A 57147-nucleotide genomic window follows, 5' to 3' on the forward strand; every position below is an offset into this window, starting at 1 on the left:
CCCTATCACACCCACTTGCTCTGGCCCCCGTCGCATTATTCTAAAAACCCCCACCACCATCTGCTCCCCCCCCCCCGCCCCACCCTGGCGGCCCCCCGGACTGGTCGGTCATCGCACCGGTCCGAAAGTCGTGGTCGATTTTCGGCAAGCCCGGTGCGAAGATTTGGCGCCGGAGCGTGGCAATGCGTCCGCATGGACGTATGTCGCTCTGGCCGAAGCGGGGCGCCGATGCTGCGATACATCTTACGGCGGCTTCTGACCGCCATTCCGACGCTGTTCGTCATCGTGACCATGGCGTTCTTCCTGATACGCGTCGCACCGGGCGGCCCCTTCAATCAGGAGCGGGGCCTCAGTCCCGAGATCAGGGCCAATCTGGAAGCACAGTTCGGCCTCGACGATCCGCTCTGGCTGCAATATGCCCACTATCTCGGCAATCTTCTGCGCGGCAATTTCGGGCCGAGCTACAATTTGCCTGACTTCACCGTCACCGAACTGTTTGCCAAGGGGCTGCCGATATCGGTCCAGCTCGGCACCTCGGCGCTGATCCTGGCGCTGCTGCTTGGTTCGGTGCTCGGCACCATCGCCGCGCTCAACCAGAACAAGCTTGGCGACTATACGGTGATTGCGCTGGCGACCGCCGGCAGCACTATCCCCACCTTCGTCATCGCTCCTGTGATTCAGCTGGTGTTCGGATTGACCTGGAAGCTGTTGCCGATCGGCGGCTGGGGTGATGGCGCATTAATCAACAAGATCGGCCCGGTGCTGACGCTGGCCTTGCCGCAGATCGCCATCGTTGCCCGCCTGATGCGCGGGTCGATGATCGAGAGCTTGCGTTCGCATCATATCCGAACGGCGCGTGCGCTCGGCCTCTCCGACTGGTCGGTGGTGGTCAAGCACGCGCTGCGCGGCGCCATCCTGCCGATCGTTTCCTTCACCGGCCCCGCAGCCGCGGCGCTGCTCACCGGTTCGGTCATCGTCGAGACCATCTTCTCCATTCCCGGTGTCGGCCGCTATTTCGTCGATGCCGCGCTCAACCGCGACTACACGCTGGTGATGGGGACCGTGGTGGTGATCGCGCTCTTCACCATCGTCTTCAACCTGATCGTCGACGTCATGTACGCGGTCGTCGACCCGAGGGTACGCTATGACTGAGGGTGCGCTATGACTGACATCACAGCCGCCGCCGCTCCGCCGGCCGTCGTCGGCCGCTCGCTCTGGGGCGACGCATGGGCGCGCCTCAAAGCCAACCGCGCCGCCATGTTCAGCCTCTATTACCTGGCCTTCATTGGCGTCATCAGCATCTTCGGCCCCTGGTTCGTGCCGCATCAGTACACCACCATCTATGCCGACTATGTGCGCACGCCGCCAAGCTTTTCAGCCTATCCGAAGCCCGACATGATCGAGACGGCGCTCAAGGATGCCATCAAGCGCATGCGCGTCGACATCAAGGAGTGGAAACTGGACGGCAGTCGCGTCACCGTCACCGTCACCTCGACCAAACCGATCGACGACCGCAACATCCGCTATCTTGACCGCTCCGATGCCTTCGACGATACCAAGATAGAGAGCAAATCGGCCGACGGGCTCGAATTGACTATGACTGCGTCGGTCAAACAGCAGTACTTCCTGTTCGGCACCGACAACACCGGTCGCGATCTTCTCTCGCGAACGCTGATGGCAGGGCGCATCTCGCTGGCCATCGGCCTGCTTGCCGGCATTGTCGCGGTGGTCATCGGCGTCCTCTACGGGGCGGCGGCCGGCTTTTCCGGCGGCAAGATCGACGAGGTGATGATGCGCATCGTCGACGTGCTCTATTCCTTGCCCTTCATTTTCTTCGTCATCATGCTGGTGGTGTTCTTCGGCCGCAACTTCGTGCTGATGTTCCTGGCGGTGGGAGCGGTGCTGTGGCTCGACATGGCGCGCATCGTGCGCGGCCAGGCGCTCTCGATCCGGCGGCAGGAGTATGTCCAGGCGGCCGAAGCCATGGGCGTCGGCCAGCGCGGCATCCTGCTGCGCCATGTCATCCCCAATCTGCTCGGACCAGTGGTGATCTACATGACGCTGCTGGTGCCGCAGGTCATCATCCTGGAAAGCTTTCTGTCCTTCCTCGGCCTTGGCGTGCAGGAACCGATGACCAGCTGGGGCGTGCTCATCTCCGTCGGCGCCAAGAACATCGGCACCGCCAACTGGCTGCTTTTGTTCCCCGCCTTCTTCCTCGTGTCGACGCTGTTTGCGCTGAACTTCGTCGGCGACGGCCTGCGCGATGCGCTCGATCCGAGAGACCGATAATATGGGGACCAAATAAAATGGGGACCGTTGCGATGGAAACGCCCGAAACGATCCTCAGCGTCAAGGACCTTCGCGTCCGTTTCCGCACGCTCGACGGCGCGGTCGAAGCGGTCAAGGGCATCAACATCCACGTCAAGGCAGGGGAAACCGTTGCCGTGGTCGGCGAATCCGGATCCGGCAAGAGCCAGACCATGATGGCGGCGATGAGCCTGCTGGCGTCCAATGGCGAGGCGACGGGTCACGTCGATTATCGCGGCCGCAACCTTTTGACCATGAGCAAGCCCGACCTCAACAAGGTGCGCGGCGCCAAGATCAGCATGATCTTCCAGGAGCCGATGACCTCGCTCGATCCACTCTATTCGATCGGCAACCAGCTTATCGAACCGATCCGCAAGCACCGGGGGCTGAACGCAGCCGAGGCACGGAACGAGGCGCTCAAGTTGCTCAGGCTGGTGCATATCCCCGATCCCGAGCGGCGGATGAAATCCTATCCGCACGAAATGTCGGGTGGCCAGCGCCAGCGCGTCATGATCGCCATGGCATTGGCCAACGACCCCGACATCCTGATCGCCGACGAGCCGACGACGGCGCTCGACGTCACCATCCAGGCGCAGATCCTGGTGCTGCTCGCCGAATTGCAGCGCAAGCTCGGCATGGCCATCGTCTTTATCACCCACGATCTCGGCATCGTCCGGCGCTTTGCCGACCGCGTCTATGTCATGCGCTATGGCGAGGTGGTCGAGGAAGGCGAAGCGGAAGCACTTTTCGCCAACCCGCAGCATGCCTATACCAAAATGCTGCTGGCCGCCGAACCGACCGGCACCAAGGCGGCGCCGCCGCCCAGCGCTCCTGTGCTGCTGGAGGGCCGCAATGTCGAAGTGACCTTCAAGATCGGCGGCGGCTTCCTTGCCGGCGAACCGCTGCTGCTACGCGCCGTCGATCACATTTCGATCCGGCTGAAGCGCAACCAGACCATCGGTATCGTCGGCGAGTCCGGTTCGGGAAAATCGACGCTCGGCCGCGCACTTCTGCGCCTGTTGCCCAGCGACGGTGTCATCCGCTTCGGCGACCGCGACATCTCCACCGCCGACCGCCAGGCGATGCGGCCGCTGCGTCGTGAGATGCAACTCGTCTTCCAGGATCCGTTCGGCTCGCTGTCGCCGCGCATGACCGTCGGCCAGATCATCACCGAAGGGCTTCTGGTGCATGAGCCGAACCTGTCAGGCAAGCAACGCGATCAGCGCGCCGTCGAGGCCTTGCTCGAGGTCGGCCTCGATCCCAACGCACGCAACCGCTACCCGCACGAATTCTCCGGCGGCCAACGCCAGCGCATCGCCATCGCGCGTGCCGTGATCCTGAAGCCCAAACTGGTGGTGCTGGACGAGCCGACTTCGGCGCTCGACCGCTCGGTGCAGAAGCAGATCGTCGAATTGCTGCGCAAGCTGCAGGCCGACCACGAACTATCCTACCTCTTCATCAGCCACGATCTCTCCGTGGTGCGCGCCATGGCCGACTACATCATCGTCATGAGGCAGGGCAAGATCGTCGAGGAAGGCCCGACCGAACAGATATTCAGCAACCCGCAGGCCGCCTACACCCAGACGCTGATGGCTGCGGCGATCGATGTCACGCGCTTCCGGCTGAGTGCTTAAGGCGTGACGTTGAGCAGATAGTCAGGGTAGGGCCAGTTCGCTTAGCCCGCTGACCTGGGACATCTGTTGGCTCTTGTCGCGACAATGGCCTCTTGCCGCTGCTTCAGCAGTTCGATTCTGGCCGTCTCACGCTTGGCCACTGCGCTCTTCACGCGCGTGCCGCCGAGCAGCCAGTTCGGCACGCTGGTGTTGGCGACCTTGCCGCGGGTGATGGCGGTTTGCGAGATGTCGCGCGCGGTATCGCCTACGGCGGTGTTGAGCTCGGCGCATGTCATGCTGTCGTATTTCGCCGGGTTCACCGCGCTGCCCAGCGATGAGCAGCCTGCCGCCAGGGACAAAGCGAGCAGCGCTGACAGCCGGCTTGAAATCAACAAATTCATCTTCCGCAAACCTCGTTCCGGCCGCTGTCTCGGCGGCATTCCTATTATCGAGGTAGCGCGGAAGGTTGTCGCGTCAAAACACCATGCTGACAGCGACGCCGACGCGGCCGGTTTGCATCAAGCTATCTTGTGGGTCGGGAGAACAAACACCTAAGTGTCTGTTTTTTCTGGTCGGAGTGGCAGGATTTGAACCTGCGACCCCCTCGTCCCGAACGAGGTGCGCTACCAGGCTGCGCTACACTCCGTGACCAGACCGCGGGCTTATAGCTGCCGCATACCGTTCCTGCAAGCGGCAATGGCAGCGCTTCTGTCGCATTTCGTTGGCTTTCGTTGGGCATCGCCGCAAAGCTTGGCTTTCCCTCCCGGGATAAACCCGGCTTAAAGCCTTGTGTGCTAAGTCGCAGCCCCGATAGATCGTGTTTTCGCCATCTGGAGCTTTGCTGCCTTGCCCCTGAAAATCGTAGGCGACGCCCGGCCCAACAGCTTCGAATTCGAAACCGAAGCGCTGATCAAGGCGTCCGGCTTTCGCGAATACGACGCGCGCTGGTGGTTTGGCCATGCCGGTTCGACGCAACCGCCGGACCTGAACCTGATCGGCGTCCAAGCGTTGGGCATGGGCCTGGGCACTTTGATCCGCCGTCTTGGCGCGGGTCCCGACATCGTCACCGGGCATGATTTCCGTTCCTATTCGCTTGCCATCAAGCTGGCGCTGGTTTCCGGCCTGATGGCTGCGGGCGCAAAGGTGAAAGACATTGGCCTGGCGCTGTCGCCCATGGCCTATTTCGCCCAGTTCGCGCTCGACGCGCCTTCCGTCGCCATGGTCACCGCATCGCACAACGAGAATGGCTGGACCGGAGTCAAGATGGGTGCGGCGAGGCCGCTCACCTTCGGACCGGAGGAGATGAGCGCCCTGAAACAGATCGTGCTGTCGGGCGATTTCGATCTTGCCGGCGGTGGCTGCTACGAATTCGTCTCCGGTTTTCGCGAGACCTATCTCGACGATCTGGTGAGCGACAAGCGCATCGCGCGAAAGCTGAAAGTCGTGGCCGCTTGCGGCAACGGCACTGCCGGCGCCTTCGCGCCACAGGCGCTGGAGCGCATCGGCTGCGAGGTGATCCCGCTCGATGTCGAGCTCGACCACAGTTTTCCGCGCTATAACCCGAACCCGGAAGACATGCAGATGCTGCATGCCATCAGGGACAAAGTGCTGGAAACAGGTGCTGATGTCGGGCTGGGCTTCGACGGCGACGGCGACCGTTGCGGCGTGGTCGACAATGAGGGCAACGAGATTTTTGCCGACAAGGTCGGCGTCATGCTCGCGCGGGACATATCAACCCAATACCCCGGCTCGACCTTCGTCGTCGATGTCAAGTCGACCGGCCTGTTCAACACCGACAGCGTCCTGCGCGCCAACGGCGCGAAGACAGATTACTGGAAGACCGGCCATTCCTACATCAAGCGCCGCGTCGCCGAGCTTGGCGCCGTCGCCGGCTTCGAGAAGTCGGGCCATTTCTTCTTCAATCCGCCGATCGGCCGCGGCTATGATGACGGTCTCATCACGGCAATAGCCATATGTGAGATGCTCGTCCGCAACCCCATAAGTTCGATGGCCGATCTCTATCGCGCGCTGCCGCTGACCTTCGGCACGCCGACCATGTCGCCGCATTGCGCCGATGACGTGAAATACGGCGTGGTCGATCGGGTGGTGGCGGACTTCCAGGCGATGCAGCGCGCCGGCAAGACTTTTGCCGGCCAGAAGATCGCCGAGCTGATCACCGTCAACGGCGTGCGCGTCGTGGCCGAGGATGGCACCTGGGGGCTGGTGCGGGCGTCGTCGAACAAGCCGGAGCTTGTCGTGGTTGTCGAAAGCCCGGTATCGTCCGAGCGCCGCCGGCAGATGTTCGAGGCGGTCGACGCCGTGCTGCGCCGCAGCCCCGAAGTCGGCGCTTACAACCAGACGTTCTGATTGGACCTTTCATGAGCGAGCGCATCGTCAGTTTTGTCATGAGCGGCGGTGTCGGCTCGCGGCTGTGGCCGCTGTCACGCGAGGACAACCCGAAACAGTTCCACGATCTCTCCGGCGACGGCTCGATGCTGGCCAAGACCTTGCGCCGGCTGACGGCGCGGCCGGAAGGTGAGACGCCGATCTTCCTGATCGCCGCCGAGCGCCATGCCGAGCGTGTCCATGCCGACCTTGCCGGACTCGACCTCGCCGGCGGTGGCCCGCTGTTCGAGCCGACCGGGCGCAACACGGCTGCCGCCGTGGGGCTGGCCGCGCTGCGCACATTGTCGGAGTTCGGCGACAGCCTGGTGCTGGTGGTGCCGTCAGACCACGAAATCGCCACGCCCAAGCAGTTCTGGCAGAGCGTCGAGGCGGGCAGCCAGGCAGCGCTTGCCGGCCGTCTGGTGGTGTTCGGCATCAAGCCGACGCAGCCCGAGACCGGCTATGGGTATATCGAAGTCGCAGCCGAAAGCGGCGGCGTCTTCGACGTGTCGCGCTTCGTCGAAAAGCCCGACCTCGCCACCGCGCAGAGCTATCTCAGTGCGGGCACCTTCTACTGGAACACCGGCATTTTCCTGTTTCGCGCCAGCGCCATGCGCGATGCATTTGCGGCCTTCCAGCCCGACATCTGGCAGGCCACCCAAGCGGCCTACAAGGCAGCGACTTCGGATCTGTCCGGCCTCTATATGCCGCTCGACCTCTACGCCGCCATCCCGTCGAACTCGATCGACTACGCCATCATGGAGCGGGCCAAGGACATCGTCATGGTACCGGCCGGCTTTCGCTGGAACGACCTCGGCTCCTGGCAGTCGCTGCTCGATGTCGGCCCTGCTGATGCCAATGGCAATGTCGTCGTCGGCGATGTTGTCGCCATCGATTGCGAGAACTCCTACATCAGAAGCGACGGCCGGCTTTTGTCGGCTATCGGCATGAAGGACGTCGCGATCGTCTCGACGGCGGACGCCACCTTCGTCGCACCGGTCAGCCACAGCCAGCACGTCAAGAAGATCGTCGAGCAGCTGGAGAAATCGGGACGGCTGGAAACCAGGTTTACGCCGGCACACGACCGCGTCATCGAGAGCGGCGCCTGGCGTCGGCGCGTGCATCACTGGCTGTTCGAGGAGACCTTGCCGCTGTGGTCAACTTCAGGCGTCGATGAGCGTCATGGCGGCTTCCACGAGGCGCTGGGTTTCGATGGCAATCCGCTGTTGAAGCCCAAGCGTATGCGCACGACGGCCAGACAGGTCTATGCCTTTGCGGTCGCCAGGGCACGCGGCTGGGACGGTCCGGCGGACCGGTTGATTAGCCACGGCATCGCCTTCATGGCCGGCAAGGGCCGCACCGAGAGAGGCGGCTGGGTGCGCACGCTCAATGTCGACGGCTCCGTCGCCGACCCAACCGAGGATGCCTACGACCATTCCTGCGTGCTGCTGGCGCTGGCGCATGCGCATATGTGCGGCAATCCGGATGCGCTGCGGCTGGGCCAGGAGACCTTCGTGTTCCTCGACGCGCATCTCGAGGACAGCCGCATGACCGGCTTTCTCGAGACATCCGATGGCGAGGGCGAGCGGCGCTCCAACCCGCATATGCATCTGCTCGAGGCCTTCCTCGCCTGGTATGAGGCGACCGGCGACCGCACCTATCTGCGCCGCGCCGCGCGCATCATCGACCTTTTCCGCAGTCATTTCTTCGATGCCGAGAGCTGGACGCTGGGCGAATATTTCGACGCCGGGTGGAAGCCGGCCGCCGGCGAGAAGGGCACATGGACCGAGCCCGGCCATCATTTCGAATGGGCCTCGCTGCTCACCGATTTCGTCGCCCGCAGCGGTCAGGGCGAGTTGAGCAATTTTGCCCGCAAGCTCTACGCCTCGGCCATCGCCAACGGCCTCAACCGCGCCACCGGCCTTGCCTACGGTGCGGTCTCCCGGCAGGGCCTGCCGCTCGACCTCGTATCGCGCAGCTGGCCGCAGGCGGAAGCGATCAAGGCGGCGATTGCGCTTGACGGTTCAGGTGGCCCCGACCTCAAACCGGAGATCGAAGCGCGCGTCGGCCGCCTGTTCCGCTGGCACATCGACCCGGCGCCGCTCGGCCTGTGGATCGACCGCATCGACGAACGCGGCCGCTCCTTGGCATCGGACGTGCCGGCCAGCATCTTCTATCATCTGGTCTGCGCGCTGACGCAGTATCTGGACGGCACGGCGCAGAAGGGGTGAGGCGTTGGAGCTGCCAATCTCCCCCCTGCGGGGGAGATGCCTGGCAAGGCAGAGGGGGGTGCTGTCCCGCCGACGTCTCGGCTACTCGAAGATCAGACCAAAGGTTGGCGATCCGTCACACCCCCCTCTGGCCTGCCGGCCATCTCCCCCGCAAGGGGGGAGATCAGCTGTCACTTCGCTTTCAACCCTCAATATGGGCTCGCCACGTCCCCGGTCTCGACATACACCGCCTTCAGCTGCGAATAGAGCGCCAGCGCCGCCAGCGAGTTCTCGCGCCCGATGCCGGATTGCTTCACCCCGCCAAACGGAATTTCCACCGGCGTCAGATTGTAGGCGTTGATCCAGCAGGTGCCGGCCTGCAGTTCGGCGATCACCCTATGAGCGCGCTGCAGGTCGCGGGTGAAGACGCCGGCGGCGAGGCCGAATTCGGTGTCGTTGGCGCGATCGATCACCTCGTCCTCGCCGTCGAACTTCAGCACGCTCATCACCGGCCCGAAAATCTCCTCGCGCGCAATGCGCATCTTATCGGTGACACCGGTGAACACGGTTGGCTCTACAAAGAAGCCGCCATCGAACCCTTGCAGCGACGGCACGTTGCCACCGCAGGCGAGCGTTGCTCCATCCTGCCTGCCGGCCGCGATGTAGGAAACGACCTTCTCCTGCTGCGCCTTGTTGACCAGCGGCCCCATCTGCGTCTCAGGATCGAGCGGATCGCCGATGCGGATCTTTTTCGTCCGCTCGACCAGCCGGTCGACGAAGCGGTCATGGATGCCGCTCTGCACGAAGACGCGCGTGCCGTTGGAACAGATCTGCCCGGTCGAATAGAAATTGCCGAGCATGGCGCCGCCGATGGCGTTTTCGAGATCGGCATCGTCGAACACGATCAGCGGCGACTTGCCGCCGAGCTCCATGGTAGCGTGCTTCATCTTCGAGCCGGCGAGCGACAGCACCTTGCGGCCGGTCGGCACCGAGCCGGTCACCGAAACCTTGGCAACGACATCGTGGCCGACGAGGCCGGCGCCGACATCGCCATAGCCTTGCACGACGTTGAACAGCCCGTCGGGCAGGCCCGCCTCTGAGTAGATCTCGGCCAGCGCCAGCGCCGACAGCGGCGTGTTTTCCGAAGGCTTGAATACCATGGCGTTGCCCATGGCGAGCGCCGGGGCGGATTTCCAGCCGGCGATCTGGAGCGGATAGTTCCAGGCGCCGATGCCGACGCACACACCGAGCGCCTCGCGGCGCGTATAGGCAAAAGGTCCACCAAGATCGATCGCATCGCCGTTGAAGGCGGCAACCGCGCCGCCGAAATATTCGAGGCAGTCGGCGGCCGATAGTGCATCCGCCACCAGCGTCTCCTGGATCGCTTTGCCGGTGTCGAGCGTCTCGATCCGCGCCAGATCGGCGTTGCGCGCGCGCAAAATGTCGGCGGCGCGGCGCAGGATGCGGCCACGCTCGACCGGCTTCATCCGCGCCCAGGCCGGTTGTGCGGCCCGCGCGGCTTCGATGGCGAGCTCCAGCACGTTCGGAGTCGCCGAATGCAAAGTGGCGATGACCTCACCGGTCGCCGGATAGATCACCGGCAGCGGCGCGCCGCCTTCGTCCTCGATGTAGCGGCCGTTGACATAGTGCGATGCCGTTGGCTGGGCGCGCATATGAATTCTCCAATGGTCTTGGCCGGACAATGCCCTATCGATCCGCCACCTGCCAGCGCGGATTGATCCAGGGTTCCTGGTTGGATGGCGCCAGCGGCGTGCGGCCGAGAATGTGGTCGGAGGCCTTCTCGCCGGTCATGATCGACGGCGCGTTGAGGTTGCCGTTGGTCACCCGCGGGAAGATCGAGGAGTCGGCGACGCGCAGGCCGTCGACGCCGATGACCCGGCACTCCGGATCGACCACGCTCATGATGTCGTCGGCGCGGCCCATCTTGCACGTGCCGCACGGATGGTAGGCACTCTCGGCATGATCGCGGATGAAGGCGTCGAGATCCTCGTCCGACTGGACGTGCGAACCCGGCGAGATTTCCTTGCCGCGAAAGCCGTCAAAAGCCTTCTGGCCGAAGATCTCGCGGGTCAGCCGGATGCAGTGGCGGAACTCGGTCCAGTCGTCTGGATGCGACATGTAGTTGAAGCGGATGACCGGCGTCGCTTTCGGGTCGGGCGAGCGCAGCGTCACCGAACCGCGCGACTTCGACCGCATCGGCCCGACATGCGCCTGGAAGCCATGCGCCTTCGCCGCCGCCTTGCCGTCATAGCGCACCGCCGCCGGGATGAAGTGGTACTGGATATCGGGGTAGTCGACACCGGCCTGCGAGCGTACGAAGGCCGCGGCCTCGAAATGGTTGGTGGCGCCGAGGCCGGTCTTGAAGAACAGCCACTGCGCCCCGATCAGCGTCTTGGAGAATGGGTTGAGAACCGAATTCAGCGTGATCGGCTGGGTCGATTCCTGCTGGATGTAGAGCTCCATATGATCCTGCAGATTGCGGCCGACACCGGGCCGGTCGGCCACGACTTGGATGCCGTTCTCCGTGAGATGCGCGGCCGGGCCGATACCGGATAGCATCAGGATCTTGGGCGAATTGATCGACGATGCGGCGACGATCACCTCACGTCGTGCCTTAACGACCTGAATCTGTTTGTGAGCTTCGATCTCGACTCCGACGGCACGCTGATTCTCGATGATCACCCGGCGGGCGAAGCCTCTGATCACGCTGACATTTTGCCGCTTGAGCGCCGGCTTCAGATAGGCTGACGCCGCCGACCAGCGGCGGCCGCCGCGAATGGTTTGCTCCATCGGTCCGAAGCCTTCCTGCTTCGAGCCATTGTAGTCGTCGGTCAGTTCGAACCCGGCTTGGCGGCCGGCCTCGACAAAGGCGCCGTAGAGCGGATTCTTGCGCGGGCCACGCTGGACGTGCAGCGGGCCGCCGTGGCCGCGCCAGCCGTCCTCGCCGCCGTCACTGTCCTCCATGCGCTTGAAATAGGGCAGCACGTCGGCGAAGCCCCAGCCGACCGCCCCCTGTTCGGCCCAGTGGTCGAAGTCGCGTGCGTGGCCCCTGACATAGACCATGCCGTTGATCGAGGACGAGCCGCCGATCACCTTGCCGCGTGGCGTCGCCAGCACGCGGCCGCCGAGATGCGGCTCCGGTTCGCTGGCAAAGCCCCAGTCGTAAAGGCTCATGTTGAGCGGGATCGACAGCGCCGACGGCATCTGGATCAGCGGCCCGATGTCGGTGCCGCCGAACTCGATGACGATCACCGAATGCTTGCCGTCTTCCGACAGTCGGTAGGCCATGGCCGAGCCGGCCGAGCCGGAGCCGATGATGACGAAGTCTGCTTCAAGCATGGTTCACATGCGCCCATCGTTCATATGCGAAATAAAATCGGCGAGCGAGACATTGCCGCCGGTAGCCATGACCAGGACCGTTTTACCCGCCACATCCACCTTGCCGCCGAGCAGCGCCGCCAGAGAGGCGGCGCCTGACGGCTCGAGCACCAGCTTCATCCGTTCGAAGGCGATCTTCATTGCCCGCCTAACCGATTGGTCGTCGACGGTGATGCCGCGCACGCCGGCGGTCTTGACCGCCGCGAACGGCGCGTCGCCCGGCCGCCGCGACATCAGCCCGTCGCAAATCGATTTCGGCGCGATCGGCATGGTCTCGATGGCGCCATGCGCTAGCGATGCACCCATGCCGTTGAAGCCTTCCGGCTCGACGCCGATGATCTCGGTTGCTGGCGACAGATAGTGGAAGGCGAGCGACATGCCGCCGATCAGTCCGCCGCCGCCGACTGAGCAGAACAGAAGGTCGGCACTGGCGTCCTTTGCCTCGAGTTGTTCGAGCGCTTCGAGCCCGGCGCCGGCCTGGCCGGCAACGATCTCCGGATCGTCGAATGGATGCAGCAACGCCAGCCCTTCGGTCTCGGCAATCTCGCGGGCCTTGGCGGCTGCGACCTCTTCACGGGCGCGCTCGCCATGATCGGTCAGCACGACGCGCGCGCCATAACCTGCGGTCGCATCGCGCTTGGCGGCCGGCGCGTCGATCGGCATGACGATGGTGACGGGAATGCCGAGCGCCTGGCCGGCAGCCGCCAACCCTTGCGCGAAATTGCCGGAGGAGTAGGCGACGACGCCTTTTCTGGCCTCATCCGGCGACAGCCGCTTCAACCGCCAATAGGCCCCGCGCACCTTGAACGATCCCGCCCATTGCAGCGATTCCGGTTTGATGAAGACGCGGGCCGCACCCGTCTCCTTGGCCAAGGCTGTCGATTCCAGCAAAGGCGTGATCTGCGTCGCCTTCGACGTCACGGCATAGGCCTGTCTGAGGTGCTCGAGGGAGGGGACAATTGTCATCATTCGCCTCGCGGAAAGCGTTTCTGTTCCTCGAGATTGTCGAGGTTCATGTGGTTGCGCATGTAGCGTTCCGACGCCTTCTGCAGTGGCTGGAACTCCCAGGGGTAATGCGTGCCGTTGCGCAGCGCGGGATAAACCACCCAGCGCCGCGCCTGGCTGACGCGCACCGCGGCATCGAAGGCCGCCATGTCCCAGCGCGCCCGCACTGCTCCCGTGAAGGCCGCCACCAGATCGGCATGCGCCGGATCGGTGGCAAGATTGGTGCGTTCTTGCGGATCGGCTTCGAGATCAAACAGAAGCGGCGGGTCGATCTCGCAATGGATGAATTTGTAGCGGCCGTCGCGGATCGCCACCAACGGCGCGTTGGAGCCCTCGGCGGCATATTCCATCAGCACCGGCGCGGTGCGCGGCTCGCCATCAAGCAGCGGCAGCAGCGACTGGCCGTCGGTCCACGGCGCGATCGCCGAGATGTCGATGCCGGCGAGATCGCACAGTGTCGGCGTCACGTCGAGGTTGGAGACCGGCGCCTCGACCAGCCCTGCAGGAATGCCTTTGCCGGCGATCATCAAAGGTACTCGCGCCGAGCCCTCGAAAAAATTCATCTTGAACCACAGGCCGCGCTCGCCAAGCATGTCGCCATGGTCGGAGCAGAACAGGATGACCGTGTCGTCCAGCATGCGCGTTCGCTCCAGCACTGACATCAACTCGCCGACCTTGTCGTCGAGATAGGAGATGTTGGCGTAGTAGCCGCGCCGCGAGCGGCGGATCTGCTCCGGCGTGATGTTGAAACTGTCGTAGTCGCTGGCCCGGTAAAGCCGTTGCGAATGCGGGTCCTGATGGGCATAGGGGATGAATCCCACCTCCGGCTCAAGCGCCGGACAGTCTTCATAGAGATCCCAATATTGCCGCCGTGCGACATAGGGGTCGTGCGGGTGGGTGAAGGAAACCGTCAGGCACCAGGGCCGGCTGGCCTCGTCCTCGGAGGTGCGGGCAAGATCGTAGAGTTTTTGCACCGCGTGGAAGGCGACCTCGTCGTCATACTCCATCTGGTTGGTGATCTCGGCGACGCCGGCGCCTGTCACCGAACCCAGATTGTGATACCACCAGTCGATGCGCTCGCCGGGCTTGCGGTAATCCGGCGTCCAGCCGAAATCGGCGGGATAGATATCGGTGGTCAACCGCTCTTCGAAACCATGCAACTGGTCGGGGCCGACGAAATGCATCTTGCCCGACAGGCAGGTGTAATAGCCGGCGGCGCGCAGATGGTGAGCATAGGTCGGAATTGAGGAGGCGAACTCAGCGGCGTTGTCGTAGACTTGGGTGCGCGACGGCAATTGGCCGCTCATGAAGGCGGCGCGCCCCGGCGCGCAAAGCGGCGAGGGCGTATAATTGTTCCGGAAACGTGCCGCGCGCGCGGCCAGCTCCTTGAGATGCGGCGCGTGCAGGAAGTCCGCCGGTCCGTTCGGAAACAGCGTGCCGTTGAGCTGATCGACCATGACGATCAGGATGTTGGGTCGCCTTTGTGTCACTGAGGCTGTCACTGTGTCTGTCGCCCGCCGAGTTTGGTTTCCAGATAGTCCTCGACCAGCGCAATCGCGGTCGCCGCGTCCGGCACGCCGTCCTTCAGCGCCCGCCTGATGTAGAGCCCGTCGATCATCGCCGCGGTCGCTTCCGCCGCGCGGTCGGCTTCGTGCCTGGCCAAGATGCCGGTCAGCCCGCTCATCAGGTTGGAATGCAGCCGCCGCGCATAGACCCTGAGCAGCCGGCGCAAGGCCGATGATTTCTGCGCCTCGACATAGAAGGCGAGCCAGGCCGCGATGGTTTCCGGCTGGAACTGGATGTCGGAGAAGTTGACGGCCACCACGGCCGAAACACGTTCGCGCGGCGAGCCGGCGGATTGCAGCGCGCGCCGCATGTCGATCGTCAGCTCGGCCAGAATATGCCTCATCGTCGCCAGCAGCAGCTCATCCTTGGCGCCGAAATAGTGGTGAGCCAATGCTGACGACACACCGGCGCGCCCCGCTATCTCCGACATGGTCACGTCAAGCGAGCCGCGCTCGCCGATCGCCGAGATCGTCGCGTCGATGAGCGCCTTGCGGCGCAACGGTTCCATTCCGACTTTAGGCATGATGTTCCCGGCTTTTGCGGCGGAGATTATTTTTTATTGACGCGTCAATCAACAAAAAACGATCCGATTGGAACCTGCACCAAGCGATTGTCGGCTTGCGGCCCTTTTCGATGCGGGCGGGATTGTTTATATTTGAACAATAAAGGCGAAGTGCGCCATTTGCCCACATGTTAGGCTGGCGCCAAGGATGGAGACCGCCATGACCGCAAGCATCGTTGGCTGGGCGCATTCGCGCTTCGGCAAGCTGGAAGGCGAGACGCTGGAAGGCCTGATCACCAAGGTCGCGGTCGACGCGCTCGACCATGCCGGCATCGGCCCGGATGAGGTCGACGAGATCGTGCTCGGCCACTTCAATGCCGGCTTTTCCCCACAGGATTTTACCGCCAGCCTCGTGTTGCAGGCCGATGACCGGCTGCGCTTCAAGCCGGCGACGCGGGTCGAGAATGCTTGCGCCACCGGTTCGGCCGCGGTCCGGCAAGGCATCCGCGCCATCGACGCAAACGCTGCCCGCATCGTGCTGGTGGTCGGCGCCGAGCAGATGACGACGACGCCCGGGCCTGAGATCGGGAAGAACCTGCTGAAAGCTTCCTATCTGCCGGAGGAGGGCGACACGCCGGCCGGCTTTGCCGGCGTCTTCGGCAAGATCGCGCAGGCCTATTTCCAGCGTTATGGCGACCAGTCGGACGCGCTGGCGATGATTGCCGCCAAGAACCACAAGAACGGCGTCGACAATCCGTACGCGCAGATGCGCAAGGATTTCGGCTACGAATTCTGCCGCCAGGAAAGCGAGAAGAACCCCTTCGTCGCCGGTCCGCTGAAGCGCACCGATTGCTCCCTGGTCTCCGATGGTGCAGCCGCCCTTGTGCTGACCGACACCTCGACGGCGCTGAAGATGCGCCGCGCCGTCGCCTTCCGCGCCAACGAGCATGTCCAGGATTTCCTGCCGATGTCGAAGCGCGACATCCTGTCCTTCGAAGGCTGCGAACAGGCCTGGAACCAGGCGCTGAAAAAGGCCGGCGTGACGCTCGACGACCTCTCCTTCGTCGAGACGCATGACTGCTTCACCATTGCCGAACTCATCGAATATGAGGCGATGGGCCTGGCCAAGCCGGGCGAGGGCGCCAGGCTGGCGCTGGACGGCACGACGGCAAAAGACGGCAGGCTCCCGGTCAATCCTTCGGGCGGGCTGAAGGCCAAGGGCCATCCGATCGGCGCCACCGGTGTGTCGATGCATGTGCTGACCGCCATGCAGTTGACCGGCGAAGCAGACGGCATCCAGGTGCCGGACGCAAAGCTTGGCGGCATCTTCAACATGGGTGGCGCTGCCGTCGCCAACTACGTTTCCATCCTCGACCGGATCAGGTAGAAGCGGCCCGTATATTTCGGGGTGGTGATGACAAATCCGGTTCTGGTCGAAGTCTTGCGCGGCGCGATCGTCGAGAGCGCCCATCGCGGCGCTGTCGCAATCTTCGACGGTGACGGCAAGCCTGTCCTGGAGATCGGCGATACGGCGCGGCCGGTGTTTCCGCGCTCGGCGGTCAAGGCGATCCAGGCGCTGCCGCTGGTTGAAACGGGTGCTGCCGATGCGTACGGCTTGGGCGACCGCGAACTGGCGCTGGCCTGCGCTTCGCATTCGGGCGAACCCGCGCATGTCGAACTGGCGCAGGCGATGCTGGCCAAGGCCGGGCTCGACAAGTCGGCGCTGGAATGCGGCGCGCATTGGCCGTCGAGCCACGACGCGACGATCGCACTGGCCCGCACAGGCGTCTCGCCGAACGCACTGCACAACAATTGCTCGGGCAAGCATTCCGGATTTCTCTGCACCTGCGTGCACTCAGGGATTGCCCACCAAGGCTACGTCAAGGCAGGCCATGGTTTGCAGGAGATGGTGCGCGACGCCATGCAGGCGGTGACCGGCGCTGCCCACGATGCGGATCACCGGGCAACCGATGGCTGCTCGATCCCCACCTATGCCGTGCCGCTGAAAAGTTTTGCCCTTGGCTTTGCCCGCATGGCGACGGGCAGGAGCTTTGGCCCTGAGCGCGCCAAGGCGGCCAAACGCCTGCTGTCTGCCTGTATGGCCGAGCCTTTCCTGGTCGCCGGCACCGGCAAAGTGGATGTGGCGCTGATGCAGGCCGCGCCCGGCCGCATATTCGTCAAGACGGGCGCCGAGGGTGTCTATTGCGCTGCCGTTCCGGAGCTTGGCCTCGGCATCGCGCTAAAATGTGATGACGGCGCCGGCCGCGCCGCCGAGGTGATGATTGCCACTGTGCTGGCAAAACTTCTCAGCGCCGACGGCGCACTGGCGGCGAACCTTCTGGAGCGGGCCAATCCGCCGATCGAAAGCCGCATCGGCGCCAAGGTCGGCTCGCTGCGGCCGACGACGGCGCTCAGCTGACCCTGTTTCGCTCGACCGTCAGATGCGCATAGCCGCTTACGCTTGACCGCGCGAGGTCGCCGGTCGCCGGTTCGGCCCAGCGCTGGCCGATGATGGCGCCGTTCTTGGCGCCGTCGATGACGTTGTCGGAAATGATGGCGTTTCCAGCGCCTTCTACCACAGTGACGGCGATGCCGGTTCCGGCCTGACGGATGATGTTTCCCGTAGCCACAACATTGCGCATATAAGCGCCCCAGCCGATCTGCATGCCGTAGAGCGGCGCGTTCTCGATGACATTGCCCGAGACGGTGGTGTCGGCCTCGACGCTGATACCGACGCCGAAGCCCGGCGCGTCGGCGGGGTAGGGGCCGGTGGTCGAGAGGTTGCGCACGATGTTGTTTGAGCAGACACCCATACGGCCGCCCTCGTTGAAATTGACGATCGAGATGCCGTTAGCGGCACCATCGACGATGTTGTTGCCGATGATGGCGCCTTCGAAGGAGAATTCGGAATAGAGCGCGGTTTCGCCCGACCGCGAGCAGGTGTTCCCGGTCATCTGCAGATTGCTTGAACTGTTGGCGCGGATCGCCGAGAAGGCGCAGTCCGAGACGATGTTGCCGGTGACGGAGACATTGCCGGCACGGAAGGCGTTGATGCCATTGCCGTTCTGCCCGGTGCCGCCGCTGCGCGCGCCGATCCGCTGCACGCGGTTGCCGCTGACGATCGTGCCGTCCTCGGCCTGCTGCCAGCGATGGACAAGAATGCCGCCATTGCCGCAGTCGGATACGGCATTATCGGATATCGCCAGGCCAGCGGCCTCGACGGAGTAGATGCCGGCGTCCGCAGCCCCCGAAATCTCGGAGCGCTCGACGCGGCCCGACGCATGCTCCAGCGCCAGCCCATGCTTGCCGCTGCCGGTGATCGTGCAATTGTCGATGACGAGATGGGCGACGCGGCGCAGGTCGAGCAGGCCTTGCGCATCGTCGGCCAACCCGCCGTTGGCGCCGTCGAAGACCAATGCGGTGAACTCTATATGCTCGGCCTGTTCGGCCGTCAGCAAATGGCCATTGCCGCCATAGAGGATGCGCGAGGCGCCCGGCACGCCCGAAAGCCTGACGCGGGCGGGCAGGGTCAGGTTGGACACGACATAGGTGCCCGGCGGCAGGAACACCGGCGCATTGCGCTGGCTTGCCTCGGCTAGCATCCTGGCAAAGGCCTTGCTCTGGTCGTCCGGTGCGTCCGGCTCCACGCCGACCTCGGCGGCGTTGATCGAGCCAAGCGCTGCCGTCTTCGCCAAGGCGTTGTCCAGCGAAACGCCGAGCACCGCAAAGCCGACAGTCCCCTTGAGAAGCGTTCGTCTGTTCAACATCGGCACAGATCCCTGCGATGAAATGGTTCTTCGCAGGAATTGGGCCAGCCGCATAGGTCTCCGCTCGGCGATAGTCCGGCCAATGACCGGGTCCGGCAAGTGGCTTGTACAGTCGCCGAAGCGGGCCTAAGTTTATCCGATGAGCAGGGCTTTTACCCGCGAGGAAGACAGCGAAAACGTCATTGCCGGCATCGGCGAGCGGCCGATCAGCCAACACCGCAATCTGGTGACGGAGCGCGGCCTGGCGATGATCGAGGACAATCTGGCCGATCTGCGCGACATCTTGGCGAAAGCCGAGCGAAAAGCCGATCGCGAGCGCATTGCCGTCGTCTCGCGCGACCTGCGCTACTGGACAGCGCGCCGCGAAAGCGCCGAGCTTTCCGTGCCGGAACCGGGCAGCGACCAGGTGCGCTTCGGCATGGGTGTCACGCTGGAAAGCGATGACGGCAAGAAAGTGCACTGGAAGATCGTCGGCGAGGACGAGGCCGACCCCTCAAAGGGCAGCATCTCACACGTCTCGCCAATGGCCGTGGCGCTGTTCGGCAAGAAGGTCGGCGACGTCGCAAGCGTCAACGGCAAGGAATGGGAAATCGTCAAGCTGTCGGACGCCTGACGCCAGCTCACCCTATTTGCACAGCCAGCTTTCGCAACGCGGGCTCATACTTGTCCATGACATCGCGAGCAGCACGCATTTGCCGTTCGACGTCGTCACACGGCACCGGCCTTAGGATGATGCCGTCGTCGGTTTCGATGATCTGGAGTTCATCGCCCACCTGCAGGCCCAAGCTGTCGAGCGTTTCCCGCGGCAGGATTACAACGCCCGATCCGTCCTCAAGTCCGTGAATGATGGTGTTCATAGCTATACCATAGGTTGCGCCCGATATTGCAACGCAACTTTGATAAGCAGTGCAACTGTTTCAATCAGCCCGCCAGCAGCCGGTCCAGCAACCGATCCGCAGCCTCCGGGATAACCGTCCCTGGCGGGAAGATTTCCGCGGCACCCGCTTCCAGCACTGCGCCGTAATCCTGCGGCGGGATGACGCCGCCGGCGACGATCAGCATGTCGCTGCGGCCGAGCTTCTTCAGCGCGTCGCGTAGTTCGGGGATCAGCGTCAGGTGCCCCGCCGCCAGCGATGAGGCGCCGATGACATGGACGTCCTGCGCCACCGCCAGCCTGGCGATCTCGTCGGGTGTCTGGAACATCGCGCCGACCGTCACGTCGAAGCCGAGATCGGCGAAGGCCGTGGCGATCACCTTCTGGCCACGGTCGTGGCCGTCCTGTCCCATCTTTGCGACCAGGATGCGCGGCTTGCCGCCGGACTTCTTCTCGAAAGCTTCGAGCTTCTCCAGCAATCGGTCGACCGTCAGATTGTCGCCAAGCGCATTGCGATAAACGCCGGAGATCGTTTGCACCGAGGCGACGTGACGGCCAAAGACCTTTTCGAGCGCCAGCGAGATCTCGCCGACCGTGGCATTGGCGCGCGCGGCGCGGATGGCAAATTCCAGCAGGTTTTCGTTACCCTGCGCAGCGCGGGTCAGCGCATCGAGCGCGCTCTCGACCGCGCCGACATTGCGCGTGCCTTTCAGGTTCTGCAGCTTCGACAATTGCCGGGCCTTGACCTCGGCATTGTCGATCTTCAGCACGTCGACGTCGATTTCGTTCTCGGGGCGATGCGCGTTTACGCCAACCAGTATCTGCTCGCCGGAATCGATACGCGCCTGCGTGCGCGCCGCCGCTTCCTCGATGCGCAGTTTTGGAATGCCCTGTTCGGTTGCCGCCGCCATGCCGCCAAGCGCCTCGACCTCTTCGATGTGGGCGAGCGCACGCGCCGCCAGATCATGCGTCAGCCGTTCAATATAGGCCGAGCCGCCCCACGGATCGATGATGCGGGTGGTGCCGGATTCCTTTTGCAGGATCAGCTGCGTGTTGCGGGCGATGCGGGCCGAGTGGTCGGTCGGCAGCGCCATCGCCTCGTCGAACGAGTTGGTGTGCAGCGACTGGGTATGTCCCTGCGTCGCCGCCATCGCCTCGATCATGGTGCGGGTGATGTTGTTGTAGGGGTCCTGCGCCGTCAGCGACCAGCCGGAGGTCTGGCAATGGGTGCGCAGCGACAGCGAGCGTTCATCCTTCGGTGCAAAATTCTTCTGCATCAGGGTCGCCCACAGCAGGCGCGCCGCGCGGAGCTTGGCGATCTCCATGAAGAAGTTCATGCCGACCGCCCAGAAGAAGGAAAGCCGCGGGGCGAAACGGTCGATATCGAGCCTGGCGGCGACGCCGGCGCGGGCATATTCGATGCCGTCGGCGATGGTGTAGGCGAGCTCCAGGTCCGCGGTCGCGCCGGCCTCCTGCATGTGATAGCCGGAGATCGAGATCGAATTGAACTTCGGCATGTGCTGGGAGGTATAGGAGAAGATGTCAGACACGATCCGCATCGAGGGCTTCGGCGGATAGATGTAGGTGTTGCGGACCATGAACTCCTTCAGAATGTCGTTCTGAATGGTGCCGGCGAGATCCTTCTGAGCAACGCCCTGTTCTTCGGCCGCGACGATATAGAGCGCCATGATCGGCAGCACCGCGCCGTTCATGGTCATCGACACCGTCATCTCGCCCAGCGGAATGCCGTCGAACAATTGCCGCATGTCGAGGATGGAATCGATGGCCACGCCCGCCATGCCGACATCGCCTGATACACGCGGATGGTCGCTGTCATAGCCGCGATGGGTGGGCAGATCGAAAGCGACCGAAAGGCCCTTTTGGCCGGCGGCGAGATTGCGCCGGTAGAAGGCGTTGGATTCCTCGGCCGTCGAGAAGCCGGCATATTGCCGGATCGTCCACGGCTGCTGGACATACATGGTCGGATAGGGACCGCGCACGAAGGGCGGCATTCCCGGATAGGTGTCGAGATGCGGCAGCCCCTTGAGATCGCCCTGGCCGTAGAGATGCTTGACGGCGATGCCTTCCGGCGTCAGCCGCTGGCCCTTGACCTCGACCGGCGCGCGCCGTGGCGCCGACCAGCCAATATGGCTGAAATCCGGGATCACTGTGCGGCTCCGATTGCCTGGTCGATGCGGACCGGAAACAGCGCCTCGCACACCGCCACGCCCTCTGTGAAAGGCGGCCGCCGCTCAGCCGCCAGCGTCTCGACCGGGGCATCGTTTTTCAGCGGGTAAAGCGTGGTGCCGATGATTACCCGTTCACCCGACCGGTAGGCCTCGGCGCGGCGCTCGGATGCTGCCGTGACGCGCTTCTGGATATGCCCTTGCTGCAGGCTTGCCAGAACGCCGCCTTCCGCTTCGATCCGCTGGAACTCTTCCCACGCCGCTTCGCACAGGCCCAGGGTCAGCGCCTCGACTGCGCCCGACCCCAAGGCTGGGTCGGCGACATGGTCGATATGGCTTTCATTGGCCATGATCAACTGTGCATTGCGGGCGACGCGGCGGGCAAAGCCGGCCGGCAGCCCGTGGGCGATGGTGTGTGGCAGGATTGAGATCGAATCCGCGCCGCCTGCTGCCGCTGCAAAGCTGGCGATGGTGGTGCGCAGGATGTTGGTTTCGGGATCCGCCGCCGTCATCATGCGGAACGACGTCTCGGCATGGATGTTGGCTACCGATGCCGGGATGGAACAGGTTTCCTGGATGCGCGCCCACAGCCTGCGCAAGGCCCGGACCTTGGCCATCGACAGGAACTGGTCCTGGTCGACGCTCAGCGCAAAGCCGATATGGGGAGCGGCATAGACAAGCGGCTGGCGCGCATCCTCGAACATCCTGAGGTATGACACGGCGGAAGCGAGCATGGTGCCGAGTTCCTGCGCTTCCGTGGCGCCGGCATTGTGGAACACCCGCCCGTCGGCCTCCAGCAGCACACCCGGCACGCCCAGCGAGAAGAAATGCGCCAGCGATTGCGGCATCGATGCCTGCAACGCCTCGATCGACATGCGCAGCCGGCCGGTTCCGGCAAAGATTGCCGCCGGGTCGATGCCGAAGGAGAGGTTCAGCTTTGCCGGGTCGGAGCGGCGCTTGCTCAGGAACGCCACCAGCCAGTCGGCGACGGCACGGCTCCAGGGATGGGCGTCGATGCGGATCTGCGTGCGGTTGAGCGGTACGCCATCCAGCACCGTTTCCAGCGCCTGCGCCGTCCTCGGCAGGCCATAGCCGAACGCATTCGGAGCACCTTCGAAGACAAGCGACAATCCCGTCGCGCCTTGTGCCACATCGTCCAGGGCCTGCGCCTTGGCGCGGCCGATATCGGGATCGTCAATGCGCTGGCTGACGATCCAGGGCAATTTGGGGTTGGCGCGCACAAGCGGCTCGGCGCCGCCAGCGCGATCGTAGAGCGGTTCGATGCGAATCTGATCGTCGGTATGCGAGACTAGTTTTTCCTCGAAGGAGGCGCCGGCGAGCGCCTTTTCGGCCAAGGCCAGCCAACGCTGGCGCTCGACGTCAGCGGGTTCGACACTCCTGGTCAAGGCTCCGGCGCCCATCCATGCTCCTCGTTTTTATGCGGCCGCACCAGCGTCAGCCGTCCAGTCTACGGTTCCCTGCCAGATATCGCAATGCAATGCGCTTGCGCGGTTGGGATTCGCTTCCCTGACATAGGGCAGCCTGCGTGGACGAACCATGGAACGATTGCCAAACAGCGGCAAAATCCGCAAGTTCCAAAAACCGATTTGGAGGATTGGTTCAATTTAGACGATTGGCCCAATCTGGATGAATAGCCAACTGGATGGATAGCCCGATTGGAGAATAGCATTGTCGCTGCGCAATGGCCTGACTATACCCTGCGGCACGGCCACAGGCTTTTAACACATCAGTTTGCGGAGACATGGTCATATGGCTGACGACACCAGCATTTTCCTCGGCGCCAGCCGCAAGCCCGACGACAGCTATCAGCGCGCCGAACAGCTCTTGCTGCAATATGGGAACCGCCATGGCCTGATCACCGGCGCCACCGGCACCGGCAAGACAGTCAGCCTGCAGATCCTGGCCGAGGGGTTTTCCAATGCCGGCGTGCCTGTGTTCTGCGCCGATATCAAGGGCGACCTGTCCGGCATTGCCATGATGGGCAAGGCGCAGGATTTCCTGGTCAAGCGGGCCGAGCAGGTCAAGCTCGACCCTTACGACTTCCAGGAATTCCCGGTCATCTTCTGGGACCTGTTCGGCGAGCAGGGCCATCCGATCCGCGCCACCGTCTCGGAAATGGGGCCGCTGCTTCTGTCGCGGCTGATGAACCTCTCCGAAGCGCAGGAAGGCATCATGAACATCGCCTTCCGCATCGCCGATGAGGATGGCCTGCTGCTGCTCGACATGAAGGATCTGCAAGCACTGCTGGCCAACATCGCAGCGCGCGCCGACGAGATCAGCTCGCGCTACGGCAATGTCACCAAGCCGTCGGTCGGCGCAATCCAGCGCACGCTTCTCGTGCTGGAACAGCAGGGCGCGGCGCATTTCTTCGGCGAACCGGCTTTGCGCATCGCCGACATCATGCGCACCACCCGCGACGGCCGCGGCGCCATCAGCGTGCTCGCTGCCGACAGGCTGATGATGAACCCCAGGCTCTACGCCACCTTCCTGCTCTGGCTGATGTCGGAACTGTTCGAGGAATTGCCCGAGGTCGGCGATCCCGACAGGCCGAAGCTGGTGTTCTTCTTCGACGAGGCGCATCTGCTTTTCGACGAGGCGCCGAAGGTGCTGATCGACCGCGTCGAGCAGGTGGTTCGCTTGATCCGCTCCAAGGGCGTCGGCGTCTATTTCGTTACGCAGAACCCCTTGGATATCCCTGAAAAGGTTCTCGCCCAGCTCGGCAACCGTGTGCAGCACGCGCTGCGCGCCTATACGCCGCGTGAGCAGCAGGCGGTCAAGACCGCCGCCGACACCTTCCGGCCCAATCCCGATTTCGACTGCGCCACCGCCATCACCCAGCTCGGCACCGGCGAGGCGCTGGTCTCGACGCTGGAGGTCAAGGGCGTGCCGTCCATGGTGCAGCGGACATTGATCCGGCCGCCGTCGTCCAGGCTTGGCCCGATCACGGCGGACGAGCGCCGCAAGCTGATCGACCAGAGCCCGGTCGCCGGCCAGTACGACCAGACCATCGATCGCGAATCGGCCTTCGAGATGCTGCAGAAGAAAGCCGTGGGCGCGCAGGAGGCGGAAGAACAGGCACAGCCGGCCGACAGCGGCCGCTCGCGCTGGACCATCCCCGGCTTCGGCAATGACGATTCGCCGCCACCGCAATCCGGTGGCCGGCGCGTGCCGGCGCCGCGCCCGTCCAACCGCCAGACGGTGGCCGAAGCCGCGATCAAAGCTGTCGTGCGTTCGGTCGGCTCGTCGGTCGGCCGCGCGATCGTGCGCGGGATTCTGGGCAGCCTGTCCAGGGGGCGGTGAAAAGTGTCAGCCAGCCCGCCTCGGACATGATCAGCGGCCAAAATATCGCTATTGACGGCGGTTGGTAGGGATGGCCGGCCTCCTGGAACTGCGCGACGACCGCGCCCGTCTGGTCCTGGCGCCGCAAAAGGGCGCAGCGATCGCCCGCTTCGACGCACTGGTCTGCGGCGCAACGGTGCCGCTGCTCCGCCCCGACGATGGCACCGGCGCCTCCGGCTGCCAGCTTCTGGTTCCCTGGTCGAACCGCATCTCAGGCGGCGGTTTCGCCTTCGACGGCCGCTTCCATGCGATCGAGCCGAACGTGCCGGGGGAGGCCTTTCCAATCCATGGCGACGGCTTCCAGAGGGAGTGGCGGATTGCCAGCCACAGCGCCACCGAGGCAGAACTGGTCCTCGACGCCGGTGAAATCGGCCCCTACCGATATACGGCGCGGGTCGCCTATGCGCTGCATGACGGGGCCTTGGATGCCACGCTCACGGTGGAGAATCGCACCGGCATTCGCCTGCCTTACGGGCTCGGCTTTCATCCGTGGTTCCCGCGCAGCGCCGGAACGACGCTCGAGGCGAAGGCGGCGCGGGTCTGGCTGGAGGACAAGCATCATCTGCCGGTCGGCGTGGCGCCGGTGGCCGATTACCCCGCGTGGAATTTCTCGAACGCCTCCCTGTTGCCGCGAAGCTGGGTCAACAACGCCTTCGACGGCTGGGACCGCCGCGCCAGGATCACCCGGCCCGAGGACAGGATCGCCATCTCGCTCACCGCCTCGCCATTGCTCGACGTCTTCATCCTCTATTCGCCGTCGCAGGATGCCGATTTCTTCTGCTTCGAGCCGGTGTCGCATACCGTCGATGCGCATCACGGCAAAGGGCTGACCCCGCTTGAGCACGGCGCTACGCTGAGTGCAAACATGCGCCTCGATTGGCGTTCCGCTGCTTCGCTCTGATGCGTCATGTGCACACCCACTCGCGGATCTTGCATTTTTGTCCGTTCCGCTCGCACGCCTGCAGTGTCAGGTCTTCGGCATCCCGGCGTGTTTGCGCCGTCTCGGCGCCCCAACTGGTCAGCCGCCCTTCCGGCTTCTCGCCTACGGCGAGGGCGCCGCAATGCTTGTAGGGAAAGCCGGTATTGTCGTCATCGTCCCAATGGCGATGATTGCGGAATACGCTGACCACGGCGCAGCTGCCGCCGCCGGCGTTCTGGCAATGCTTCAGCGCGATGTCCATCGCCTCCTGCCGCTTGTCGGCGCCCCAAAAGAAGCCGTGCTTCTCGTCGGGGCTCGAATAGGCGATCGCCGCCCAGATGCCTCTCTCCTCCTGGGCCGGCGGCTCGGGCACGTCCGCCGCCGGGGCTAGGTCCGCCGCGCCCAGCCGCCCGGCGCAAAGCAACAGCATGCCGATCGCCGCAATGGCGGAATTCACCCTCATTGTACGCCTCCTTGTTTACCTGCTGCCGAGGCCACGGAAATGACGACGCAGCTGTTGCCGGTTGGCAGCAGCATCGCGTTGCCCCCTCCATTGGCCAGTTCATAGACGCTGATTTGTCCAAGATTGTTGGCGAGCTTGCTGTCTTTCGGAAGCAGGGCCGGAACATCGGCGCAATTGGCCGCGAATGGCGCCACCCTGACCATCGTACCTTCGCAAACGGATGCGGTGGGTGCCGCGAACACCAGGCCTGCCGCCGGGCCGCTGTAGCCCTGTGTAGCGTAGTTCATGCCGACCAAGGCTTCCACGAGGTGTTTGTCGGGGGCCTCGTTGTTCCAGATCGACTGGACGCTGTACGTCGTGCCGGTCGTCAGCATCTGCCCAAGGGCTGGGAAAATGTTGGAACAAGACTGCAAGCCTGCCTCTTTGGCGTATTGCAGAAATGGCGTCTCGGCCAGGGCCGGATTGGGCTGGTTGGTCTCCGCGACCGCCGGCTGCGGCAATAAATTGTGGAGCAGGTCGTAGCGCATGGCCGCGAAGCCGGCCGTGGCGACGACGGCAATGGCGAGCAACGAGAAGACAGCGGTCCTCGCGCGGTTTCGTTGCGGTCTGCTCCGGTCTTCGATGCCGACCCGGACAGCATCCTTTCCCTGGTTGCGGGACATTATCCGGTCATGGATCGATTGCTGGTTCATCGCGATTGCCTCGTCAATTGATCGCCGCAACGGCCGCGGCCAAGCCCTTGAGGGTCGCGGTTACGTTGATCGTCCTGCCATCCGTGGTCGGGAAGGAGATGACGGATGCCGCGGCCTTCGAAATCTGTTCGCGCATGATCGGACCAACCGGCAGCATGCCGACGCAGACGGCCTGATTGCATCCGTCGAGTTGAATTTTTATCGGCTCCTTGCGCCCCTCGAATGTCAGCGAGACAGGAGCGTCGCTCTTGGCGATCGGCGGGGCGCGCAAGATCATGTAGGGGTTGCCTTCCTTGGTGGCGGCAAGCGACCAGCTGAACGCAACCTGTCCTGCCTGGTCCTCGATGATCTGGGTGACATTGCAGACCTTTTGGCGCGCCTTCAGGTTCTCGTCGCAGATCAGCGTCCAGTTCTCGAACGGACGGGTGGTCCGTTGATATTCGCCAAGCTTCGCATCCGCAGGGATCGCTACGTCGGAAGGTTTTACCCTGTAGCCGGAAGGGATTGCTTCCTGCCCGGCCGCTAACGGGCCGGACAGGAGCATTGACGTCATGGATATCGCGACAGCAAGGACTGCCTGCCTAATCATGGCCGGGCTCTAGTTCAGCGTAAGGCTGACGCCCGCGCCGACACCCCAGTGTCCGCCTGCCGTCGTACCGGACAGGTTCGCTCGAACACGTCCTTCCTCGCTGGTGTAGCCGGCGCCGAAGGCCAGGGCGCCTTCACCGCGCCAATAGCCTCCGCCGGCGGCCACGCTCAGCTTGCCGGGACGATCGTCGTAGCGCAGCGAGCCGGCCGCCAAGCCGATTGCCGCAGCCTGGCGCGCCTCGCCCCTGACCTCTCCCATGTCCATGTTGAGCTGGCTGAGTTTGGAGTCCGCATACGCATTGGCTTGCTGCAGCGTGGTGGCCGCCACCTGGTTGGTGTAGTTCTTCGAATTGTCCAGGTTGAGTGCTAACCCGCTGTTGAACTGCTGAACATTGACCGCATCGGTGTTGGCAACGCCCGGCCCGACATTGTGGATGACCACCGGCGTGTTGGGATCGCCGCCGGCAAGGGTAATCGAGTTGGACTTGTTGCCGTTCCCGTCCTTGTCGTACTGGACGGCGAACTGGTTGAGGTCGCCGACGCTACCCTGCATGGCTTCGACCGCCTGGTTGGTGGCGAAGAGCTGGCTGCCGTTGATGGCGTCGGTGGAGGTGCCGCTGATCCGGCCCGCCGCGACATTGGTGACGGTGCGCTCGTTGCCGACGGTGCCGACGCTGACCGTGCTCGTCGGAGCTGTTCCGGCGAAGGTATAGGCAACGCCGTTGATCGTGGTGCCGGTGGTGGCGACCGCCGCCGCCGTCGTCGAGCCCGCGCCGAGCGCGACGCTGCCCGGCTCGTTGGCCTTTGCGCCGGCGCCGAGCGCCACCGCCTGCGCTCCGTTGGTGGTCGCGTTGGTACCGAGGGCGATGCTGTCGGCCTGGTTGACCGTCGAATTCTGGCCGATCGCGATGCCTCCCGGCGCCGTCTGCTGCACGATGGCGCCATTGCCGATGCCGATGCCGTTGTCGCCATTGACGGTGGTGCGCGGACCGACCGCAACCGAATCGACGCCGACCGCAAGCGAATCCGCGGCCGTCGAATTGGCGTGGAAGTACAGGCTCCCCGTCACCGCGAACGAGCTCAGCGCGCCCTTCAACTGGCGAAGCGTGACCGCGTCCTGGTCCTGCGTGCCGTCGGCCACGTTGATGATCTGGCGGTAGGAGGTGGAGGTGCCGACCGAGACGGCGCCGAGCAGGCTCATGTCCGCGGTGTTGTAGGGAATGAGGCCGGTGCCGGAGAGGATCGATCCCGATACGGGTGCGACCGCCCGATCCGAAACCGAGCCGGCGCCGAGCGCCACGCCGCCGATGACGCTGGCCTGGGTGTCGCGGCCGAGCGCCAGCGTATTGTCGGCGCTCGCGGTCGCCTGGTAGCCCAGGGCGGAAGAGCCGATCCCTTGCGCGAAGGAGTCCGCGACGGCAAGCGTCCTGTCGTTGGTGCGCACATAGCGTATGCCGTCGCCATTGGCGTCGGTGTAGGCCAGCGAGGTGTCGCCGGCAATATTGCTGATCGAATTGCCGAGATTGGTGATGTCAGCAGTATTGGCAGCGATATCGGTGGTGTTCTGCGTCACCTGCTGGTTGGTCGCAAACAGCTGCGAGCCGTTGACCGCATCGGTCGAGGAGTTGCTCAACTGCCCGGCCGCGACGTTCTGGATCTGGCGTTCGGCGCCCACCGAGCCGACCGAGAATGCACCCGCGGGCGTCGCGCCGGCGAAGGTGTAGGCAACGCCGCCGATCGTGGTGCCGCCGACCGCCGTGGTCGCGGTCGACACCGCATTCGCGCCGATCGCCACGTCGCCGGCATTGTTGGCCACAGCATTCGGGCCGATGGCAACGGAATCCGTCCCCAGCGCCTGCGAATCCGCCAGCGTCGAATTGGCGTGGAAATACTTGATGCCGCCGCCCGTGCTGATGCTGTTGATCGTGTTGCCGAGATTGGTGATGTCGGCGGTGTTGGCGGCGATGTCGGTCGTATTCTGCGTCACCTGCTGGTTGGTGGCGAAGAGCTGCGAGCCGTTGATCGCGTCGGTCGACGAATTGCTGAGCCGGCCCGCCGCGACATTGGTGATGGTGCGTTCCGCGCCGACCGCGCCGACGCTGACGGTGCTTGCCGGCGTCGTGCCGGCGAAGTTGTAGGCGACGCCGCCGATCGTCGTGCCGGCGGTGCCGACCGCCGCGGCGGTTACCGAGCCCGAGCCGAGCGCCACGTCGCCGGCGTTGCTGGCATTGGCGAGGGCGCCCAGCGCGATTGCATTCTGGGCGCCGGCATTCGCTCCTACGCCGAGAGCGGTCGCTTGAAAGGCGGTTGCAAACGCGTTCTGGCCGATCGCGGTGCTGGACGTGGCTGTGGCATTGGCGTTGGCACCGACGGCGGTGCTGTATTGGCCCGAGGCCTTGGAGATGTATCCCATCGCCGTTGCGTCAAGCGCCGATGCGACGGCGCCGCTGCCGAAGGCCGAGGCGTTGGCGTCGGAGGCGCTCGAATTGGTGCCGGCCGCGATGGCGTTTGTCCCCGTCGCGGTCGCGACTGGTCCGATAGCAACGGAGTCCGTGCCCGTTGCGGACGAGTCCGCCGCCGTCGAATTGGCGTGGAAATACTTGATGCCGCCACCGGTGCTGATGCTGTTGATCGTGTTGCCGAGATTGGTGATGTCGGCGGTGTTGGCGGCGATCGCCGCCGTGTTCTGCGTCACCTGCTGGTTGGTCGCAAACAGCTGCGAGCCGTTGATCGCGTCGGTCGACGAGTTGCTGAGCCGGCCCGCCGCGACATTGGTGATGGTCCGCTCCGCGCCGAGCGCGCCGACGCTGACAGTGCTCGTCGGCGTCGTGCCGGCGAAGCTGTAGGCCGTGCCGCCGATCGTCGCGCCGCTGGTGCCGACCGCCGTCGCGGTCACCGAGCCCGAACCGAGCGCTACGTCGCCGGAGCTTGCCGTCGCCGTCGCGCCGTTGCCCAGCGCGACATTGCCGGCAAGGCCGGCTGCACCCGCCGTCGAGCCATTGCCCAGCGCCACGGAGCCTTGCCCGACGGCCTTGTTGTTGTTGCCGATGGCAACCGCGCCTGCGGCCTGGTTTGCGGCTGTGGCGGTTGCCGTGCCGTCGCTGTTGGCGATGTTGTTGGCGCCGCCGGTGAAGGCGCCGGTGCCGCTGGCATAGCTCGGATCGCCGATGGAGACCGCGCCGTTGCCGTAAGCCGTGTTGCCCGAACCGATGGAGACGGCCTTGCCGCCGGTTGCCACCGCATTGGTGCCCATGGCGACCGCTTCGGCCGAATCCGCCTTGGCGTTGTTGCCCACGGCGATGGCGCTCGTGGCGCTGGCGGTGGAGAGGGCGCCCAGCGCAACCGCATTCTGGGCGCCGGCATTCGCTCCTACGCCGAAAGCGGATGCTTGAACGCCGGTTGCAAACGCGTTCTGGCCGATCGCCGTGCTGGACGTGGCGGTGGCGTTTGCGTTGGCGCCGACGGCGGTGCTGTATTGGCCCGAGGCCTTGGATATGTACCCCATCGCCGTTGCGTCAAGCGCCGATGCGATGGCCTCACGTCCTACGGCAGCGGAATCGGCGCCGCTGGCGACAGTTCCCCAGCCTACGGCGGTCGCATAGTTGTTGCTGGCCGTGGAACTGGTGCCTAGAGCAGTGGCATTCCCTCCCGAAGCGACGGACAACGTGCCCAAGGCGTTGGAGCCGGCTCCAGTGGCATTAGCCTGAACGCCGAGTGCAACGGAATTGACACCGCTCGAGATCGTGCCTTGGCCCAACGCCATCGCGCCACCCGCTCCTGTAGCCTTCGCATTCAGGCCAATGGCAACCGCGTATTGCGCCGACGAAACGGACGAACGTCCCATCGCAATGGCATCGACCTGGGATGCTGTCACATCTGTGCCTATGCCGACCGCGCCTTGGGCCAGCGCTCCCGTTCCGGCCGCGGTACGTGAGCCGAGATAGACGGAGTTTATCGCCGTAGCAGTCGACTGGAATCCGATGGCGACGGCATTCTGGTTGCTTGCTACGGCGCTGTTACCTTGGGCAATCGAATCCACGCCGGATGCCGTTGCCCCGAACCCGAGCGCGGTGGCGCGCAATCCGGTCGCCCGGGTAACAGGGCCGATCGCGGTCGAGTTGACTCCGTCGGCACGCGCATTATTGCCAAAAGCGGCCGCGCTTGTGGTTGCAACCGAATTGACGCCAATAGCGCTTGCTGCGTCCCCGTTGGCCTTGGCGTTCCCGCCCACGGCGAGGGCATTGACGCCGGTTGCGCCTGCGAAGACACCTATGCCTATGGAATTGAGGCCATTGACACCCATCGCATAGCCGATGGCGATCGTGCCGTCGCCCGTTGCACTGTTGGAACTGCCCAACGCCACGCTGTTATTGCCATTCGTCGCGGCGCCGTTACCGATGGCGACGGCGTTGCCGCCGGTCGCCGAACCGCCGCCAGCCTGATATTGTGCCTGGGCCGGTGTGGCGAGGCCGAGCGCGGCGATCGCGGCCAGGCCGCCGAGCATGCTGGCCGGGCTCACGCCACAGGCCAGAGCCGAACGCACGCTGGTGCAGCTTCCCAATGTTCCCAGACCCATATTCTTGCGACCGAATCCAAGAACCCGGTGAGCCATGCGCAGCACCGCCATCAGGCGGCGCCGCACCGAGCGGCTGTCGGCCGCGCCCGCGATCCAGTTTCCGACAAAGCTTGAAGAAAGTTCGATCCTTCTCCGCCCCTCGACGCATTTGGTCATGCTAGTTTTTCCTCGCAATTGCCGAGGCGCTCTGATGTGCCGCACCATTCGCCTCGGTGGCCAAAAAATCTTCGAAATTGCGCGTCTTCTCCCGCAACGAGAGACCGACCTTCGCGCCTTGTTTTTCAATCAGCTGATAGGCGCTCGCGACCCATGGCTGCGTCGGTTCTGGAACCGTATGCAGTGCAGCCTCCGTCCGTTCCGGCGGCAGGTTTACCGCCACCAGCGCGCGGCAGAGATCGAAATGAAATCCCGGATCGCCTTCACCACAAGCCGGAGAGGTCAGTCCAAGCACGAAACAGGCCAGGAGATGGTCGAGTTCCGCAGCGCTGATCCGGCTGGCGTATTGGCGTTGCAGTGCAGCCCAGGCCGCTTCGGCCTTAGGCGCGAAGACCTCGATTTCCGCGAATTGAATGTCCATGGGACAATCCGACATGCTGTATCATCTGGTTGCTCCCCCGCCCCAAATGACTTCCATCGCGACCATGAGCACATTCGCGGTGCAGGTATTTTGGAATAATCCGGAATCTTTGTAGGAAAATCCGGTATTTGGTCCCTGCGCGACGACTGTGACTGCTCTGCCACACAACCTTCGACTATACTGAAGATCAATCGAGGTATCGCCGCGGACTATCATGCGCGCCGCAACAGTCGTTAACGTTGCAGCTTCACCTGCCTGGGGGTTCTGTTCCGGTATCTGGACATGGTGACTGTCAAGTGGCTCTGGTCCGAGAATCCACTGAGATGAGCGACTTCCGCAATCGACAGGTCGCTCTCGATGAGAAGTTTTTCGGCGAAATCGAGACGCAGCCGCAGCAGGTATTTGTGCGGCGGCTCGCCAAAGGTCTTGGTGAATGCCAGGATGAAATGGCTCGGCGAAAGGCCACAGAGTGCGGCCAGCTCGGCCACCGCGATCTTGCTGGAAAAATTTACCTCCAGGAATTCCCGCACCCGCCGGGCGCTGCGGTTCGACAGACCGCCCTTTGGGGCTTGTGGCAACTTTCGCGCTCCTGCGTAGTTCCGAAGCAAATGGACGCCGAACATGGTGACCAACGAATCGACATAGAAGTCGTTTGGAGTTTCCCGATCCGTCAGTTCCGCCTTCAGCAACTGCGCGAGTTGCAGCGCTTGGAAGTCGACGGTCCCGTACGGCGGCGGCTGAAGCTCGGCATGGCCGGTGTCGAATTCACGCGTTGCCAGCTCGAAGAGACTCTGGGGGGTGAGCGCCACGATTGCGCTTTCCGTGGTGGATGACCGGGTCACCTTGCCGCCGAGGTCGGCTGGGACGATCATGATCATGCCGACGTCGCCGTCGTATTCGTGGACTTTGTCGCTGCCCAGCGATGCCGCAATCCCTGGTGAGGGTGTAAGCAGAACCGAAGCGAAATGTTCCGCCGCTTTGAATGTGTGTGATCCCGGCCCATGAACGACATGAGCCGCGCCGCCTCGAAACGTGACCAGGTAGCGCCCCGCGCTTTCCGGAATTCCGTCGAAGATGCGACGATCCGCGCGCCGCCGCTCTGTCCCGGCGCTTTCCTGGACGTTGCCTCTATGTTGCATCTTCGTCTCTGCCACTGCTGCGCCGATCAATCCAATCCTGTGCTGTATCGAGGCGCCCAGAATTCACGTTTGCTCCTGGGCGTTCCTTCGAATCCTACAGATGCTGCTTTATATTGCAAAGAAGAATTTGAGCTCAAATGAAAATTTTACCAGGATTTTGACTATAAATTTACAGGTTTGAATTTTTAGCCAAGGCTACCTGACTATTTTCCGATCTTATCTTACCATTTTGCCTAGTTATTGTGCATAGTGTGCCGTCGCAATCAGCGTTGTATTCCGAATATAGATCGCGCGGCCATTGACAGAGCTGGTCGACTATCTGTCATTGCCACGGACGATCCGGCAGCAGTTATCGCCCGAATCATGGCTTCTTTCCCTTGTGCTTCTTCATGGCGGTGGCCAAATGGCCTTGATCCGAAAATCCCGCGAGGTAGGCGACTTCGGCGATGGCGACCCTCCGGGAGCGATCCAGGGCTGCGGACAGAGCATATCCCGCTCCCCCGCATGGTTGCTCTTCTGGGATTGGCATTTTCGGGGATTATGTCCGAGGGCGTGCCGATCGACCCGATCGGCGCCTGCGCTGCGTTCCTGAACCTCGCCCGCATTTTTCATTCAGCCTTGCCTCAGCCGCTTTGCCAGCCCATCGAAATTCCGTGCCGTGCAAACAGCCAACCCGGAAATCCGGACGGTAATTTGTATCCCCCATAGTCCTGCCCAAAGGCAGCGTAGCGCATCCCGTGGATAGAAAAAACATTGTAGGTGAAGAAAAAAGTTCGCGCGAGAAAAACATGGCCTGGCTTGGCCGGCGCTACGGAATTATCCGGCTCACGCAGGCCTGCTAAAGATCGCCTCGGCGTTTCTCGTACAGATCCCAGGACAGCTCGACCATGGCCAGAAGAACGTCTTCCTGGCTCCACCCGGCGGCAACCGCCGCCTCGACAATTCCGCGGACGAGCGGCAGCAATTGGCGCTCGCATTCGGCCGACAGGTTGGCCTCGGCGCCGTCGGCAGGCGGACTATCGAAATCAAATCCCACCATCGGCGTTCCCCCGCCATCAATGATCTAATGAAATGTATGTCTCTGCAATCATACTCCCGTCTAATATACATCAATCGGTAACGAAACACAGCAGCGTCGAGATTGACAGGGCATGGCCGCCCCGATTGCAGCGGCTCCATGGTTCGTCTGGACGTCTTTTTTGGCCTCCTGTTGCCGGCATTGCATATCTTGGATGCGAACCCCAGGCATTCGCGTAAAGCTATCGGAATCCTGGCGGGGGTTTGCCGCATGGAGCGGCGAACCTGCCGCTTCATGACATCGATGAAGTCGATCAGGTCACCGGGCCGAGCAGGACCGAGCCATCCGGCACCCCGCCATCGATCGGGATGGCTCTGCGGTTTGCGCCCGCCGCCATCGGCTGGCCGATGTCGGACGTCACGATGACCGGGCTCTTCGACGGCACGCGGTCGTAGAGGTCGATGATGTCCTGATTTATCAGGCGCACGCAGCCTGACGAGACGGATTTGCCGATCGAGTTCCATTCCGGCGAGCCATGCAGGCGGTAGAGCGTGTCGACGTTGTCGTGGAACAGGTAGAGCGCGCGGGCGCCGAGCGGGTTCTTGAGGCCGCCGGGCATGCCGCCGTTCTTGGCGCTGTATTCTTCCAGTTCAGGCTGGCGGGCAACCATCTCATCGGGCGGCGTCCATTTCGGCCATTTCTGCTTCCACTGGACGACGGCGTCTCCCGACCATTCGAAGCCGGCGCGGCCGAGGCCGACGCCGTAACGGATCGCCTGGCCGCCTTCGCGCACCAGATAGAGGAAATGGTTGGTCGTATCGACGATGATGGTGCCTGGCCGCTGGCCGGTCGGATCGGGAACGATCTGGCGCAGGAACTGCGGGTCCATCTTCTTGATCGGGATGGCCGGGAGCTCGAACCCGCTGTCGGAAATCGGGCCGTACATCGTCGCATAGTCGCCGAGCGGCGGCTCGTCATAGGTCGGCGGTGGCGGTTCGACCGGCGCCGGCGCCGGTCCGGTGGTGGTGCAGGCGGAGACCGCAATCGAAGCGGCGCCAAGGGCTGCAGCATTCAGAAAGCCGCGACGGCTCAGGCGATAGGGGTCGATTTCGGTCTTCAACATGGTTGCCTTTTTTAAGTCTCGAATCGCAAGAAAGCGTGAATGCCTTCAAGCGGCGCAGTGGTCGGCCTCCCCCAATGCCTGACGCGATAGGCGGTTCCGATTCTGGCCTGAGGGTGGACAAACAAAGGCGAAGCTGTGACCGCCCTGCCACTGTTGCTCGAAGGCAACAGAGTGATCAGCCGCCGGTCAGCAGGCCTTCAAGCGACGGCAGGATCAGCGCCGGCGGGAAATCCCGGTATTCCTCGGGCTGGTTGGCGCGGTTGATCCAGACGGTGCGAAAGCCGAATTTGGTGGCGCCGGCGATGTCCCAGCGGTTGGACGACTGGAACGAGACGGCGCCCGGATAGAGCCGCCAGCCCGTCGCCACCATGTCGTAGGTCGACGGGTCGGTCTTGAAGCGCCTGACGGCGTCGACCGAAAAGATATCGTCCAGCACCTGGTCGAGGGCGGCCGACTTGACCGCCGCTTCCAGCATCTCGGGCGAGCCGTTGGACAGGATTGCGAGCTTGGCGCCGGATGCTTTCAGTGCCTTCAGCACGGCCGGCACTTCCGGATAGCAGTCGAGCCGCCAATAGGCTTCGAGCAGCTTGGCCTTCATTCCCTTGTCGGCGGAGGGAACCTTGCGCAGGGCGAAATCGAGCGCCTGTTCGGTGAGCTGCCAGAAATCGGCATAGCCGCCCATCAGCGTGCGCACCCAGGAATATTCCAGCTGCTTGGCGCGCCAGATTTCCGAAAGCAGCGGGCCGTCGGGGCCGATCTCGCCGTCGTGACGGCGCACGGCGGCGTGCACGTCGAACAACGTGCCATAGGCGTCGAAAACGTAAGCCGCGTAATGCATGGCGACAGTTTTGAGGGCAGGCGGCGCAAGGTGCAAGCATCGATTGTAGTCTTGATCGCTTTCTTGGGGCGCTCTGGCCTCAACAAAAACCGCTCCATGCCGGTTGACGGCGCCGGTCAAAGCATCTTCCAATGCTTGGCACAGGCAGCTTTGAAGCGGAACCGAACAATGACACTGGCGACTGCGGCGCTATCGGCGACATGGACCTTCGTCGACGGCGACTGGTACGAAGGCAACGTCGCCATTCTGGGTCCGCGCAGCCACGCCATGTGGCTCGGCACCAGCGTCTTCGACGGCGCCCGCTGGTTCGAAGGCGTCGCCCCCGATCTCGAGCTGCATGCCGCTAGGGTGAACGCATCGGCGACCGCGCTCGGCCTCGCGCCGTCGATGAGCGCCGATGAGATTGTTGGACTGACCTGGGACGGGCTGAAGAAGTTCGACGGCAAGACAGCGGTCTACATCAGGCCGATGTACTGGGCCGAGCATGGCGGCTACATGGGCGTGCCGGCCGATCCGGCCTCGACCCGTTTCTGCCTCTGCCTCTACGAATCGCCGATGATCTCGCCGACCGGCTTTTCGATCACCGTGTCGCCGTTCCGGCGGCCGACCATCGAGACCATGCCGACCAATGCCAAGGCCGGCTGCCTCTATCCCAACAATGGCCGCGCCATCCTCGAAGCGAAGGGACGCGGCTTCGACAATGCGCTGGTGCTGGACATGCTGGGCAATGTCGCCGAGACCGGAACCTCGAACATCTTCCTGGTCAAGGACAGCCACGTGTTGACGCCGGCGCCCAACGGCACCTTCCTGTCCGGCATCACCCGCTCGCGCACCATGACGCTGCTTGGCGATTACGGCTTCAAGACCACGGAGAAGATGCTGTCGGTGCGCGACTTTCTCGAAGCCGATGAGATCTTTTCGACCGGAAATCATTCCAAGGTCGTGCCGATCACCCGCATCGAGGACCGCGATCTGCAGCCCGGGCCGGTGGCCAAGAAAGCGCGCGACCTTTATTGGGAATGGGCGCATTCGACTTCCGCCGGTTGAGCCGCTAAAAGGCAATTGGCGCTTCATTCCGGAGTTGTTCCAGATCAATGCAGCCCTATCTTAATCCGGTATCCGCACCGGATTTTTCCATGAGGAGTATGACCGATGGCTTTTGAATTGCCCGCCTTGCCCTACGACTACGAGGCCTTGCAGCCTTACATGTCGAAGGAGACGCTGGAGTATCACCACGACAAGCACCACAAGGCCTATGTCGACAACGGCAACAAGCTGGCCGCCGAAGCGGGCCTCGGCGATCTGTCGGTCGAAGAGGTGGTCAAGCAGTCGTTCGGCAAGAATGCCGGCCTCTTCAACAACGCAGCCCAGCACTACAACCACATCCATTTCTGGAAGTGGATGAAGAAGGGCGGCGGCGGCAACAAGCTTCCGGGCGCCCTGCAGAAGGCTTTCGACGCCGACCTCGGCGGCTACGACAAGTTCAAGGCCGACTTCATCGCCGCCGGCACCACGCAGTTCGGCTCGGGCTGGGCCTGGGTCTCGGTCAACGACGGCAAGCTGGCGATCTCCAAGACACCGAATGGTGAGAACCCGCTCGTCCATGGCGCATCGCCGATCCTCGGCGTCGATGTCTGGGAACATTCCTATTACATCGACTACCGCAACGCGCGGCCGAAATATCTCGAGGCCTTCGTCGACAGCCTCATCGACTGGGACCATGTCCTTGAAATGTACGAAGAGGCGAAAGCCTGATCGACCCAGAGAAGCCCCGGTACTCCGGGGCTTTTCTTTCTCAGCTGAAGCAGCAGGCACACAAAATTCGGCAGAATCCGGCCGGCGGACAGGGAATAATCCCGGCCCGCCCTCCGTTAACGTTAGGTCGCGACCCCTCATCATCCTGGAGCCAATTGAATGAGAAAGCTTGTTATCGCCATCTCTATGCTCAGCCTCGCCGCCTCGGCGGCTTTTGCCGACCCGATCCTCGACCGACAGGGACTGATGAAGGAACGAGGCAAGATCGTCGGCGGCCTGTCGAAGATCGCCAAGGGCGAAGCGGACTTCGATGCCGCCGCCGTGCTGACGGCGCTGCAGGCGCTGCAGGTCAACGCGGAAAAGTTCGATGTCGACACGCTGTTCCCGGCCGGCAGCGACAGCGGTGATACCACCGCCTCGCCCAAAATCTGGAAAGACATGGCGGGCTTCAAATCGACCGAAGACAAGTACCTCGCCGACGTCAAGGCCGCAGTCGCCGCCGCACCCGCCGATGTCGATGCGCTGAAGGCGCAGATCGATACGCTCGGCAGTGATTGCGGCACCTGCCACAAGACCTATCGGGTGAAGAAGAGCTGATCCCGGGCAATGCCCTTGTGGAAAAAATTTGTCGGCGCCGCCCTTGTCCTGGGCGTCGTCGGTGCCGGCGCCGGCTGGCTGTTGTCGGCGCCGGTCAAGCTCGACACTGACACCCTGGCGCAGCTCGGCCCCGGCGACGCCGCCAGGGGCAAGCGCATTTTCAATGCCGGCGGCTGCACCTCCTGTCACGCCAAGCCGGGCTCGCAAGGCGACGGCCGTTTGCAACTGGTCGGCGGCCTCGAGCTCAAGACGCCGTTCGGCACCTTCGTGCCGCCCAACATCTCACAGGATCCCAAGGACGGCATCGGCGCCTGGACGGTCGAGGACCTTGCCAACGCCATGCTGAAGGGCGTGTCGCCGTCGGGCGAGCATTTCTATCCGGCCTTTCCCTACGCGTCCTACGCCCGGATGAAGCCGGCTGATATTGCCGATCTCTATGCGTTCCTGAAGACGCTGCCGGCGGTCGCCGGCAAGGCGCCCGACAATTCCCTGACTTTCCCCTTCAACATCCGCCGCGGCCTCGGCCTGTGGAAGCGGCTCCATCTCAGCAAAGAGCCGGTGATTGCCTTTGCCGATGGCACGCCTGATCTGGTACTCGCCGGCCGCTATCTGGTCGAGGGGCCCGGCCATTGCGGCGAATGCCACACGCCGCGCGACATCACCGGCGGCACCAGGAAGAGCCAGTGGCTGGCTGGCGCGGCGGCCGCCGAAGGCAGCGGCATCGTGCCGAACATCACATCGGGCGAAGGCGGGCTCGGTGACTGGTCGGAAGCCGACATCGCCAACTATCTCGAAACCGGTTTTACCCCTGATTTCGATTCGGTCGGCGGCGCCATGGTCGACGTGCAGCGCAACATGGCCGAACTGCCGCCGGAAGATCGCGCGGCAATAGCCGCCTATCTCAAGGCGGTGCCGCCGCATCCCAACGGCTACCCGGTGCGCAGCAAGCCGGCCAAGTGATCCCGGCCACAGGTGGCGATCTACAGGTGGCGATCGCCGAGGAAGTCGAAGCCCGTCTCGAAGAAATGGCTGTAATTGCAGGTCAGTTCCTCGCCGGGTGCGATGTCGCGCAAGGCATAGGTTTCCTCGGGCGAGGAGACGTCGCAATTCGGTTCGTCGTCATGGTTCATGTAGCGGGCGTCGTCGGCTTCGAAGACGATGTAGTTCGGATCCCGGCGGTCTGGATAGGAATAACGGTCGAGATAGTTCTTCACCGGGCCGCTCTCGCCTTCATAGGTCTCGACGTCGATGATCCGGTCGAATCTGGGGTCGAGCTTCCAGACCAGCGTGCCCTTGGCAATGTGGTTCCTGGCGAAAACCCCGATGCCCTGGATCGGTGATTTCTCGAGATAGGTGTCGACGAGCAACATAGTGGCCCCTTTGCGTATGTCATGGTCTGGAAGGTGGCGCGCATTGGGTAGCGCGCAGCCATTGCAAATGCGAGTGAAAATGAGCAGCCTGGAATTCAAAAAGTGACGACCGGCGCGCCTCGACGGGCGCGCCTTTCGCATCGACATCAGCGCTGCTGCAAGGCCAGACGGACGCCTAACGCGCAGTAGATGCCGCCAACCACCTTGCCTTGCCATTTCACCACCGACGGATTGCGGCGCAGGAACGTGCCGAGCCGGCCCGCACTCACGGCAAAGACGACTGTGCTGAAAAGGCCGAGCAGAACAAAGATTATGCCCAGCGTCATCAGCTGGAGCATCACCGATCCGTTTTCAGGCCGCACGAACTGGGGCAGGAAGGCGAGGAAGAAAAGCGCCGTCTTTGGATTAAGCACTTCGGTCAGGACAGCTTGACGAAACGCCTTGCTGGCGGAGATCGCGAGTGCGCCGGCAGTAGGGTCGGCCGGTATTCTCTCGATGATTGCGCGAATGCCGAGGTAAACGAGATACGCCGCGCCGATGTATTTTACGACGCTGAACAGCGTTGCCGAAGTGGCGATGATCGCCGAAATGCCGACCATCGCCATGATGGTATGGAACACATCGCCAGCCGCGACGCCCGCGCCCGTCGCGACGCCAACCCTGGTTCCGGAACTCGTCGCTCGCGCGACCGTCAAAAGCGTGGCTGGGCCTGGAATAAACACAAAGCCAAGCACAACCGCTATGTAAGCCGTCAAGGTGGATAGATCGATCATTGCGACGCCTCCGTTGCATTCTCAGCCTTGCCCGTAACCTCGGGTTCGGGCTTGGCCGTAACCTTGAGCGCGAAGGAGTAGGTATAGGCGATCTCCTCCAGCCTTGAAAAGCGGCCGGAGGCGCCGGCATGGCCGGAATCCATGTTGATCTTGAACAGCACCGGATTGTCGCCGCTCTTGCGCTCGCGCAGCCGCGCCACCCATTTGGCCGGCTCCCAATAGGTGACGCGCGGATCGGTGAGGCCGGCCAGCGCCAGGATCGGCGGATAGTCGTGATCGGCGACATTGTCATAGGGTGAGTAGGCGGCGATCGTTTGGTAATCTTCCGCCGACGCGATCGGGTTGCCCCATTCCGGCCACTCCGGCGGCGTCAGCGGCAAACTTGCGTCGAGCATGGTGGTCAGCACGTCGACGAAGGGAACCTCGGCAACGATGGCGCCGAAATTTTGCGGCGCCATGTTGGCGATCGCACCCATCAACATGCCGCCGGCCGAGCCGCCTTGCGCGACGATGCGGTCGTGTTGGGTGTAACGCTCGGCGACGAGATGCTGCGCGACGGCGATGAAATCGGTGAACGTGTTCATCTTGTGCGCCCGCTTGCCGTCGTCATACCAGCCATAGCCCTTGTCCTTGCCGCCGCGGACATGGGCGATGGCAAAGACAAAGCCACGGTCGACCAGCGAGAACCAGTTGGTGTTGAACGCCGCCGGAATGGCAATGCCGTAAGAGCCGTAGCCGTAAAGCAGGCACGGTGCGGAGCCATCGAGCGGCGTGTCGCGGTGGTGCAGCAGCGAGACCGGCACCAGTTCGCCATCGGCGGCCGGCGCCATCAGCCGGCGCGTGACATAATGATCCGGATTGTGACCGGACGGCACTTCCTGGGTCTTCAGCAGCACACGCTCGCGGCTGCGCATATTGTAGTCGAAGACCTGCGCCGGGGTCGTCATCGACGAATAGGTGAAGCGCATGATCTCGGTGTCGTATTCATAGGACCCCGACAGGCCGAGCGAGAACGCCTCTTCGTCGAACGAGATCAGATGCTCCTCGCCGCTGCGGCGATCGCGAACGACGATGCGCGGCAGCCCTTCCTTGCGCTCGAGCCTGACCATATGATCCCTGAAGCCGACCACCGACAGGATCAGCCGGCCTGGCTCGTGCGCCACCAGCTCTTCCCAATTGGCGCGAACCGGGTCATTAGCCGGCGCCGTCATGATCTTGAAGTCCTTGGCGCCGTCGGCATTGGTGAGGATAAAGAAGATGTCGCCGCCTTCTTCCAGATCATATTGCAGGCCAGTCTCGCGCTTTGCCACCAGCTTTGGCTCGGCGAAAGGCTCATCGGCGCGCATCAGGTGATATTCCGAGGTTTCGTGATCGTTGATCCCGATCATGATCCATTCGTTGGAGCGCGTGCCGCCGACATCCATGAAGAAGCCGGGATCGGTTTCCTCATAAATCAGCCGGTCATTAAGGGGGCTGCCGCCGAGCGCGTGGAACAGCACCTTGGACGGGCGATGATTGTCGTCGAGCCTTGTGTAGAAGAAGCCGTCATCGGCGGCATTCCAGACGCCGCCACCACTGGTGGCCTCGATCTGGTCGCTCAGTTCCTTGCCGCTGGTGAGATCGCGCACGCGAAGTGTGAAGAATTCAGAGCCCTTGTCGTCGAACGCCCACAACAGCTTGCGGTGATCGGCCGAATGGTCGACGCCGCCGAGGCGGAAATAGGGCTTGCCCTCGGCTTCCGCGTCGCCATCGAGCAGGATCTGCTCATCGCCGCCATCGCGCGGCATGCGGAAATAGCGGGGCTGTTCGCCGCCAAGCTTGAAGGATGAGCCGTAAGCATAGGGGCCATCCTTCATCGGCACCGTCGAATCATCTTCCTTGATGCGCCCCTTCATCTCGCCGAACAGCTGCTTCCGAAGCTCTAGCGTATCGGCCATAAGCACTGCTTGATAGGCGTTTTCGGCTTCGAGATGGGCGCGGATGCGGCCCTCAAGCAGGGAAGGGTCCCTGAACATCGCCTGCCAGTTCTCGGCCCTCAGCCAGGCATAGTCATCTGTGCGGGTAATGCCGTGATGCGTGTCGAAGACGGGGTGTTTCTCGGGGCTCGGCGGGCTGGCGGTCGGAAAAGCTGAGGTCTTGGTCATTGCGTCTCACTGAAGAAATTACTTGAATGGCAAATGAACACGCCGATCAGCGCGGGTTCAAGGGCCGGGATGTATTGGTTGCGGCGGGCTCGGGAGATGAGCCAAAAGGAGAGGATGATGAATTTCCATATCAACACCGCTGCGGCTCTCGCCGTCGTCGCTTCGACCGTTCTGGCTTTCACCGGCCAGTCTCATGCAACCGCGTTCGCCGCTTGGCAAGTGGCTGGCGTGCCGTTCGGCGACACGCTCAACGTTCGCAAATATCCGTCCGGCACCTCGCGGAAGCAGGCCGCCTATCCTAACGGGACGATCCTGCAGATGACCGGCAAGTGCACCGGCGGCTTGAATCTTCTGGAGATCGCCGGCCAGCCGCACTGGAAACAGAAACAGGCAATTCGCTATCAATGGTGTCAAGTTTGGCACGACCCGGCGCAAAATGGTGGTTTTGTTAGTGGCTGGGTCTATGGAAAATACCTCACGCCGTATTGAATCCGGTCAGACCGAAGATCTTCTTCGGCGTGTTTCGCCAACGCTTTGCAACTTACAGTTTGGTACGAATCCGACAATCAGCCGCCCAAACCTCGAAGCATAGACCAAGCATCGCTGCCCACTTTATGAGTCCTTGCTGATTTAGCGGTGGTGTGACCTTACGTCATGCTAGTCCTGGTCCGACCAGAAAATATCGCGAAGTTACAGAGTGCACGAAAGATTGAAGCTGAAGAGCGACTATTCGATGAATATCGTTGAATATAGCGCAAGATGCGAATTGACTTACTTTGTCTGTGGGCTCATTAAGATGCCCGGACGCGAATCCATGAAGCTCTTCCCGCGTGAAATTCGCGCCATGCCCGATCTTCCAAAAAGGGCGCAAACAGAAACATCCTTCGTTGGGGCCTAAACCATGGATATCGTCGAAACACCTTCCAGAAATAGCGATGCGCTGATCGAGCTGACCGCCGATGTGGTGGCAGCCTATGTCAGCAACAATCCCGTGCCGGTCGGCGAATTGCCGAACCTTATCGCTGATGTCCATGCCGCTCTCGGGCGCGTGGGCGGAGCAAGCGAACAGCCTCCGGCCGACAAGCAGAAGCCTGCGGTAAACCCGAAGCGCTCTGTTCATGACGATTACATCGTCTGCCTTGAAGATGGCAAGAAGTTCAAGTCGCTGAAGCGCCACCTGATGACCCATTACGGTCTGACGCCCGATGAATACCGCGAGAAGTGGAATCTCGACGCCAGCTATCCGATGGTTGCCCCCAACTATGCCGCTGCCCGTTCGCAGCTGGCCAAGAAGATGGGCCTCGGCCGCAAACGCAAGGGGCGGTAACACCGGCTCCAATGGACAAGATCAACGGCGCCCCTTACGGCGCCGTTTTGTTTCTAGAACAATTCCAGGAAAACTGCCGAGCGCTTTCTCTTGGGAATTGCGTCGAAAGAAGAGAAGATAGAGCAATCAAGCAGTCTGCTTGAGAGCCATCTCGGCGTCGCGCTTGATGCGCTTGACCATTGAGCGCAGGCCATTGGCCCGCTGCGGCGACAGATGTTCGTCGAGGCCAAGCGACCTCAGCGTCGCCTCGGCGTCCGTTTCAAGGATCTGGCTGGCAGTCCGTCCCGAAAACAGCGCCAGCATGATGGCGACCAGACCGCGTACGATATGAGCGTCTGAATCGCCTGTGAAGGTGATGACCGGATCGGCGCCCGGCGCTCGGCTCGTGGTCAGCCAGACCTGGCTGACGCAGCCCGGCACCTTGTTGGCGGCGTTGCGTTCGGCGTCGGGAAATGGCGGCAGCGCTTCGCCGAGCTCGATCACATAGCGATAGCGGTCTTCCCACTCGTCGAGCAGGGAGAAGTCGTCGCGGATCGTCTGGATCGTCGTGGCCATTGCTCGGGATATAGTCATCCGCGGCTGCGGCGTCACGGAAAAAGAAGAAAAGCACCGCAGGCATCGAGAGGTCCGACCGGCCTGCGGTGTCGCTGTAGATACCAGCTGAAACGGTGTTTAGTTCTTCGCCACCAGCTTGGCAGGTATGTTGACTGTCGCCGGCAGCACGATGTCCTCGGCGACGCTGCCGGTGGCCAGCGATGTATCGGGCGAGGTCTCGGCGCTCTTGTCGTCCAGCATGGCGGCGGCGATCTTGGCGGTTTCCTTGGCCCGGGCGCTGATCGTATGCATCGCCGACTTGCCGGTTTCGCAGACGTCCGGCTTACGCTCGCAAATGCCGGCGATGTCGCCGACCGCTTCGCGCGCCGCAAAAAGCGCCTGGAACGGCCCGACGCTCTCGCGGCCATCCTCGTCGGGGCCGACGGTCAGCGGCAGCGCCAGCAACACCAGCGAAAACCAGAACGCCATTCTTATCAAAAAGCCCATCGATCTGCCCTCTCGTCCAATGACCGGATCATGCGTCCATGCGCAATGACCTCTTTATATCAGCGACAATGGCACATGAGGCGCAAAGGACGGCTTTCTTGCTCAGTGAAAATTTTCCTCAAATTTTAGGCAAATTCGAAGCGAGGCGTTTTGCAGTGCATTAGCCTCAAATGCCGCCAATTTTCTTAACCTTGCAGTAACCATCTAAGCGATTGTTGCGCATGGATATCTTCAGAAGAGCAGGCATGCCGGCTCAGGGTTTCGCAGCCACGGGCACGCCCTTTGCACATAACGCTCCGTTTACTATGGCTACAAATGGCGGTGCATTCCGGTGCCGGCGCTCCAATTTTTGCCGCAGCGCGCTCGTTGTTCCGGTCAGCCTTATTCATTCCTTAAACGCTGGATGCGAGTTTCAAACAAGCAAAAGCGACCTGCAACGCAGGGGCAGTCACGACCGGGTGCGAGTGCGTTGAGTTTGACAACTGCCAGATATATTGAACTGCCTGGCGCGCTGGCGGCCGGTTGCGAACGCATGGTCCATCCGGCCATCATCGGCCAGGGCGATCGCCTGCGCCAGCGCCGGTTCATCGGCATCATGCTTGCCGCTCCGTTCTTCGCCGCCGGTGCGGCGGTGACACTGGTCACCTCGGGCATGGGCGCCGCCGTCACCGTCGCAACCATTTTCGCCGCCTTCGGTCTTTGCTGGTTCGCCGCCTTGCTGGTGGCGGCGTCGGGCAAGATGACGCTGCCAGCCCAGGTTGCCCTTGCCGCCGGCGGTCTTGCGCTTGCCGGCGCCGTCGCGGCAGCAGGCGGCCTGGCGTCGCCGGTTGCGCTGCTGGCCCTGGCACTGCCATTCGAGGCCTGGTGGATCGGCGGTTCAAAGCGCGCGGCACTTTGGGGCGGCCTCTCGGCCTTGGCCGCAATGCTGCTGCAGCCCTTTGTCGCCTCTGTCGTCCCGCTCGGCGGGGCGCAAGTCGCGGCGTGGCACTGGCTGCTGCCGCTCGCCTGGGGCCTGACGCTGGTTCCCCGGCTCGCAGCCCTAGGCGATGCCGCACGCGCGCAGCCCGCGCTGCTTCCAAACGACCGCCTTGAAGACATGATCGACGCCGTTGTCCTGCATGTCGCCCGGCATGGCGAGGTCCTGGATGCCTCAGCCAAGGCGCGCACCATCCTGAAGCTGCCGCCGGAACTGCTTTTCGGCGCCGGGCTGTTCGACCGCATCCACCTGTCCGATCGCGTCGCTTATCTCAGCGCGCTTGCCGACATGCGCGATGGCGCCCTGGCGCGCCGGCTCGATCTTCGGGTAAGGCTGCCGCAGGACGGCAGCGCCTCGACGGCCGACAATTACCGGCCATTTCAGCTCGAACTGATGCGTGCCGAAGAGCAGCAGGAGACCTTCACTCTGCTGCTGCGCGAGAACGACGAGACTGCCGAATTGCGCGACGAGCTTGCTGCCGCCAATGAGGCCGCAGCGTCGGCCGAGGTGGCAAAGGGCCGCTTCCTGGCGGTCGTCAGCCATGAGCTTCGGACGCCGCTCAACGCCATCATCGGTTTTTCCGACATGCTGCTGCATGAGATGTTCGGCGGCTTCAAGGACCCGCGCCAGAAGGAGTATGTCGGCCTGGTGAAGGAGTCGGGCCAGCATCTGCTTGCCGTCGTCACCTCCATCCTTGATGTCTCGAGGATCGAGGCCGGCGCCTACGCGACCGAGCCCGAACCGTTCCGATTCATCGAAGCGGTCGAGATGTGCCAGTCGATGATGCAGCTGCAGGCGAATGCCAAGAACATCGGTCTCCAGGCGCAGATTGCGCCGGACGCCGGGGAGATCAATGCCGACCGTCGTGCCGTGCAGCAGATCCTGATCAACCTCGTCTCCAATGCGGTCAAGTTCACGCCCGATGGCGGCAATGTCGTCGTCGGCGCCAAGCGGATCGGCTCGCGGCTGCATTTCTGGGTCAGGGACACCGGCATCGGCATCGCCGAGGAAGATTTTGTCAATCTCGGCAAGCCGTTCATGCAGATCCAGAACGACTATACGCGCCGCTTCGAGGGCACCGGGCTCGGCCTGTCGCTGGTCAAGGGCCTGGTGGCGCTGCACGACGGCACGATGTCGATCGAAAGCATGCCGGGCGAGGGGACGACGGTCACGATCAGCCTGCCGGTGAACGGGCCGAAGAGGAGCGCGACCGAGAGGAACGGCGTGCTGCCGATGCCCGCGACCAGGACGAAAGGCGACGCGAAAGGGGACAGGAATGGCTCGCTCCGCAAAACAGCCTAAGGCGGTCAAGCGCCGCAGCGGCGCGTTCGAGGCCGGCGCGATTGCGCTGGGCGGCGCGATCTCGCGCAATCCGGTCCTGGTCGGCGGCTCGACCGCCTTCCTGGTGACGCTGTTCTACGTTTCCGCCAACGCGCTGTGGTACCAGCCGTTTCCGCATGCCGGCGCCTTCTTCGCCACCCGCAGCATCGAGGGTTTTCCGCACCCCGGCGCGGACGAACCCGAAACCACCATCAACATCCTGCGGCCCGGCCCGGCTCCGGTCAAAAGCGATCCGACCGTCGAGCAGGTCCAGGGCATCCTGAAGGATCTCGATTTCTACACGGGAACGGTCGACGGCATTTCCGGGCCGAATACCCAAAAGGCGATCCAGGCATACCAGCAGAAAGTTGGCCTGCCGGCCTCCGGTGAGATCGACGCCGTCCTGCTCGACCAGCTCGGCGCCAAGCAGACAACGGCTGGCATCCCGCATCCTGTGCCGAGGCCCGTGGATATGGCCGCCGCTCGAGTTGCCGCGCCCGAGGCCGCGCCTGCGCCCATCCCGGTTTCCGCGCCGGTATCCGCCCAGGCGCCCGATGCCCGCATCGTCAAGATCCAGGCCGGCCTGAAGGCATTCGGCAATGACGACATGCAGCTCGACGGCGTCGTCGGCGCCCGCACCAAGGCGGCGATCAAGGAATTCCAGTCGCTGTTCGGCCTGCCGGAAACGGGCGAGCCCGACGAGGTCGTCTACGTCAAGATGCGCGACATCGGCCTGACCAATTGAGTGGTCAAGACGACCGCTCGCGGATAGACGAAAATCCGGCTAAGACGCCGCGCATGTCCTCCGGAGCCTCGTCATGCGCGTAACCACCGAGTTTTGGGTGTCGGCCCTGCTGCGCCGTGTTTTCGGCGCCGGCGGCTTTGCGGCCGTCGTCAAGCGCGGCGCGACCGAGGCCGGCGCTGTCTTCGTGCTCTCCCGCGGCAGGCTGGGCGACGTCTCCCTGTTCGGCCCGGCGCCGCAGACGAGCTACGATTCGGACAAACCGGATGATCGCTTTTTCACGCTGCTAGGCGCCGGCGACGATGCCGCCGCGCTTGACGCCAGGCTTGAGCGGGAGAAAAAATTCGATCCCGACATCTGGGTGGTCGAGATCGAGGCCGGAACGGTTTCCGTCGAGGAGCTTCTCTCCGTCAAGACGCCTTGAGGCTGGCCCCTAAGCTGGCTTTGTCGACGTCCGGCGCTTGGTCGCCATTCGCGGCGACAGGGGTGTTGCCGCGCACCGCTCGCGACAATGTTTCGGCCTTCCAGCCGCGCACCTTGTCGAGCGCCGCCTCGTGGTGCAGCAGCCGGTAGCGGTCGAGGAAGATGCGGATCGCCTGCGGGTGCGGAAACTCCCGGGGGTAAACCGCGACCACGATCAGGAATGCCCTGTCCTCACTGAGGTCGAGCGCCCGCAGCGCGGCGAGCAGCGAGACATAGCTCGAATGCTCGGTCAGCGACCGCGCCGTCGAGAAGTCGATATCGAGCGCGTCGGCAAGCGCGGTCTGGAAGAAGGCGGCGTTGCCGGTCAGCGCCGTCTCGCGCAGTTTGCTGTAAGTTGCTGAGCCGACGAAGGGAGTGACCGATGTCGCCTCGCCCTCGGCGAGCATCATCGAGCGCAGGCGGCGCCTGGCGGTTTCGGCGGCGCTGCCGGGCAGTTTTGGTGCGCTGGGAGCGGCGGCAGCGGCTTCGGCGCCGTCGCCCGCCACGTCGGCGATCGGCTCGGGCTGCCGCACGCGCACCAGAGTCGGCTTTTCCAGCGCCTTGATCAACTGCGCGATGGTCGGGTTCAAATCCTTGCGGCGGGCAATGGCGCGCGCATGCGGCAGGCCGTGGCGGCCGATCAACGCGATCAGGTCGATGTCGCCCAGCGCCCGCGAACGGACCAGCAAGGGCGCGCAGACATCGACCGGCTCCTCGCAAAGCCGCCGCACCAGGGCGGCCGGCGCATATTCGCATTCGGACAGGGCGGCGGCGACATAGCGGCGCGATTCGACCGGCACGCTGTCGAACAGCGGCAGCGTCAGATCCTCGAGCTGGGCGATCTCGCGGCGCGACGGGCGGGTCAGCGAGCAGAACGCCGACACCGCGGCGCGAAACAGCCTTTCGGCTTTTCCCGATTCCGTCCGTATGGCGATTTGCCTGAAATCCGAAGCTGACACGGAAGATACGCCCGACACTCGACACAACCCGGACCATGCTCAACCGCAACTGTGTCGGTTTCGCGTGAGGCCTGGAACAAACATCAAATTAGCCGCGATCCGTTAGCGCTCCGTTAACCCTCTGCCGGCCTTAATCACATTTGGAGGCGTTGCGTTGTGCTCCGGGGCAACCGAGAGGAATACGCGAACCATGGGCATGGTACTGTCTTTCGTGCCGCGATCGGCACCAGTCAATCGAGCAGTTCAGGACACCGGTACGCCGGCGGCGGTGATCATTTTTCCCGGCGTCCGCTACGAGCATCCGCCATTGGCGGGCCAGGCGCGACCGGCGGACAAGCCGGGCACACCACGGACGCCTGTTCCGCACCACTGAGTTTGCTGGTCGTCGGGCTGAGGTCAGTAGTCCTGCAGTTCGCAGGAGCTCTGGTCCAGGAACTGCGACACAACCGGCTTCCAGCTGTCGTCAGGCACGAAGGCGCGGATGACGAAGATGCCTTCCTCGATCGGCGCCTCGACGAAGATCGCCCCTTGCAGGTCTTCGGGAAGCTCCCTGCGCACGTCGATCATCTGTGCCGGCGTCAGCACCACGGTGTCCAGCTTGTTGCCGGTCGCCGTGCGGTCGTTGAATGAATAGAAATTGTGGCCGTTGCGGTCATAGACCGACACCGACCAGAACGGCACGCTGCCCGGCGCCTTGATCCGCACCATGCCTTCGGCAAGGTCGAAGCGGCAGGCGGCGGCGTAAAACAGCGGATCCACCGACTTCACCACCGGCGCGCCGCCCGCCTCGGCATCCAGCCTGGTCATCTTGTAGAGGTCGGACGCCATCGCCAGCCGTGACCAGGCATCGCGCTCGGTAAATTCCGGCACCAGCAAAAGCACCACGATGTGGACGATGCCGGCGCCGAGCAGGCCGAGCAGGATGGCGTGCAGCAACCTACGCATTGCAGCCAGCCTTGACGATCCGGGGCAGCGACACGTCGGAAAGGCCGGTGCTTGAGGCAATCGGCGTGTCGTAGAAGGTGAGCACGAAATACATCCGGCCAAAACCTTCGGTCAGAAGCCAGTTGCCGGGGGCCGGACGGTTGCCGACGGCGATGATCACCGAATTGTCGGGCTGACGCAGCACCTGGTAGGATTGCAGCGCCGCCAGCCTCGGCTTGCCGGTGTCGACCACGCCGAGCGATTGATCCGCGGCATAGAGCGTCCAGAACCGGGCTGTGGGGAAACTGCCCTCGATCCTGTAGTCGCATTGCCGCTGAAGCTCATTGCCGGCCGCATCGCGCTCGGCGATGAAGGACAAGCCCTCGGCCTTGCCGAGCGCCAGCACGCCTTCACGCGCCACGCGCGCCTTCGAATAGGGGTCGGCATCTTGCGTGCCGATCTCGGGAAAGGCGGTCCATTCGCCGATGCTGATCGCGCCGACGCCGCTCTGCGCCTGCAGCGCATACCAGACGCTGCCGCCGCCGAGGCCGATGGCTATGGCAAGCGAAAGCAGCGTGAAAAAGGCGGTCTTGAGCATGAAGAACCGGGACGAGTGAATTATCGTTGGGGGATATAGCGGGGCAGGCCGCAGAGCAAGCAGCGCTGTGGAATCAAAGCGCCGACAGGGTCTCCGGTGTCTGCGGCGAGCCGAGCACGGGCGCGGCCTGGAACACCTTGGTCATCTCGCGCAGCGTCTGTGTCGTGCGGCTGGACAGCACCGCCGGGCGCTCGGCCGCGGCATCCGCTGCTGCCTGATCGGCATTTTTCTTCTCCGCTTCCTCGGCCTTGGCCGCGATCTCTTCGTCGACGAAGGGTTTGTCTAGGCCGGGGATCGGCTTCAGGTCGATATTCTGGTGCGCGTAGACCATCAGCCGCTGCCACACCATCGCCGGCAGCGTGCCGCCGGTCATGTTGCGGGTCGGGGTGAAGTCGTCATTGCCGAGCCAGACGGCAGCCGTGTAGTTGCCGGTGAAGCCGACGAACCAGGCGTCGCGGTAGGATTGCGTCGTCCCCGTCTTGCCAGCGACGACGATGTTGGGCAGCTGCGCGCGCCGCGCGGTGCCGATCGCCGGCACCGCAGCCAGCATGGTGTTCATGTATTTCAAAGCCTGTTCCGACAGAACCCGATGCGGCGCCGGCGCATCCTTGGCAAAGTCGTAGACGACATCGCCGGTGCGGGTGACGAGCTGGGTGATGCCGTGCCGCGAGCCGGCGAAGCCGTTCTGCGCGAACACGCTGTAGCCCGTCGCCTGGTCCATGACCGTCATGCCCGATGTGCCGAGCACCATGGTCTTGTGCGACTCCAGCGGCGATTCCACGCCGAATGATTCGGCCATCGCCTTGATCGGGCCGATGCCGAGATAGTCCTTGGCCAGCCGTACCGGCACGGTGTTGATCGATTTGGCGATCGCCGTGATCAGCGTCACATTGCCGGCCGAGCCGCCATTGTAATTGTGCGGTGACCAGCCGCCCCAGCTGATCGGCCCGCCGGAGACGACGGAGTCCGGGGTGAACCCGTGCTCCATGGCGGTGGCGTAGACGTAAGGTTTGAACGAGGAGCCGGTCTGGCGCAGCGCCTTGGTGGCGCGGTTGAACTGGCTTGCGCCATAGTCGCGGCCGCCGACAATGGCGCGTACCGCGCCATTGGTCTCGATCACTACAACGGCGCCCTCGGTGACGTTGTATTCCTTGCCGAACTGGCGGAGATGGAATTCGACGGATTCCTCCGCCGCTTTCTGGATGTTGGCGTCGAAAGTGGTGTGGGCGACCAGCGAATGCTGGCCGGGCTTGGCGATTTTCTTGACCTCATCGAAGGCCCAGTCGAGGTAATAATCCGGGCTCTTCTGCTCGCCGCGGTCGACGATCTCGGCTGGATGCAGCCTTGCCTGCAGCACCTGGCCTTCGGTCATGAAACCGGAATCGACGAGGTTCGACAGCACCACATTGGCGCGAGCACGGGCGGCGGGCAGGTTGATGTGCGGGGCGTATTTGGTCGGCGCCTTGAACAGGCCGGCCAGCATCGCCGCCTCGGCGAGGTTCAGATCCTTGACGCTCTTGCCGAAATAGAAATCCGCCGCCGCCTCGATGCCGAACGTGCCGCCGCCCATATAGGCGCGGTCGAGATAAAGCTGCAGGATCTCCTTCTTCGACAGATTGGCCTCCAGCCACAGCGACAGGAAGGCTTCCTTGATCTTGCGTTGGAAGGTCCGCTCATTCGACAGGAACAGGTTCTTGGCCAGCTGCTGGGTGATGCTGGAGCCGCCCTGGACGACGGAATTGGCCCGCACATTCTCGAAGATGGCGCGCGACAGGCCGAGCACGTCGATGCCGTAGTGCTCGAAGAAGCGCCGGTCCTCGGTCGCCAGCACTGCTTTGATGACATGGTCCGGCATCTCGTCGACAGGCACGGAATCGCGCTGGATGATGCCGCGCTGGCCAATCTCGTTGCCGTAGCGGTCGAGGAAGGTGACGGCGAAATCGCCCTGACTGCGCCAGTCGCCGGTGGTGATCTGGAAGGCCGGCATCGCGAGTGCGAGCAGCACGACGACGCCGCCGGCGCCCATCGTAAAACCTTCGCTCAGCACCTCGATGATGCCGCGTCGCCAGCCGGTGACTCGGAAGCGCCGCGAAAAAATGGTCGCCGATTCCCAGAACTGGCCGGCCTTGAAGCCGATTTCGTAGAGCGAGGAATCGATCCACGCGTCCACCGCCAGCAGTGCGGCGGCGATCGGACCTCTTCGTCTTGGACGTCGTTCTAAAGGACTGGCCATTCCCGAAACTCACCCCACCCACCTGAGAACCGCAAGCGGGCAATTTCAGGGCGGGCATACCCGGCGAAGACTATTCTTCCATTTCAGCCCGGCTCACAAGGGCAGCCAGGCCACACCGCACGGTTTGTTGAGCGCCGCCCGGATCGTGACGCTGGAGGTCGACGCCGTCGATGCCGACGCCAGTGGCTTCGAGCCAGTCTGGCACAAGGGCCGGCGCGTCGGCTTCGTCGCCTCAGCCGGCTATGGCTACACAATAGGCAAAAGCGTCGCGCTGACGTTGCTGGGCGACGAATTCGCCGGGGAGGGGACCGCGCTTTGGGTGCACATTGTCGGCGTCGAGCGGCCGGCGCGAATTATTCCGGCCTCGCCATACGACCCCGAGGGCAGGCGATGCGGCAATGAGGAGTTTTGGCCATGGTCGATGACATTATAAGGGAGACCAGGCGCGAGCGCCGGCGCGGGCACACCGGTGAGGCCGGCAGCGGGTCAAGCCGCCACCCGAACTATCGCTCGCTCAAGAACCCGTTCCTGCCGCAGCCGGTGTTTTCGGACGACCAGGTCGCGGCCATCCACGACACGGCGTTGCGCGTGCTGGAAGAGCTCGGCATCAAGGTGCTGCTGCCGGAGGCACGGGCGATCTACGCCAAAGCCGGTGCGCTGGTCGACGAGGACAGCCAGATGGTGCGCATCGGCCGCGATATTGTCACTGCGGCACTGGCCTCGGCGCCGAAATCCATCCGGGCGCTGGCGGGCAACCGTAGCCGCGATCTCATGCTGGAGCTCGGCTCGATGACGTTCCTGGCCGGAGCCGGGGCGCCCAACGTCACCGATCTCGAACGCGGACGGCGTCCGGGCACGCTCGCCGCTTTCGAAGAACTGACCAAGCTTGTTCAGAATTTCGACGTGCTGCATATGCTCGGCCCCTGGATCGAGCCGCAGGATGTCGACAACCATTTGCGCCACTATGCCGTCAACCGTGCGCAGCTGACCCTGTCGGACAAGTTCCCCTTCGTCTTCGCCCGCGGCACGCCGCAGGTCGAGGATGGGTTCGAGATGATCAGGCTGGCGCGCGGGCTCTCGCAGGACGAGTTCCTGGTCGGCGTCCATTGCTACACCGTGATCAACACCAATTCGCCGCGCCAGCTCGATATCCCGATGGCGCAAGGCATCATCGACTTCGCCAGCGCCGGCCAGGTCTCTGTCATCACGCCCTTCTGCCTGGCCGGCGCCATGGCGCCGATCACCGTCGCCGGCGCATTGACGCTGCAGCATGCCGAGGCGCTGGCTGGTCTCGCGCTGGCGCAGATGGTGCGGCCGGGCGCACCGGTGGTCTACGGATCCTTCTCCTCCAATGTCGACATGAAGTCCGGCGCACCGGCCTTCGGCACGCCCGAGCACGTCAAGGCGACGCTGGGCGCCGGCCAGCTGGCGCGCTTCACCGGCCTGCCTTGGCGGTCCGGCGGCGGCAGTGCGGCCAACATTTCCGATGTGCAGGCGGCGCACGAGACGCAGTTCGCGCTGTGGGGCTCGGTGCTTGCCGGCGCCACCGTCTGCATCCATGCCGCGGGCTGGCTGGAGGGTGGCCTCAGCGTCTCCTACGAGAAGCTGATCACCGATATCGAGGCATTGCAGACGGTTGCCGAACTCTGCGCTACGACCCCCGGCGACGAGGATTCGATCGGCTTCGAGGCGATCGCTGAAGTCCAGCCGGGCGGGCATTTCTTCTCCGCCGGCCACACCATGACGCGCTACCGCACCGCCTTCTACGAGCCGCTGGTCGCCGATTGGTCGAATTTCGGCAGCTGGACGCAGTCCGGTTCGAAGTCGGCCACCGAGCGCGCCACCGGCATCTGGAAGCGGACGCTGGCCGACTTCCAGCCGCCGGCGTCGGCCGTTGCCACATCCGATGTGCTCGACGAGTTCATTGCCCGCCGCACCGAAGAGGGCGGAGCGTTGCCGGTGTCGTGAGGTTGGCAGCCGTCACGTCGGCCGCTTGTCGCCGGTCTTCGACGGCTCGCGGCGAATCGGCCCGGCATCGGCCTGCCTGTGCTTGTCGGCGGCAATCCGGCGGATGCGATCGAAGCGGCTCTCCTCCGCCGGCTTGGTCGCGGATACAGCGTTTGGCTTCGGGGCGAATGTGATCATCTGTCGATCTCCCTGTCGTTGATGACAGTCTTGACTGACTGACGGAAATTCCTGGCTCGCCGGGGAAATGTCCCCGGCAGCCTGTTCTGATTTATGCCCGCCCAGATTCCAGCGGGCAATTTTCGGGCGATGGTCAGTAGCCGCCCATGCCGCCACCGCCGCCCGCAGGCGCCGCATCCTTGGCCGGAACGTCGGTGATCATCGCTTCGGCGGTGATCAGAAGGGCGGCGATCGAGCCGGCGTCCTGCAACGCGGTGCGCACCACTTTCGCCGGGTCGACGATGCCGGCCTTGATCATGTCGACATAGACCTCGTTCTGGGCGTCAAAGCCCTGATTCTGGTCCTTGCTGTCGGACAGCTTGCCGACGACGATCGAGCCTTCGACGCCGGAATTCTCGGCGATCTGGCGGATCGGCGCTTCAAGCGCCCTGAGCACGATCGAAATGCCTGCCGTCACATCGTCATTGGCGCCAGTCAGCCCGGCCAGCGCCGATCTGGCGCGCAGAAGCGCCACGCCACCGCCGGGCACGATGCCTTCTTCCACCGCCGCGCGCGTCGCATTCAGCGCGTCGTCGATGCGGTCCTTCTTTTCCTTCACTTCAGACTCGGTGACGCCGCCGACGCGGATCACGGCGACGCCGCCGGCGAGCTTGGCCAGCCGCTCCTGCAGCTTC

The 57147-nt window shown here is 63.5% G+C and carries 51 protein-coding genes and 1 tRNA gene (1 of these 52 only partly in view); 21 read left to right on the forward strand and 31 right to left on the reverse strand.

Going from position 1 to position 57147, the window contains the following annotated elements; genetic code table 11:
- Window positions 1-228: 228 nt before the first annotated feature.
- Genes NKK50_RS19805 through NKK50_RS19815 form a run of 3 tightly spaced genes read left to right on the forward strand, consistent with a single transcriptional unit; the run spans window position 229 to window position 3941 of the window.
- Entirely contained in the window at window positions 229-1152 is a 924-nt protein-coding gene (locus NKK50_RS19805; protein ID WP_023684574.1) for an ABC transporter permease subunit, read from the forward strand.
- Window positions 1153-1161: 9 nt separating this feature from the next.
- Window positions 1162-2289 (forward strand): ABC transporter permease, encoded by a 1128-nt coding sequence (locus tag NKK50_RS19810; protein WP_023670736.1) that lies wholly within the window; start codon window positions 1162-1164, stop codon window positions 2287-2289.
- A gap of 32 nt (window positions 2290-2321) precedes the next feature.
- Window positions 2322-3941 carry an ABC transporter ATP-binding protein gene (locus tag NKK50_RS19815; RefSeq protein WP_023684573.1) on the forward strand — a complete coding sequence of 540 codons (1620 nt, stop codon included), beginning with the start codon at window positions 2322-2324 and terminating at the stop codon, window positions 3939-3941.
- Window positions 3942-3982: 41 nt separating this feature from the next.
- Here the strand turns inward: NKK50_RS19815 and NKK50_RS19820 are convergent, their stop codons facing one another.
- Complete coding sequence (locus NKK50_RS19820) at window positions 3983-4321, reverse strand: hypothetical protein (protein ID WP_023684572.1); 339 nt, start codon at window positions 4319-4321, stop codon at window positions 3983-3985.
- A 168-nt stretch (window positions 4322-4489) separates the two neighbouring features.
- Window positions 4490-4566 (reverse strand) — tRNA-Pro (locus NKK50_RS19825).
- A gap of 200 nt (window positions 4567-4766) precedes the next feature.
- On the opposite strand from NKK50_RS19825, the gene NKK50_RS19830 reads away from it, so the two are divergent.
- Window positions 4767-6287 (forward strand): phosphomannomutase/phosphoglucomutase, encoded by a 1521-nt coding sequence (locus NKK50_RS19830; RefSeq protein ID WP_352543791.1) that lies wholly within the window; start codon window positions 4767-4769, stop codon window positions 6285-6287.
- Between the two features lie 11 nt (window positions 6288-6298).
- Complete coding sequence (locus NKK50_RS19835; RefSeq protein ID WP_352543792.1) at window positions 6299-8536, forward strand: mannose-1-phosphate guanylyltransferase/mannose-6-phosphate isomerase; 2238 nt, start codon at window positions 6299-6301, stop codon at window positions 8534-8536.
- Window positions 8537-8724: 188 nt separating this feature from the next.
- Here the strand turns inward: NKK50_RS19835 and betB are convergent, their stop codons facing one another.
- From betB to betI, 5 genes are read right to left on the reverse strand one after another with little or no spacing between them, the layout of a single operon-like run.
- Window positions 8725-10188, reverse strand: coding sequence for a betaine-aldehyde dehydrogenase (gene betB / locus NKK50_RS19840; protein ID WP_352543793.1), 1464 nt, complete (start codon window positions 10186-10188; stop codon window positions 8725-8727).
- A 34-nt stretch (window positions 10189-10222) separates the two neighbouring features.
- Entirely contained in the window at window positions 10223-11875 is a 1653-nt protein-coding gene (gene betA / locus NKK50_RS19845; protein ID WP_352543794.1) for a choline dehydrogenase, read from the reverse strand.
- Between the two features lie 3 nt (window positions 11876-11878).
- Window positions 11879-12883, reverse strand: coding sequence for a threonine/serine dehydratase family protein (locus NKK50_RS19850; RefSeq protein WP_023754820.1), 1005 nt, complete (start codon window positions 12881-12883; stop codon window positions 11879-11881).
- Entirely contained in the window at window positions 12880-14409 is a 1530-nt protein-coding gene (gene betC, locus NKK50_RS19855) for a choline-sulfatase (RefSeq protein WP_352543795.1), read from the reverse strand. The genes NKK50_RS19850 and betC overlap by 4 nt, the downstream gene beginning before the upstream one ends.
- 8 nt (window positions 14410-14417) lie before the next feature.
- Window positions 14418-15008, reverse strand: coding sequence for a choline-binding transcriptional repressor BetI (betI, locus tag NKK50_RS19860; protein ID WP_023692769.1), 591 nt, complete (start codon window positions 15006-15008; stop codon window positions 14418-14420).
- A 199-nt stretch (window positions 15009-15207) separates the two neighbouring features.
- Between betI and NKK50_RS19865 the strand changes: the two genes are divergently transcribed.
- Both NKK50_RS19865 and NKK50_RS19870 read left to right on the forward strand, forming a co-directional pair.
- Window positions 15208-16374, forward strand: coding sequence for an acetyl-CoA acetyltransferase (locus NKK50_RS19865; protein ID WP_352543796.1), 1167 nt, complete (start codon window positions 15208-15210; stop codon window positions 16372-16374).
- A gap of 27 nt (window positions 16375-16401) precedes the next feature.
- Complete coding sequence (locus tag NKK50_RS19870; protein WP_352535162.1) at window positions 16402-17406, forward strand: asparaginase; 1005 nt, start codon at window positions 16402-16404, stop codon at window positions 17404-17406.
- On the opposite strand, the gene NKK50_RS19875 is transcribed toward NKK50_RS19870, so the two are convergent.
- Window positions 17399-18754 carry a TIGR03808 family TAT-translocated repetitive protein gene (locus tag NKK50_RS19875; protein WP_352543797.1) on the reverse strand — a complete coding sequence of 452 codons (1356 nt, stop codon included), beginning with the start codon at window positions 18752-18754 and terminating at the stop codon, window positions 17399-17401. The two genes, NKK50_RS19870 and NKK50_RS19875, sit on opposite strands and share 8 nt — an antisense overlap.
- Window positions 18755-18893: 139 nt before the next feature.
- Between NKK50_RS19875 and greA the strand changes: the two genes are divergently transcribed.
- Window positions 18894-19367: a transcription elongation factor GreA gene (gene greA, locus NKK50_RS19880; protein WP_352543798.1), complete on the forward strand. Its 474-nt coding sequence runs from the start codon at window positions 18894-18896 to the stop codon at window positions 19365-19367.
- 7 nt (window positions 19368-19374) lie between these two features.
- Here greA and NKK50_RS19885 read toward each other — a convergent pair whose 3' ends face one another.
- From NKK50_RS19885 to NKK50_RS19895, 3 genes are all read right to left on the reverse strand, one after another.
- Window positions 19375-19611, reverse strand: coding sequence for an AbrB/MazE/SpoVT family DNA-binding domain-containing protein (locus NKK50_RS19885; RefSeq protein WP_023670750.1), 237 nt, complete (start codon window positions 19609-19611; stop codon window positions 19375-19377).
- 64 nt (window positions 19612-19675) lie between these two features.
- Window positions 19676-21796: a methylmalonyl-CoA mutase gene (scpA, locus tag NKK50_RS19890; protein WP_352543799.1), complete on the reverse strand. Its 2121-nt coding sequence runs from the start codon at window positions 21794-21796 to the stop codon at window positions 19676-19678.
- Window positions 21793-23235, reverse strand: coding sequence for a methylmalonyl-CoA mutase subunit beta (locus tag NKK50_RS19895; RefSeq protein WP_352543800.1), 1443 nt, complete (start codon window positions 23233-23235; stop codon window positions 21793-21795). The genes scpA and NKK50_RS19895 overlap by 4 nt, the downstream gene beginning before the upstream one ends.
- 349 nt (window positions 23236-23584) lie before the next feature.
- Between NKK50_RS19895 and NKK50_RS19900 the strand changes: the two genes are divergently transcribed.
- Both NKK50_RS19900 and NKK50_RS19905 read left to right on the forward strand, forming a co-directional pair.
- A complete protein-coding gene (locus NKK50_RS19900) occupies window positions 23585-25135 on the forward strand; it encodes a helicase HerA-like C-terminal domain-containing protein (protein WP_352499571.1) in 1551 nt (516 codons plus the stop codon).
- A gap of 70 nt (window positions 25136-25205) precedes the next feature.
- Window positions 25206-26075 carry an aldose 1-epimerase gene (locus NKK50_RS19905; RefSeq protein WP_023705454.1) on the forward strand — a complete coding sequence of 290 codons (870 nt, stop codon included), beginning with the start codon at window positions 25206-25208 and terminating at the stop codon, window positions 26073-26075.
- A gap of 4 nt (window positions 26076-26079) precedes the next feature.
- Here the strand turns inward: NKK50_RS19905 and NKK50_RS19910 are convergent, their stop codons facing one another.
- The 9 genes from NKK50_RS19910 to NKK50_RS19950 all read right to left on the reverse strand — a co-directional run bounded on the left by NKK50_RS19910 (window position 26080) and on the right by NKK50_RS19950 (window position 37107).
- Window positions 26080-26556, reverse strand: a complete 477-nt coding sequence (locus tag NKK50_RS19910) for a DUF4189 domain-containing protein (RefSeq protein ID WP_023687219.1) — start codon at window positions 26554-26556, stop codon at window positions 26080-26082.
- On the reverse strand, window positions 26553-27248 hold the full coding sequence (locus NKK50_RS19915; RefSeq protein WP_352543801.1) for a hypothetical protein: 696 nt from the start codon (window positions 27246-27248) through the stop codon (window positions 26553-26555). Before NKK50_RS19915 ends, NKK50_RS19910 begins: the two co-directional genes overlap by 4 nt.
- 13 nt (window positions 27249-27261) lie before the next feature.
- Entirely contained in the window at window positions 27262-27837 is a 576-nt protein-coding gene (locus NKK50_RS19920) for an invasion associated locus B family protein (RefSeq protein ID WP_023670757.1), read from the reverse strand.
- Between the two features lie 9 nt (window positions 27838-27846).
- Window positions 27847-32568, reverse strand: coding sequence for a YadA-like family protein (locus NKK50_RS19925; protein WP_352543802.1), 4722 nt, complete (start codon window positions 32566-32568; stop codon window positions 27847-27849).
- A gap of 1 nt (window position 32569) precedes the next feature.
- Window positions 32570-32989, reverse strand: coding sequence for a hypothetical protein (locus tag NKK50_RS19930; protein WP_023709820.1), 420 nt, complete (start codon window positions 32987-32989; stop codon window positions 32570-32572).
- A gap of 233 nt (window positions 32990-33222) precedes the next feature.
- Window positions 33223-34158 carry a helix-turn-helix domain-containing protein gene (locus NKK50_RS19935; RefSeq protein ID WP_352543803.1) on the reverse strand — a complete coding sequence of 312 codons (936 nt, stop codon included), beginning with the start codon at window positions 34156-34158 and terminating at the stop codon, window positions 33223-33225.
- A gap of 808 nt (window positions 34159-34966) precedes the next feature.
- Window positions 34967-35167, reverse strand: a complete 201-nt coding sequence (locus NKK50_RS19940; protein WP_023684556.1) for a hypothetical protein — start codon at window positions 35165-35167, stop codon at window positions 34967-34969.
- Window positions 35168-35459: 292 nt separating this feature from the next.
- Window positions 35460-36269 carry a L,D-transpeptidase gene (locus tag NKK50_RS19945; RefSeq protein WP_023735542.1) on the reverse strand — a complete coding sequence of 270 codons (810 nt, stop codon included), beginning with the start codon at window positions 36267-36269 and terminating at the stop codon, window positions 35460-35462.
- Window positions 36270-36444: 175 nt separating this feature from the next.
- Window positions 36445-37107: a haloacid dehalogenase type II gene (locus NKK50_RS19950; protein WP_023735541.1), complete on the reverse strand. Its 663-nt coding sequence runs from the start codon at window positions 37105-37107 to the stop codon at window positions 36445-36447.
- Window positions 37108-37275: 168 nt separating this feature from the next.
- On the opposite strand from NKK50_RS19950, the gene NKK50_RS19955 reads away from it, so the two are divergent.
- The 4 genes from NKK50_RS19955 (at window position 37276) to NKK50_RS19970 (ending at window position 40419) form a co-directional block, all read left to right on the forward strand.
- A complete protein-coding gene (locus NKK50_RS19955) occupies window positions 37276-38154 on the forward strand; it encodes a branched-chain amino acid aminotransferase (RefSeq protein WP_023673688.1) in 879 nt (292 codons plus the stop codon).
- A gap of 105 nt (window positions 38155-38259) precedes the next feature.
- A complete protein-coding gene (locus tag NKK50_RS19960; RefSeq protein WP_352543804.1) occupies window positions 38260-38862 on the forward strand; it encodes a superoxide dismutase in 603 nt (200 codons plus the stop codon).
- 159 nt (window positions 38863-39021) lie between these two features.
- The gene (locus NKK50_RS19965) at window positions 39022-39459 is read left to right on the forward strand and encodes a c-type cytochrome (protein ID WP_023684552.1); all 438 of its coding nucleotides are present in this window, start codon (window positions 39022-39024) and stop codon (window positions 39457-39459) included.
- Between the two features lie 9 nt (window positions 39460-39468).
- Entirely contained in the window at window positions 39469-40419 is a 951-nt protein-coding gene (locus tag NKK50_RS19970) for a cytochrome c (RefSeq protein WP_023705447.1), read from the forward strand.
- 20 nt (window positions 40420-40439) lie between these two features.
- Here NKK50_RS19970 and NKK50_RS19975 read toward each other — a convergent pair whose 3' ends face one another.
- The 3 genes from NKK50_RS19975 to NKK50_RS19985 form a co-directional block, all read right to left on the reverse strand.
- Complete coding sequence (locus tag NKK50_RS19975) at window positions 40440-40829, reverse strand: SET domain-containing protein (protein WP_023673684.1); 390 nt, start codon at window positions 40827-40829, stop codon at window positions 40440-40442.
- A gap of 146 nt (window positions 40830-40975) precedes the next feature.
- On the reverse strand, window positions 40976-41602 hold the full coding sequence (locus NKK50_RS19980; protein WP_023692796.1) for a LysE family translocator: 627 nt from the start codon (window positions 41600-41602) through the stop codon (window positions 40976-40978).
- Window positions 41599-43746 (reverse strand): S9 family peptidase, encoded by a 2148-nt coding sequence (locus NKK50_RS19985; protein ID WP_023673682.1) that lies wholly within the window; start codon window positions 43744-43746, stop codon window positions 41599-41601. The genes NKK50_RS19980 and NKK50_RS19985 overlap by 4 nt, the downstream gene beginning before the upstream one ends.
- Before the next feature lie 114 nt (window positions 43747-43860).
- Between NKK50_RS19985 and NKK50_RS19990 the strand changes: the two genes are divergently transcribed.
- A complete protein-coding gene (locus NKK50_RS19990; protein ID WP_023673681.1) occupies window positions 43861-44235 on the forward strand; it encodes an SH3 domain-containing protein in 375 nt (124 codons plus the stop codon).
- A gap of 412 nt (window positions 44236-44647) precedes the next feature.
- A complete protein-coding gene (locus NKK50_RS19995; RefSeq protein ID WP_023673680.1) occupies window positions 44648-45073 on the forward strand; it encodes a Ros/MucR family transcriptional regulator in 426 nt (141 codons plus the stop codon).
- Between the two features lie 126 nt (window positions 45074-45199).
- Here the strand turns inward: NKK50_RS19995 and NKK50_RS20000 are convergent, their stop codons facing one another.
- Entirely contained in the window at window positions 45200-45628 is a 429-nt protein-coding gene (locus NKK50_RS20000; protein ID WP_023684547.1) for a SufE family protein, read from the reverse strand.
- Window positions 45629-45745: 117 nt separating this feature from the next.
- Window positions 45746-46114, reverse strand: a complete 369-nt coding sequence (locus tag NKK50_RS20005; RefSeq protein WP_023732038.1) for a DUF5330 domain-containing protein — start codon at window positions 46112-46114, stop codon at window positions 45746-45748.
- A 532-nt stretch (window positions 46115-46646) separates the two neighbouring features.
- Between NKK50_RS20005 and NKK50_RS20010 the strand changes: the two genes are divergently transcribed.
- The 3 genes from NKK50_RS20010 to NKK50_RS20020 all read left to right on the forward strand — a co-directional run bounded on the left by NKK50_RS20010 (window position 46647) and on the right by NKK50_RS20020 (window position 49576).
- The gene (locus NKK50_RS20010; RefSeq protein ID WP_352543831.1) at window positions 46647-48392 is read left to right on the forward strand and encodes a sensor histidine kinase; all 1746 of its coding nucleotides are present in this window, start codon (window positions 46647-46649) and stop codon (window positions 48390-48392) included.
- Window positions 48367-49155: a peptidoglycan-binding domain-containing protein gene (locus tag NKK50_RS20015; RefSeq protein ID WP_023732036.1), complete on the forward strand. Its 789-nt coding sequence runs from the start codon at window positions 48367-48369 to the stop codon at window positions 49153-49155. The genes NKK50_RS20010 and NKK50_RS20015 overlap by 26 nt, the downstream gene beginning before the upstream one ends.
- A 73-nt stretch (window positions 49156-49228) precedes the next feature.
- Complete coding sequence (locus NKK50_RS20020) at window positions 49229-49576, forward strand: DUF1491 family protein (RefSeq protein WP_023698568.1); 348 nt, start codon at window positions 49229-49231, stop codon at window positions 49574-49576.
- Here the strand turns inward: NKK50_RS20020 and NKK50_RS20025 are convergent.
- From NKK50_RS20025 to NKK50_RS20040, 4 genes are all read right to left on the reverse strand, one after another.
- Window positions 49563-50573 carry a DUF2336 domain-containing protein gene (locus tag NKK50_RS20025; protein ID WP_023732035.1) on the reverse strand — a complete coding sequence of 337 codons (1011 nt, stop codon included), beginning with the start codon at window positions 50571-50573 and terminating at the stop codon, window positions 49563-49565. The genes NKK50_RS20020 and NKK50_RS20025 overlap by 14 nt on opposite strands.
- 396 nt (window positions 50574-50969) lie before the next feature.
- Window positions 50970-51518: a DUF1254 domain-containing protein gene (locus NKK50_RS20030; RefSeq protein ID WP_023732034.1), complete on the reverse strand. Its 549-nt coding sequence runs from the start codon at window positions 51516-51518 to the stop codon at window positions 50970-50972.
- Window positions 51511-52095 (reverse strand): DUF1214 domain-containing protein, encoded by a 585-nt coding sequence (locus NKK50_RS20035; protein WP_023732033.1) that lies wholly within the window; start codon window positions 52093-52095, stop codon window positions 51511-51513. Before NKK50_RS20035 ends, NKK50_RS20030 begins: the two co-directional genes overlap by 8 nt.
- 73 nt (window positions 52096-52168) lie before the next feature.
- Complete coding sequence (locus tag NKK50_RS20040; RefSeq protein ID WP_023684539.1) at window positions 52169-54328, reverse strand: transglycosylase domain-containing protein; 2160 nt, start codon at window positions 54326-54328, stop codon at window positions 52169-52171.
- A gap of 127 nt (window positions 54329-54455) precedes the next feature.
- Here NKK50_RS20040 and NKK50_RS20045 point away from each other — a divergent pair, with 127 nt between their 5' ends.
- The gene (locus NKK50_RS20045) at window positions 54456-54761 is read left to right on the forward strand and encodes a glycine cleavage T C-terminal barrel domain-containing protein (protein ID WP_023727644.1); all 306 of its coding nucleotides are present in this window, start codon (window positions 54456-54458) and stop codon (window positions 54759-54761) included.
- Window positions 54743-56296 carry a trimethylamine methyltransferase family protein gene (locus NKK50_RS20050; RefSeq protein ID WP_352543805.1) on the forward strand — a complete coding sequence of 518 codons (1554 nt, stop codon included), beginning with the start codon at window positions 54743-54745 and terminating at the stop codon, window positions 56294-56296. The genes NKK50_RS20045 and NKK50_RS20050 overlap by 19 nt, the downstream gene beginning before the upstream one ends.
- 12 nt (window positions 56297-56308) lie before the next feature.
- On the opposite strand, the gene NKK50_RS20055 is transcribed toward NKK50_RS20050, so the two are convergent.
- Entirely contained in the window at window positions 56309-56473 is a 165-nt protein-coding gene (locus tag NKK50_RS20055; RefSeq protein WP_023687237.1) for a hypothetical protein, read from the reverse strand.
- A gap of 133 nt (window positions 56474-56606) precedes the next feature.
- Window positions 56607-57147, reverse strand: partial view of a chaperonin GroEL gene (gene groL / locus NKK50_RS20060; protein WP_023687238.1) — the 3' end only. 1088 nt of this gene lie beyond the right edge of the window; the window shows 541 of its 1629 coding nt (coding positions 1089-1629); the start codon falls outside the window, past its right edge; its stop codon occupies window positions 56607-56609.

The sequence above is a fragment of the Mesorhizobium sp. M0001 genome (genome assembly GCF_040324255.1).
In the GTDB taxonomy this organism is placed as follows: domain Bacteria; phylum Pseudomonadota; class Alphaproteobacteria; order Rhizobiales; family Rhizobiaceae; genus Mesorhizobium.

Bases quoted from the DNA above. Each gene is read 5' to 3' on its own strand.
- NKK50_RS19870 (WP_352535162.1), top strand. From the start codon at position 16,402: ATGACAAATCCGGTTCTGGTCGAAGTCTTGCGCGGCGCGATCGTCGAG.
- betA (WP_352543794.1), bottom strand. From the start codon at position 11,875: ATGCTTGAAGCAGACTTCGTCATCATCGGCTCCGGCTCGGCCGGCTCG.
- NKK50_RS19950 (WP_023735541.1), bottom strand. From the start codon at position 37,107: ATGCATTACGCGGCTTACGTTTTCGACGCCTATGGCACGTTGTTCGAC.
- NKK50_RS20055 (WP_023687237.1), bottom strand. From the start codon at position 56,473: ATGATCACATTCGCCCCGAAGCCAAACGCTGTATCCGCGACCAAGCCG.
- NKK50_RS20050 (WP_352543805.1), top strand. From the start codon at position 54,743: ATGGTCGATGACATTATAAGGGAGACCAGGCGCGAGCGCCGGCGCGGG.
- NKK50_RS19815 (WP_023684573.1), top strand. From the start codon at position 2,322: ATGGAAACGCCCGAAACGATCCTCAGCGTCAAGGACCTTCGCGTCCGT.
- NKK50_RS19900 (WP_352499571.1), top strand. From the start codon at position 23,585: ATGGCTGACGACACCAGCATTTTCCTCGGCGCCAGCCGCAAGCCCGAC.
- NKK50_RS20020 (WP_023698568.1), top strand. From the start codon at position 49,229: ATGCGCGTAACCACCGAGTTTTGGGTGTCGGCCCTGCTGCGCCGTGTT.
- NKK50_RS19905 (WP_023705454.1), top strand. From the start codon at position 25,206: ATGGCCGGCCTCCTGGAACTGCGCGACGACCGCGCCCGTCTGGTCCTG.
- NKK50_RS19965 (WP_023684552.1), top strand. From the start codon at position 39,022: ATGAGAAAGCTTGTTATCGCCATCTCTATGCTCAGCCTCGCCGCCTCG.
- NKK50_RS19980 (WP_023692796.1), bottom strand. From the start codon at position 41,602: ATGATCGATCTATCCACCTTGACGGCTTACATAGCGGTTGTGCTTGGC.
- NKK50_RS19960 (WP_352543804.1), top strand. From the start codon at position 38,260: ATGGCTTTTGAATTGCCCGCCTTGCCCTACGACTACGAGGCCTTGCAG.
- NKK50_RS20015 (WP_023732036.1), top strand. From the start codon at position 48,367: ATGGCTCGCTCCGCAAAACAGCCTAAGGCGGTCAAGCGCCGCAGCGGC.
- NKK50_RS19955 (WP_023673688.1), top strand. From the start codon at position 37,276: ATGACACTGGCGACTGCGGCGCTATCGGCGACATGGACCTTCGTCGAC.
- NKK50_RS19925 (WP_352543802.1), bottom strand. From the start codon at position 32,568: ATGACCAAATGCGTCGAGGGGCGGAGAAGGATCGAACTTTCTTCAAGC.
- NKK50_RS19975 (WP_023673684.1), bottom strand. From the start codon at position 40,829: ATGTTGCTCGTCGACACCTATCTCGAGAAATCACCGATCCAGGGCATC.
- NKK50_RS19915 (WP_352543801.1), bottom strand. From the start codon at position 27,248: ATGAACCAGCAATCGATCCATGACCGGATAATGTCCCGCAACCAGGGA.
- NKK50_RS20035 (WP_023732033.1), bottom strand. From the start codon at position 52,095: ATGCTCAAGACCGCCTTTTTCACGCTGCTTTCGCTTGCCATAGCCATC.
- NKK50_RS19985 (WP_023673682.1), bottom strand. From the start codon at position 43,746: ATGACCAAGACCTCAGCTTTTCCGACCGCCAGCCCGCCGAGCCCCGAG.
- NKK50_RS19930 (WP_023709820.1), bottom strand. From the start codon at position 32,989: ATGGACATTCAATTCGCGGAAATCGAGGTCTTCGCGCCTAAGGCCGAA.
- NKK50_RS20040 (WP_023684539.1), bottom strand. From the start codon at position 54,328: ATGGCCAGTCCTTTAGAACGACGTCCAAGACGAAGAGGTCCGATCGCC.
- NKK50_RS19805 (WP_023684574.1), top strand. From the start codon at position 229: ATGCTGCGATACATCTTACGGCGGCTTCTGACCGCCATTCCGACGCTG.
- betB (WP_352543793.1), bottom strand. From the start codon at position 10,188: ATGCGCGCCCAGCCAACGGCATCGCACTATGTCAACGGCCGCTACATC.
- NKK50_RS19820 (WP_023684572.1), bottom strand. From the start codon at position 4,321: ATGAATTTGTTGATTTCAAGCCGGCTGTCAGCGCTGCTCGCTTTGTCC.
- NKK50_RS19940 (WP_023684556.1), bottom strand. From the start codon at position 35,167: ATGGTGGGATTTGATTTCGATAGTCCGCCTGCCGACGGCGCCGAGGCC.
- NKK50_RS20030 (WP_023732034.1), bottom strand. From the start codon at position 51,518: ATGCGTAGGTTGCTGCACGCCATCCTGCTCGGCCTGCTCGGCGCCGGC.
- NKK50_RS19885 (WP_023670750.1), bottom strand. From the start codon at position 19,611: ATGAACACCATCATTCACGGACTTGAGGACGGATCGGGCGTTGTAATC.
- NKK50_RS20005 (WP_023732038.1), bottom strand. From the start codon at position 46,114: ATGGGCTTTTTGATAAGAATGGCGTTCTGGTTTTCGCTGGTGTTGCTG.
- NKK50_RS20000 (WP_023684547.1), bottom strand. From the start codon at position 45,628: ATGGCCACGACGATCCAGACGATCCGCGACGACTTCTCCCTGCTCGAC.
- NKK50_RS19835 (WP_352543792.1), top strand. From the start codon at position 6,299: ATGAGCGAGCGCATCGTCAGTTTTGTCATGAGCGGCGGTGTCGGCTCG.
- NKK50_RS19970 (WP_023705447.1), top strand. From the start codon at position 39,469: ATGCCCTTGTGGAAAAAATTTGTCGGCGCCGCCCTTGTCCTGGGCGTC.
- NKK50_RS19910 (WP_023687219.1), bottom strand. From the start codon at position 26,556: ATGAGGGTGAATTCCGCCATTGCGGCGATCGGCATGCTGTTGCTTTGC.
- NKK50_RS19945 (WP_023735542.1), bottom strand. From the start codon at position 36,269: ATGTTGAAGACCGAAATCGACCCCTATCGCCTGAGCCGTCGCGGCTTT.
- NKK50_RS19920 (WP_023670757.1), bottom strand. From the start codon at position 27,837: ATGATTAGGCAGGCAGTCCTTGCTGTCGCGATATCCATGACGTCAATG.
- betI (WP_023692769.1), bottom strand. From the start codon at position 15,008: ATGCCTAAAGTCGGAATGGAACCGTTGCGCCGCAAGGCGCTCATCGAC.
- NKK50_RS19895 (WP_352543800.1), bottom strand. From the start codon at position 23,235: ATGGGCGCCGGAGCCTTGACCAGGAGTGTCGAACCCGCTGACGTCGAG.
- greA (WP_352543798.1), top strand. From the start codon at position 18,894: ATGAGCAGGGCTTTTACCCGCGAGGAAGACAGCGAAAACGTCATTGCC.
- NKK50_RS20010 (WP_352543831.1), top strand. From the start codon at position 46,647: ATGGTCCATCCGGCCATCATCGGCCAGGGCGATCGCCTGCGCCAGCGC.
- NKK50_RS19995 (WP_023673680.1), top strand. From the start codon at position 44,648: ATGGATATCGTCGAAACACCTTCCAGAAATAGCGATGCGCTGATCGAG.
- NKK50_RS19875 (WP_352543797.1), bottom strand. From the start codon at position 18,754: ATGTTGAACAGACGAACGCTTCTCAAGGGGACTGTCGGCTTTGCGGTG.
- NKK50_RS19865 (WP_352543796.1), top strand. From the start codon at position 15,208: ATGACCGCAAGCATCGTTGGCTGGGCGCATTCGCGCTTCGGCAAGCTG.
- NKK50_RS19990 (WP_023673681.1), top strand. From the start codon at position 43,861: ATGATGAATTTCCATATCAACACCGCTGCGGCTCTCGCCGTCGTCGCT.
- NKK50_RS19810 (WP_023670736.1), top strand. From the start codon at position 1,162: ATGACTGACATCACAGCCGCCGCCGCTCCGCCGGCCGTCGTCGGCCGC.
- NKK50_RS19850 (WP_023754820.1), bottom strand. From the start codon at position 12,883: ATGATGACAATTGTCCCCTCCCTCGAGCACCTCAGACAGGCCTATGCC.